The sequence below is a fragment of the Pseudomonas izuensis genome (assembly GCF_002356535.2).
Taxonomy (GTDB): domain Bacteria; phylum Pseudomonadota; class Gammaproteobacteria; order Pseudomonadales; family Pseudomonadaceae; genus Aquipseudomonas; species Aquipseudomonas izuensis.
In genome coordinates, this window is the sequence record NZ_AP017423.2 from 6,004,970 (window position 1) to 6,061,285 (window position 56,316).

Consider the following 56,316-nt stretch of genomic DNA (forward strand, 5'->3'; position numbering starts at 1 on the left):
ACCAGCGAAGTTCCTCCGTAGCTAATGAACGGCAACGGCACCCCCACCACCGGCAACAGGCCACTGACCATACCGATGTTGACGAACACATAGACAAAAAACGTCATGGTCAGGCTGCCCGCGAGCAACTTGCCGAACAAGGTTTGGGCCTGGGCGGTAATCACCAGCCCACGACCGATCAGCAACAGGTAGATCAGCAACAGTGCGCAAATACCCTCCAGGCCGAACTCTTCACCCATGACCGCAATAATGAAGTCGGTGTGGCTTTCCGGAAGGAAATCCAGGTGCGACTGGGTACCCAGCAACCAGCCCTTGCCGAACACACCACCGGAGCCGATGGCGGCCTTGGACTGAATGATGTTCCAGCCGGTGCCCAGCGGATCGCTTTCCGGGTCGAGGAACGTCAGGATCCGCTGCTTCTGGTAGTCGTGCATGATGAAGAACCACATGGCGACTGCCACGGGCACAGCGGCGGCAAGCACGCTGAGAATCCAGCGCCAGCGCAACCCACCCATGAACAGCACGAACGCACCACCGGCCAGGATCAGCAGCGACGTACCCAGGTCCGGCTGACGCACAATCAGAATGAACGGCAAACCAATCAGAAACAGACTGACGCCGACATGCTTGAGCTGCGGCGGCAAGGTGCGCTTGGACAGGTACCAGGCGATGGTCGCCGGCATCAGGATCTTCATGAACTCCGAAGGCTGGAAGCGGATCACCCCGGGAATATTGATCCAGCGTGTGGCGCCCATGGCGTTGTGGCCCATGACGTCCACCACCACCAGCAACAGCACACCGATCACATAGCCGACCGGCACCCAGCGGGCCATGAAGCGCGGTTCGAACTGGGCGATGACGATCATCGACACCAGGCCGATGCCGAACGAAGTGGCCTGCTTGGCCAACAGGTCCCAGCTTTTGCCACTGGCTGAATACAGCACGAACAGGCTGCCGGCGGCGAGGGTCAGCAGCAGGATCAGCAGCGGGCCGTCGATATGCAGGCGCTGCAACAGCGTCGCGCGACGCCGCATCACATCCTCGCTGGAGAGCATGCGATCAAAATTATTCATCATGGGCCGTAGCCTCCACGCTAGTAGGGCCGGCGTATTCGGCTTTGAGATGACCGTTCTGATCCAGCAGCCAGGCGTCCATGACTTGACGCACCACCGGCGCGGCCACGCCGGAGCCGGACTCACCGTTTTCGACCATCACCGACACCACGATTTTCGGATCGTCGGCCGGCGCGAAGCCCACGAACAAGGCGTGGTCGCGATGACGCTCCTGCACCTTGGAGCGGTCGTACTTCTCACCCTGCTTGATCGCGACCACCTGGGCCGTACCACTCTTGCCGGCGATCCGGTACTGCGCACCGATCGAGGCCTTGCGCGCCGTACCGCGGGCGCCGTGCATCACCTGTTGCATGCCGTGGTTGACCTTGGTCCAGTCCGACGGGTCGCGCAGGATGATGTCCGGCATCGGGTTCTGATCCACCGGCTTCGCGCCTTCGATGGTCTTGGCCAGATGCGGACGGTTCCAGACACCTTTGTTGGCCACCAATGCCGTGGCCTGGGCCAGTTGCAGCGGCGTCGACTGCATGTAGCCCTGACCGATACCAAGAATCAGCGTTTCGCCCGGGAACCATGCCTGACGACGTGTGGCACGCTTCCACTCGCGGGTCGGCATCAGCCCCGGCGACTCTTCGAACATATCCAAAGACACCTTCTGACCAATGCCGAACTTGCTCAGGTACGACGACAATCGATCGATCCCCAGCTTGTGGGCCAGGTCATAGAAGTAGGTGTCGTTGGAGCGCATGATCGCCGTGTCGAGGTCGACGAAGCCATCACCGGTGCGGTTCCAGTTGCGGTACTTGTGATCGTAGTTGGGCAGCATGTAGTAGCCCGGGTCGAACACCCGGCTCGAGGCCGTCACCACGCCCGCGTCCAGGCCGGCGATCGCCACCGCCGGCTTGATGGTCGAACCCGGCGGGTAAAGGCCACGCAGCACGCGGTTGAACAGCGGCCGGTCGATGGAGTCGCGCAGTTCGGAATAGGCCTTGAAGCTGATGCCGGTGACGAACAGGTTCGGGTCGAAACTCGGCTGGCTGACCATTGCCAGCACTTCACCGGTTTTCGGGTCCAGCGCCACCACCGCGCCACGACGACCACCGAGCGCAGCTTCGGCGGCTTCCTGCAATTTGATGTCCAGGCTCAGGACGATGTCCTTGCCGGGAATCGGATCGGTACGCTTGAGCACGCGCAATACGCGGCCCCGGGCGTTGGTCTCGACTTCCTCGTAACCCACCTGGCCGTGCAATTCAGGCTCGTAGAAGCGCTCAATGCCGGTTTTACCGATTTGATGGGTGCCGCTGTAGCTCACCGGGTCCAGAGACTTCAGCTCTTTCTCGTTGATCCGCCCCATGTAACCCACCGAATGCGCAAAATGCGCGCCCTGCGGGTAGTGACGGACCAGCTGCGCGACCACTTCCACCCCCGGCAGGCGGAACTGGTTCACGGCGATCCTGGCGATCTGCTCTTCGGTCAATTCGAACATGATCGGCACCGGCTCGAACGGCCGACGCCCCTGGCGCATGCGCTTCTCGAAAATCACCCGGTCCTCGGGCGTGAGCTCCAGCACCTGAACGATCACATCGAGCACTTGCTGCCAGTCGCCAGAGCGCTCGCGCGTCATGCTCAGGCTGAAGCTGGGCCGGTTGTCGGCAATCACTACACCGTTGCGGTCGTAAATCAACCCGCGGGGCGGCGGAATCGGCTGTACATGGACCCGGTTGTTTTCCGACAGGGTCGAGTGGTACTCGTACTGGATGACCTGCAGAAAATACAGGCGAGCAATCAGCACGCCGATCAATGTCACGACCGCAATTGCCCCGAACACGACGCGGCCACGCACCAGACGGGCGTCTTTTTCGTGGTCCTTGATGCGGATCGGCTGGGTCATGAGAGCGAAAAACTACTTGTGGTAAGGGTGGCCGGACAGCACGGTCCAGGCACGATACAGCTGTTCGCCGATCAGGATGCGCACCAGCGGGTGCGGCAACGTCAACGGCGAGAGCGACCAGCGCTGATCGGCACGGGCACAGACTTCCGGCGCCAGCCCTTCGGGGCCGCCGACCATGAAATTCACCGTGCGCGAGTCAAGCCGCCAGCGATCGAGTTCGACCGCCAGTTGCTCGGTGCTCCAGGGCTTGCCGTGGACTTCGAGGGTGACAACACGCTCGTTCGGCCCGACCTTGGCCAGCATGGCTTCGCCTTCCTGACGGATGAAGCGCGCCACGTCGGCGTTCTTGCCACGGGTGTTGAGCGGTATTTCCACCAGTTCCAGCGCCAGCTCGGAAGGAAGACGCTTGGCATATTCATGCCAGCCTTCTTCCACCCATTTGGGCATGCGTGAACCGACGGCGATCAGTCGCAGTCGCACAGCCGTTCCTTATTCCTGGTCTTTGTTGAGCTTGTTGAAATGCTCGTGACCAACTTCAGGGCTGTGGTGTTTGCCATCGGCGGCACGGCTCTGCTCGGCACCTTTCCACAGGCGCTCCAGGTCGTAGAACTGACGGGCGTTGGAGGTCATCATGTGGACGATCACGTCGTCCATGTCCAGCAATACCCAGTCGCTGTCGCCCTTGCCTTCTTCACCCAGCGGCTTGATACCCAGGGCTTTGACGGCCTCGCGGACCTTGTCCAGCATCGCGCCGATCTGGCGGTTGGACGTACCGGTGGCGATGATCATGTAGTCAGTGATGCTCTGCTTGTCACGGACATCAATCACCAGCACGTCCTGGGCCTTGACGTCTTCCAGGGCCGCTACGGCGATCTTGACCAGCTCATCGCCTTTAGGCGGCTCGGCAGCGAGGACCTTCTCAGGCAGCGGGGCACTCTTGAACGTGCCTTTGCGCTTAACTTTGTTTACGTCGTTGTTCGTCATATAAAACTCGTTTTGCTCGTATGTTCGGGCGCTTCAATACACGTTGTTGCCACGTGCCTTGAGGCACTCCTCTTCAGTTCGACGCACGGTAGAGTCCGTGCGCATCGATGTAGGCCAGGACCGCGTCGGGCACCAGGAAACGTACCGACTTACCGCTGGCCAGCAGTTGACGGATCTGGGTGGCGGATACCGCGAGCGGTGTCTGCCAGACGAATGCAATCTGTCCGCTCGGCCCTTTGAGGGCCAGCGGGTCGCTCACCGAGCGCGCTGCCAGCAGGTTGCGCAAGGCATCCGGCGGTTCGCTGTCGGCATCCGGGCGTTGCAACACCAGGATATGGCAATGCTGGAGCAACTCTTCCCAGCGGTGCCAAGTGGGCAGGCCGCAAAATGCGTCCCAGCCCAAAAGCAGAAAAACCTGGGTCTCGTCGGCCATTTCGGCGCGCATCGACTCCAGGGTATCGATGGTGTAGGACGGTTTGTCCCGCTGCAATTCGCGGGCGTCCACTACCAACGGTGCCACACCGGCCACCGCGCACTCGACCATCGCCAGACGGTCTTTCGCCGACACTTGCGGCGTATCCCGATGAGGGGGCCTGGCACTCGGTACCAGGCGCAACTCATCGAGCGCCAGCGATTCGGCGACTTCCAGCGCGCCGCGCAAATGGCCGACGTGCACCGGGTCAAAGGTTCCGCCCAGAACGCCGATGCGTCTGGAAGGCGCGCTGGCGGTTACCGGGGCTGACGGGTCGAGGTCGCCCAAGTCAGACCGGCTCCTGTCCGCGCAACTGGCCATCACCGACCACGACATACTTCTCGCAGGTCAGACCTTCGAGACCGACCGGGCCGCGGGCGTGCAGCTTATCAGTAGAAATGCCGATCTCCGCACCCAATCCGTATTCAAAGCCATCGGCGAAGCAAGTCGGGGTGTTGATCATCACCGACGAGGAGTCGACTTCAGCCACGAAACGCCGGGTGTCGCCCTGGTGTTCGCTGACAATCGAATCGGTGTGATGAGAGCCGTAATGGTTGATGTGCTCGATGGCCTGCTCCAGCCCGTCGACCACGCGGATCGACAGGATCGGCGCCAGGTATTCGGTACTCCAGTCTGCTTCGGTGGCCGGCAGCGCATCGATGATCGACCGGGTGCGTTCGCAGCCGCGCAGCTCGACGCCTTTTTCGCGGAACTGGGCAGCCATCGCCGGCAAGAAATCCTTGGCAACGATCTGATCGACCAGCAGCGTTTCCATCGCACCACAGATGCCATAGCGGTACGTCTTGGCATTGAATGCAATGCGCTGGGCTTTCGGCAGGTCGGCGTGGGCGCTGACGTAAACGTGGCAGATGCCGTCCAGGTGCTTGATCACCGGCACACGGGCATCGCGACTGACGCGTTCGATCAGGCCACGGCCACCGCGGGGCACGATGACATCGACGTACTCCGGCATGGTGATCAGCGCGCCCACGGCGGCGCGGTCGGTGGTTTCGACCACTTGCACCACGGCAGCCGGCAGATCGGCCTCGGCCAGCCCGCGCTGGATGCAGGCGGCGATGGCGCGGTTGGAATGTATGGCCTCGGAGCCGCCCCGCAGGATGGTCGCGTTGCCGGATTTCAGGCACAGGCTGGCGGCGTCAATGGTCACGTTGGGCCGCGACTCGTAAATGATCCCGATCACGCCCAGCGGTACGCGCATCTTGCCGACCTGAATCCCCGACGGCCGATAGCTCATGTCACGGATCGCGCCGACAGGGTCCGGCAGCGCGGCCACCTGTCGCAACCCTACGATCATGCCGTCGATACGTGCCGGGGTCAGCGCCAGGCGCTCGAGCAGCGCCGGCTCCAGACCATTGGCGCGGCCGGCTGCCAGGTCCAGCTCATTGGCGGCCGTCAGCTCGGCGCGGGCAGCGTCCAGCGCATTGGCGGCAGCCTGCAGCGCGCGATTTTTCTGCGCAGTGCTGGCACGGCCGATGACGCGGGAAGCCTCGCGGGCAGCGCGACCCAGGCGGGTCATATAGTCAAGAACGGACTCAGTCATGGTCTGGCGTGGTCTTTGATAAGGTCTTGGTAAAGAGTAAAGCGGCAGATTATAGCTGTCGTGTCTCCCGACTAACAGCGGTGACGGGCGGATGGTCGAAATGGAGGGCAATTTGCCGATGTTCAGGCGGGATTAAGCTGCAAATTGTTATCATCACGCCCCCATCAGCCCTGATAAACGCCGTTCATCATGTCCAACCTGACTGATCGAGCGTCCGCAATGAGCCCGCCCAAGGGCCTCCCGGACGCGTTTTTCGACCGCGACGCGCAAATTCTTGCCCGGGATTTACTGGGAAAAGTCATTCGCCATCGGATCGGCGACCTGTGGCTCAGCGCCCGAATCATCGAGACAGAAGCGTATTACTGTGCCGAAAAAGGCAGCCACGCATCCCTTGGCTACACAGAAAAGCGTAAGGCTTTGTTTCTGGATGGCGGCCACATCTATATGTACTACGCCCGCGGCGGCGACTCCCTGAACTTCAGCGCCCAGGGCCCGGGCAATGCGGTACTGATCAAGTCCGGCTACCCGTGGGTCGACGAACTGAGCGGACCGGCGAGCCTGGCGCAAATGCTGTTGAACAACCCCGACGCCCAGGGTCGCCCTCGCCCATCGCAAAAGCTCTGCGCCGGGCAAACCTTGTTGTGCAAGTCGCTGGGCTTGAAGGTACCGGTCTGGGACGCCAAGCGCTTCGATCATGAAGTGCTGCTGGTGGAAGACGTCGGCCAGACGCCTGCCCATGTCATCCAGGCCACGCGCCTGGGCATTCCCCATGGTCGCGATGAACACTTGATGTACCGCTTCGTCGACGCGTCCTACGCAGCCTACTGCACGCGGAACCCGCTGCGACGGGGGCAGGTCGAAGGTCGCGATTACATTGTGCTGTCCTGACACGGACTTGAAGCTGAAGGAATTTCGTGTGGGAGCGAGCTTGCTCGCGATGACGGCGGCACATCACGTATCAGTGTGACTGACACTCCGCAAGCGCGAGCAGGCTCGCTCCCACAAGGTTTCAGTGTTGTTTAGAGATTTGTGTTTTGCCCCTGGAATCAATTGAACATTCAATGGAGTTGTATTTATGGGCCCATGGCTCGATAGCGTGACCGGCTGGTTGACGGTCAACCCGCAATGGCTGGCGGCAGCGGTGTTCATCGTGGCCTTCGTCGAATGCCTGGCGATCGCCGGGCTGATCGTGCCCGGCACGGTGTTGTTGTTCGCCGTGGCGGTACTGGCCGGCAGCGGAGCACTGTCGTTGAGCGAAACGCTGCTGCTGGGCTTTCTCGCCGGGGTGCTCGGCGATGTGGTTTCGTATTTCCTGGGGCGCCACTTTCACCAGAACATCCGCCGTCTGCCAGGCCTGCGCCATCACCCGCAATGGATTGCCGGAGCCGAGGTGTACTTCCAGCGCTATGGCATCGCCAGCCTGTTGGTCGGGCGTTTTATCGGACCTTTGCGCCCCATGCTGCCGATGGTGGCCGGGATGTTCGATATGCCGTTCCCACGGTTCTTCGCCGTCAGCCTGCTGGCCGCTGCGGGTTGGTCAGTGGCCTACCTGTTACCGGGCTGGGCCACCGGCGCGGCGATTCGCTTGCCGTTACCCGATGGCTTCTGGCCCCAGGCCGGGGTCGTCGTCGGCAGCATTGCGCTGATGGTCGGCCTGAGCGCCACCAGCAGTCTGCGCAAGCATCGCAAGGCCACGATGTTCATTACCGGGATGAGTTTTCTGATTCTGGCGGCGCTGTTTATCGGTTACTCGCACCTGACCGCCCTCGACCAGGGACTGATGACCCTGGTGCAGGAACATCGCAGCCCGATGCTCGATGAAGTGGCCGTGGTGTTCACGCTGATCGGTGAGTTCCACAACATGCTGGTGTTCAGCGCCTTGCTGGTTGTACTGCTGCTGATGACCCGGCAATGGCGCCAGGCAATCTTCGCGTGCAGTACATTGCTGTTCACCGCGCTGGGCAACACCGCGACCAAGAACTTCTTCGCCCGCGTGCGTCCGGAAGTGTTGAGCGACCCATTGACCAGCTACAGCATGCCTAGCGGTCATGCCTCGGGCGCCTTCGCGCTATTTCTGACCCTCGCCGTCCTCGCCGGTCGCGGGCAACCGCCACGGATGCGCCTGACCTGGCTGCTGGTGGGCTGCCTGCCGGCGCTGGCAATCGCGCTGTCACGGGTATATCTCGGCGCGCACTGGCCGACGGATGTACTGGCAGGTGCGATGTTGGCGGCCTGTGTCTGCGCAGCCAGCCTGTGGCTGTGTCAGCGCCGGACTTCGCTCAACGCCATGCCGCCCAAGGTCTGGTGGCTGGTACTGCCATCATTGGTGGCACTGTTCGGATTCTTCGTGTTGCGGCATTTGCCGGATACGCTATTGAGATACGCCTACTGAAGATCAATTGATCGCAGCCTTCGGAATGTACGCCTTGTCCCTGTGGGAGCTGCCGCAGGCTGCGATCTCTTCAGAAACGTCAGGCAAACAACTCTCCCTGCAACTCATCCAGCAACGCCTGGATCGCATCCAGTCGTTGCTGCGGATCGTCGAGCTGCAGCAGGTCAATCTTGTCCAGCTCGGCGAATGGCAACAAATAGGCAAGCTGATTGGCCAGCGACTGTTGCCCGGCCGCTTCGGTGCCCATGTTCAGCGCTTCGACCATCGGGTGTTCGGCCAGGGCCCTGAGCAGGGCCACCAGATCGGCGTCCTCATCCTGCAGCGGTTGCTCGGGCTCTTCGCCCAGCCACTCGACCTCGGCCACGATCAACTGATCACGCTGCACTTCGGTACGCAGCACGTGAAAGCGCCGGCCACCCTGCACCCGGATGCCCAACAGGCCATTGTCCTGCTGCTTGAAATCGGTGATCAGCGCTTCACACCCGACCAACGCATAACCCGCCGGGGCGATGCCGACCTCTTCGCCGTCAAGGATGCACACCACGCCAAAGCCGCCACCCTGCTTCATGCAGCGACCGATCATGTCCAGATAGCGCGCCTCGAAAATCTGCAGGTCGAGGATGCAACCTGGAAACAGCACCGTGTTCAGCGGAAAAAGCGGCAAGCTCATAGATATGTCCTTTACACCATCATCGACACCGCCAATGGCAGCAACACCGCCGTGGCCACGCCCATCAAACTCATCGCCAGCGCCGCGAAGGCACCGCACTCTTCATTTTCCTGCATCGCCACCGCCGTGCCGACCGCGTGAGCCGTCATGCCCAACGCCATGCCGCGGGCCTCGGGGCTGTGCACGCCAAGCCGGTTCAGCAGGCTCGGTCCGAAGATCGCGCCGATCACCCCGGTGATCAACACGAACACCGCCGCCAGCGCCGCGACGCCACCGATCTGTTCGGCCACCAACATGGCAATCGGCGACGTCACCGACTTCGGCGCCATGGTCATCAGGATCATGTGTTCAGCGCCGAACCACCAACCCAGCAACACGCCCATGCCCGTGGCAACCACACCGCCTATCACCAGCGTAGTAAATATCGGCCAGAACAACTGCCGAATCCGCCGCAGGTTGAGGTACAGCGGCACGGCCAATGCGACGGTGGCCGGGCCCAGCAGGATGCTGAGGATCTCGGTGCTCTTGCGGTACTCGGCGTAACTCAGGCCACAGCCTACCAGCACACCGATGACCAGCAACATGGAGACCAGTACCGGTTGCAAAAAGATCCAGCGGGTTTTCTCGAAAGCCGCCAGCACCAGCTGATAGGCGCCGAGGGTAATGCCGATACCGAACAATGGATGGTGAATCACTGACGTCCAGGCGCCCTGCCAGTCCAGGATCATTGGCTGTCCTCACGAGGGTGGGCATGACGCTTGATCAGGCGCTGCATCAGCACGCCCGCGAACGCCATGGACAGCACCAGTGACAACACCAGTGCACCGACGATGGCCCAGAAATCCGCTGCGATGTCTTTGGCGTAAACCATCACACCCACCGCGGGTGGCACCAGAAGCAATGGCAGATAACGCAGCAGGCTGCTAGCTGCCAGGTTCAGCGGCTCACCCACCTGGCCACGGCTGATCAAGTACACCAGCAGTAGCAGCAAACCAATGATCGGCCCCGGCAGCACCGGTAGAAACAAATGGTTGATGGCTGTGCCGAGCAATTGGAACAGCACCAGCCAGGTCAAGCCTCGTAATAACATCCCTCTTCTCCCGCAAACCCCCTCACCCGCAATGACGGGCCGGGCATTATAAGCACGGCTGCCGTATACATCGGCATTCGCCAATGGCATGGTCGGTTGACCGCAGCGATTTGCCATGTTGATCTAAAGTGGTAAGCCGGGAGGTCAAATCCCCCCAAACTCAAAACTATAAAACCGATGAACCCAAGGAGAGTCTCAATGCCCTTTGTTCCAGTTGCAGAGCTCAAAGATTATGTCGGCAAGGAACTTGGACGTTCCGAATGGCTCACGATCGATCAGGAGCGCATCAACCTGTTCGCCGAAGCTACAGGGGACTATCAGTTCATCCATGTCGATCCGGTCAAAGCCGCGCAAACGCCATTTGGCAGCACTATTGCTCACGGATTCCTGTCGTTGTCGCTGATCCCGAAATTGATGGAAGACATCCTCGTCATGCCCGAAGGCTTGAAGATGGTGGTCAATTATGGCCTGGACAGCGTGCGCTTCATTCAGCCAGTCAAGGTCAACTCCAGGGTGCGGCTCAAGGTCGATCTGACCGAAGTCATCGAAAAGAAACCCGGCCAATGGCTGCTCAAGGCCACTACCACCCTGGAAATAGAAGGCTCGGACAAACCGGCGTATATCGCTGAGCCCTTGTCGCTCTGCTTCGTGTAAACCTTGCCGGGTGCGAAGCAGCTCACGCTGTTTCGCACCCGCTGCGTTCATACCGACTGTATAAGGACACATAGCTGCGGCATACTCGCTCGCCTAATTGCCCGGAACCCGCTATGCGCTCACTTGCACTCCTCGCCTTGACCCTGATGCTCACCGCTTGCGGCAATGGCGAATCGCCAATGCCTCCCGACGCCCGCCTGCCGGACGGCGGACGCTATCGCGGCGCCCTGGTCGATGGGTTGCTGCAAGGCCAGGGCCGTATCGATTACCCGAACGGCAGTTGGTATGCCGGCGAGTTCGACAAGGGTCAATGGCACGGCCAGGGTGAGTGGCACGGCAGCAACGGCGAGGTCTACCGCGGACAGTTCAGCCAGGGACTGTTCGACGGCCAGGGCAGCCTGAGCACCAACGGCAGCAGTTATAACGGCCACTTCAAGCTCGGCCGGCGTGACGGTGAGGGCACCCTCAAAGAAAACGGCATGACGTACCGTGGCGAATTCAAGTCTGATCAGTATTCAGGGCTCGGACATCTGGAACTTGAAGACGGCAGCACTTACCAAGGCCAATTCGCCCATGGCAAACCCAACGGCGAAGGCCAGCGCGGCGATGGCAGCGGCAATCAATTCACCGGGCATTTCGTCGACGGTCAGCTGGAAGGCAACGGGACATTCAACAGCGCTGACGGCGACATCTACGTCGGCGGTTTCAAGAACAATCAACTGCACGGCAAGGGTCGTTACGAAAACGCTGACGGCGATGTCTGGCTGGGTCAGTTCAAGGAAGGCTCGCTCAATGGCAAGGGTGAGTTGATCGGTGCCGACGGCAGCCATTATATCGGCCACTTCAACGACTGGCGCTTCAGTGGTCAAGGCCGCTTGAACCTGGCCGACGGCAGCTTCTACATCGGCCAGTTCGACGGCGATGCCTATTCCGGTCGCGGCACCCTGGTACTGACCGATGGCGCAGTGCTCAGCGGCACCTGGATCAACGGCCAGCGTGTGCGTGATGCCGATGGCAAGTTGCTGCCCGACACCCTCGAACTCGGCCTATTGGCCCAGGGGCGACTGCTCGAAGACGCGCTAAGCAACGTGCCGGCCTCGACCCCGGCGGTAGAACTGTACACCCTGACGGTGGGCGGCGACGGCAAGCAAAGCGTATTCCTGCGCGAATCCGACTACGTCGCGAACATGCTCACCAGTCGCTTTGGTGCCTTCGGTCAGATCCGTCTGGTGAACCATCGCGATCACCTCAGCGACCGGCCAATGGCTACCCGGGAAAACCTGCGTCGCGCGGCCGTGACCCTGGCCGAACGCAGCGGCCCGGAAGATTTGATTTTCATTTACCTGACCAGTCACGGCACCAGTGAGCACGAACTGGTGCTGGACCAGCCCCGCATGGAACTGGCCGATCTGCCGGCCGACGAACTGGCCGCGGTGCTCGCCCCCCTGAAAAACCGCGACAAGATCATCGTGATTTCATCCTGCTACTCCGGTGGGTTCATTCCTGCCCTCAAGGACGAGCGCACCCTGATCATGACCGCCTCGCGGGCCGACCGCGTGTCGTTCGGCTGTTCGGAAGAAGCCAACTTCACCTACTTTGGCGACGCCTTGTTCGCCCAGGCCCTGAACCAGACCGATGATCTGGAACAAGCCTTCAAGCGGGCCAAGGCCACCGTCGCCGAGCGCGAGCTGGCCGACAGCTACGAAGCCTCGGAGCCGCAGATCTGGGCGCCGAAAACCGTGCTTTCGCACTGGCAACTGTTGCGCAAACAGCAGGCGCGCAAAGCGCTGCAAAGTGTGTTGATTGACGGCAAGGATGCAAAGACCAACTAAGCTGATGAGTATCAAGGGAGAAACACTATGTACTTGACGCCTCAGCACGTATTGCTTGCCGGAGCCACCGGTTTGACCGGTGAACACCTGCTCGATCGATTGCTCAATGAGCCAACGATTACGCGGGTACTGGCTCCTTCACGCCGACCGCTGGCCAGGCATCCCCACCTGGAAAACCCGGTCGGCGACCCGGCGATGTTCCTGCCGCAATTGAGCGGACGCATCGACATCGCCTATTGCTGCCTGGGCACCACCATCAAACAGGCGGGCTCGGAAGAGGCGTTTCGCGCGGTGGATCTGGACATGGTGGTGGCGTTCGCCAAGCGTGCCCGGGAGATGGGCGCGCGACACTTGATCGTGATCAGCGCATTGGGGGCCGATCGCAGATCGCCGAATTTCTACAACCGGGTCAAGGGCGAGATGGAATACGCATTGCGCGCGCAGGACTGGCCACAACTGACCATTTGCCGACCCTCGTTGCTGCTGGGTGAACGCATCGAGCCGCGCCTGGCGGAGAAAGTCGCCGGGCCGCTGTCACGGTTGATACCCGGCAAGTACCACGGCATCGAAGCCTGCCAAATGGCCCGCGCCATGTGGCGCCTGGCGCTGGAAGAGCAGGATGGGGTGCGGATTGTCGAATCCGACGAGCTGAGGAAGCTAGGCAAATAGTTACTAGCGTCCGATAGGACGCAATCGCGAGCAGGCTCGCTCCCACATTTGATCCGGGTCGTTCACAAATCCAATGTGGGAGCGAGCCTGCTCGCGAAGGGCGCGACACCGATTCAATGCCGAACGCTACAACCCACCCGTCGCCTGAAAATTAACACCCAACACCGTCAACAACGACAACGGCAACAGCAGCGTGTCGAGCAACGCGCTGGCCGGCAGGTCGACCCCCGGATAGCCCGGCGCCTCAGCGCCGAAACGATCCTTGGCGCAACAGCCGCCATTCATCGCGTACAGATCCAGCCGCGTCCCCGCATACACCACCGGCGCCCCCGGTTTGGCGGCATCCAGCGTTCGCGCCGTGGCACAGCCGGCCAACTGCATGACCAGCAGCACCACCAACAACTTATTCATCGCTGCTCAAATGGTGCTCGCCCCAACGCGGCAACATGTCCTGGGGAATGCCCAGCAGATTGAGAATCCGCGCCACCACGAAATCGATCAGGTCGTCGATGGTTTGTGGCTGATGATAGAAGCCTGGCGATGCAGGCAGAATCGTCACACCCATGTTCGACAACTTGAGCATGTGTTCCAGGTGAATGCTCGAATACGGGGCTTCACGCGGCACCAGAATCAGCTGGCGGCGCTCCTTCAACGTCACATCCGCGGCACGTTCGATCAAATTGTTGCAGGCGCCGGTCGCGATGGCCGACAAAGTCCCCGTTGAACACGGCACCACCACCATCGCCGCCGGCGCGCCGGAACCCGAGGCCACCGGCGACATCCAGTCTTCCTTGCCATACACGCGGATCTGTCCGGCGGCAGCACCGGTGTATTCGGTGAGGAAGGCTTGCATCATTTGCGGCTTGGCGGGCAGCGTGACATCGGTTTCAGTTGCCATCACCAGTTGTGCGGCCTTGGAAATCAGGAAATGCACTTCGCGGTCTTCGCGCACCAGGCAGTCGAGCAGGCGCAAGCCGTACTGGGCGCCGGAAGCGCCAGTCATCGCCAGCGTGATGCGGTCCGGGCCGTTGTTCATTTGAGCGCCTCGGCGAGTTTGCCGTGCAGGCCGCCGAATCCGCCATTGCTCATGATCACCACGTGGGTGCCCGGTTGAGCCTGACTTTTCACGCGGTCGATGATGCCTTCGAGCGAGTCGCTGACAATCGAAGGCACAGTGCACAGCGCTGCAGTGGCCGCCAGGTCCCACCCGAGATTGGCCGGTGCGTACCAGATCACCTGATCGGCATCGACCACGCTTTCCGGCAACCCATCGCGGTGCGCGCCGAGCTTCATGGAATTGGAACGCGGTTCGATGATCGCGATCAACGGCGCATCGCCAATGCGCTTGCGCAGGCCGTCGAGCGTGGTGGCGATGGCGGTCGGGTGGTGAGCGAAGTCGTCATAAATGGTGATGCCACGCACGTCCGCGACTTTCTCCATCCGCCGCTTCACGCTTTTGAAAGCGCTCAATGCAGCGATGCCCATCGACGGCACCACGCCCACATGCCGCGCCGCCGCCAGGGTCGCCAGTGCGTTGGCAACGTTGTGCTGACCGGTCATGTCCCACTCGACCACGCCCTGGGAAACCCCTTCGAACATCACTTCGAAGGCCGAACCATCGTCACTGAGCAACTTGACCTGCCACTGACCGCCGGCACCGGTGGTTTGCACCGGGGTCCAGCACCCCATTTCGATGACGCGGTGCAATGCCGGTTCAGTGGTCGGATGAATCACCAGGCCTTCGCTCGGGATGGTCCGCACCAGGTGGTGGAATTGCCGCTCGATGGCAGGCAGGTCCGGGAAGATATCGGCGTGATCGAATTCCAGGTTATTCAGGATCGCCGTGCGCGGGCGGTAATGAACGAACTTGGAGCGCTTGTCGAAAAAGGCGCTGTCGTATTCATCGGCTTCGATCACGAAAAACGGGGTACCGCCCAGACGCGCCGACACCGAAAAGTTCTGCGGCACGCCACCAATCAGAAAGCCCGGGCTCATGCCCGCGTGCTCCAGCACCCAGGCGAGCATGCTGCTGGTGGTGGTCTTGCCGTGGGTGCCGGCAACCGCCAGCACCCAGCGACCTTGCAATACGTGATCGGCCAGCCATTGCGGGCCGGAGACGTAAGGCAGGCCTTTGTTCAGGACATATTCCACCGCCGGGTTGCCACGGGACATGGCATTGCCGATCACCACCAGGTCGGGTGCCGGATCGAGTTGCGCCGGGTCGTAGCCCTGGGTCAACTCAATGCCCTGAGCCTCAAGCTGGGTGCTCATCGGCGGGTAGACGTTGGCATCGGAGCCGGTCACGTGATGGCCAAGTTCCTTGGCCAGAACCGCCATCGAACCCATGAAAGTGCCGCAGATACCAAGAATATGAATGTGCATAGTCGACCTCGTAAAACATGGCCGCAGGTTAGCCTAGGGAGGGGAAAATCGCACCTTGTGTTTCAGACATTGAGGACGCCTTCGCGAGCAGGCTCGCTCCCACAAGGACTGTGCATACCCTGTGGGAGCGAGCCTGCTCGCGATGGCCGCGACGCGGTTTAACGGGCTATCCCGTGCTTACGCAGCTTTCGGTAAAGGGTATTGCGACTGACGCCAAGCTGTTCCGCCGTATGCGTCATATGCCACCGCGTCTGCTCCAGCGCATTCAACAACGCCAGCCGCTCGGCATCCTCCAGCGGATGCCCGGACGCCTCTTCAAGTACCTGCATGGTCACCGGCCGCGCCTGTCGGATCATTGCCGGCAAATCCTCCAGCCCGATCCGCCCGCCGTCGCACAACGCCGCCAGCGTGCGCAGCACATTGCGCAATTGCCGAACGTTGCCCGGCCAGGCAAACCCCAGCAATGCCTCCCGCGCCGGCCCATCGATCAACACCTCTTCCCCGTCCGCTTCTTCGGCCAGTAAAAAGTCGAGCAGCTGAGACTTGTCACTACGATCACGCAATGCCGGCAGCGCTACCTCCAGCCCGTTGAGCCGGTAATACAGGTCCTCACGAAAACTGCCGTCCTCAACCCGCCCCAGCAAATTGCGGTGGGTGGCGCTGATGATCCGCACGTTGACCGGCTCCGGCTCGCCACCGATCGGCACCACCTGGCGATCCTCCAGCACCCTTAACAGGCGCGTCTGCAAGGCCAGGGGCATGTCGCCGATTTCGTCGAGGAACAAGGTTCCGCCATCGGCCTGCTGTAACTTGCCGCGCATGCCTTCCTTACGCGCCCCGGTGAAACTGCCGCCGCGATAGCCGAACAATTCGCTTTCAATCAGGCTTTCGGGAATGGCGGCGCAGTTGAGGGCGACAAAAGCTTTTGTGGCCCGCTGACTGGCCTGATGGACGGCTTTGGCGAAGGCCTCCTTGCCCGACCCGGTTTCACCGTTGATCAGCAAGGGCACGTCCCGTTCGTACACGCGCAGGGCCTTGCGGAAATCCGCCTGCAACGCGGCATCGCCCAGGCAGATGCCCGACAGCTGTGCAGACTCTTCACGCACCGGACTGGGCACCAGCGGCACCGGCACGCGGCGCGGCTGACCGCGCAACACGGCAAACAGGCTACGCCCGTCACGGGTGCGCAACGGCCAACTGGCGCTGGCGTTGGCGCTCGCGCGGCCGAGCAGCTCGTCAAGTGCGCAGTCGAAAAACGCCTCCACCGGTTTGCCCAGCAAGCCGCCGCGAACATGCCCCAACAGGTTCAGTGCGCTCTGATTGACCGCGCAGATCCGCCCCTCCCCATCGAACGCCAGCAGGCCTTCACTGAACAACCCGACGGACTCGGCCTGCAGATGAAAACGCAGCAGCCATTGATTGTCGAAATAACGCAGGAAATAGCAGCTCTCGATCATCTTCGCCGAAAGATTGACCAGGGCCATGGTGTGGAACTGACTCTGGCGCGAAACGTCGGGGCGCGCCGAAGACACATCGAGCACCGCCAGCAGCTCGCCATGCGGGTCGAATACCGGGCTCGCGGAGCACGTCAGGCCGGTATGTCGGCCGCGAAAATGTTCATCCTGGTGGATCGTCAGCGCCTGGCGCTCCACCAGGCAGGTGCCGATGCCATTGGTGCCTTCGCAGGCCTCACTCCAGTCGGCGCCGAGCCAGAGCCCGGCGCGCTCGAAAATCTTCCGTTCGGCGGGGGCCGTCACGCAGTTGAGGATCACGCCCCGTGCATCGGTCAACAGCACCGCATGCCCGGCACCGGAGAGCTGCTGATGCAGGCTGGTCATTTCGTTGCCGGCAATGTGCAGCACTTGCTGCAGGCGTTCGCGGCTTTCAAGCACGCGCCCGTGCTCCAACACCGTCGGTGCCATAGTCAGGGTCGGATCGAGGTGATAATCCTCAAGGCAACGCAACCAGGAACGGGCGATGGACGGATCACTGCCAGGGCCGTGCAGGTGGGCTTTGCCCTGGGTCACGGTCAGCACTTGCCGGGCATGGCGACTCAAATGGTTGTCGTGCATTTCTTATTGTTCTCCCCGAGCGGTTTGCAGCTCCTACAGGTCATGCCGAGCATCCTCCAGCCTAGCCTGCAATGCAATGCTGGCAAGACCGGGCAGTCACAGCCTGTGCCACAAACGGTACAAAGTGTCACTCAGCCTGTACCGATAGCGTCACAGACGCCGCCCGCCCGTCTGACAAAAAACGCGCAAGGCCTTGATTTGCCTGACCTGCAGGGCAGTGGCCCAACCTTTGCTCTACGCTTATACAAGCGCACATGCGCGTCTCTAATAAGTACAAAAGCCAAGGAGAAACCAATCATGCGTTACGCTCACCCCGGTACTGAAGGCGCTATCGTTTCGTTCAAAGCCAAATACGGTAACTACATCGGCGGCGAGTTCGTCGCGCCTGTCAAAGGTCAGTACTTCACCAATACCTCGCCAGTGAATGGCCAACCGATTGCCGAATTCCCCCGTTCCACGGCCGAAGACATCGACAAGGCCCTGGACGCTGCCCACGCGGCGGCCGATGCCTGGGGCGCCACGTCCGCCCAGGCGCGCTCCCTCGTCCTGTTGAAAATCGCCGATCGCATCGAACAAAACCTCGAACTGCTGGCAATCACCGAATCCTGGGACAACGGCAAGGCCGTGCGCGAAACCCTCAACGCCGATATTCCGCTGGCCGCCGACCACTTCCGCTACTTCGCCGGGTGCATCCGGGCCCAGGAAGGCAGCGCCGCCGAAATCGACGGCAATACCGTGGCCTATCACATCCATGAACCACTGGGCGTGGTCGGCCAGATCATCCCGTGGAACTTCCCGATCCTGATGGCCGCCTGGAAACTCGCCCCGGCCCTCGCTGCCGGTAACTGCGTGGTGCTCAAGCCTGCCGAGCAAACCCCGCTGGGCATTACCGTACTGGTCGAGCTGATCGGCGACCTGCTGCCGCCTGGCGTGCTGAACATCGTGCAAGGCTTCGGCAAAGAAGCCGGCGAAGCCCTGGCCACCAGCAAGCGCATCGCCAAAATCGCCTTCACCGGCTCGACCCCGGTCGGCTCGCACATCATGAAATGCGCGGCCGAAAACATCATTCCGTCCACCGTGGAGCTGGGTGGCAAATCGCCGAACATCTTCTTCGAAGACATCATGAAGGCCGAACCGTCCTTCATCGAAAAAGCCGCCGAAGGCCTGGTGCTGGCGTTCTTCAACCAGGGCGAAGTCTGCACCTGCCCTTCCCGCGCCCTGGTGCAGGAGTCGATCTACGACGAATTCATGCAAGTGGTGATGAAGAAGGTCCTGCAGATCAAACGTGGCGACCCGCTGGACACCGACACCATGGTCGGCGCCCAGGCATCCGAGCAGCAATTCGACAAAATCCTTTCGTACCTGGAAATCGCCAAGGGCGAAGGCGCCGAGCTGCTGACCGGCGGCAAGGTGGAAAAACTCGAGGGCAACCTGGCGAGCGGGTATTACATCCAGCCGACCCTGCTCAAGGGCACCAACAAAATGCGTGTGTTCCAGGAAGAAATCTTTGGCCCGGTGGTGAGCATCACCACCTTCAAGGACGAAGCCGAAGCCCTGGCCATCGCCAACGACACCGAGTTCGGCCTCGGTGCCGGCCTCTGGACCCGCGACATCAACCGCGCCTACCGCATGGGCCGCGCCATCAAGGCCGGTCGTGTGTGGACCAACTGCTACCACCTGTACCCGGCGCACGCCGCGTTCGGTGGCTACAAGAAGTCCGGCGTCGGCCGTGAAACCCACAAGATGATGCTCGATCACTATCAGCAGACCAAAAACCTGCTGGTGAGCTACGACATCAATCCGCTGGGTTTCTTCTAACTCCACGCGAAACCGTGTAACGGCCATTCGCTGGCAAGCCAGCTCCTACAGGAGCGAGGCTTGCCGGCGAAGGCGCCCCCTCAATGACACAACAAACACCGCCCTGCCGCTCTGGCACGGGCTTTGCGTGCCCGCTTTACACCCAAACGCAGTTCCCGAAAGTCCAAAAGATCGAAAAAAAAAATAGAGAGGACTTATGACGACTCCTTCCACACAGCTCAAACCCACACTCGGCACCCTGCATTTATGGGGCATTGCCGTCGGCCTGGTGATTTCCGGCGAATACTTCGGCTGGAGTTACGGCTGGGGTACCGCAGGGACGCTGGGTTTCCTCGTCACCGCCTTGATGGTGGCGACGATGTACACCTGTTTCATCTTCAGTTTCACCGAATTGACCACCGCGATTCCTCACGCGGGCGGGCCGTTTGCCTACAGCCGTCGGGCCTTTGGTGAGAAAGGCGGATTGATCGCCGGCATCGCCACGTTGATTGAATTTGTCTTTGCACCCCCGGCGATCGCCATGGCGATCGGCGCCTACCTCAATGTGCAATACCCGGAACTGGACCCGAAAATCGCCGCGGTGGGCGCCTATTTCGTGTTCATGACCCTCAATATTCTCGGTGTCAGCATCGCCGCCACCTTTGAACTGGTGGTCACCGTGCTGGCCGTCGCCGAATTGCTGGTGTTCATGGGCGTGGTGGCGCCGGGCTTCAGCTTCAGTAATTTCGTCCTGAATGGCTGGTCGGGCGCCAATGAATTCACGATAGCCTCGATTCCCGGCATATTCGCCGCCATTCCCTTCGCGATCTGGTTCTTTCTCGCCATTGAAGGTGCAGCCATGGCGGCTGAAGAAGCCAAGGACCCGAAACGTACGATTCCCAAGGCCTACGTCAGCGGCATTCTGACCCTGGTGTTCCTGGCCATCGGCGTGATGGTGATGGCGGGTGGTGTTGGCGACTGGCGCCAACTCTCCAACATCAACGATCCGCTGCCCCAGGCCATGAAAGCGGTGGTGGGCAACAATTCGAGCTGGATGCACATGCTGGTATGGATCGGCCTGTTCGGTCTGGTGGCGAGTTTCCACGGGATCATCCTTGGTTATTCACGGCAGTTCTTTGCACTGGCCCGCGCCGGTTATCTGCCGCGCAGCCTGGCGAAACTCTCGCGCTTCCAGACACCCCACCGCGCCATCCTGGCGGGCGGCGTGATCGGCATCGCGGCGATCTACAGCGATGGCCTGGTCAACCTGCAAGGCATGACCCTGACCGCGGCAATGATCACCATGTCGGTGTTCGGCGCCATCGTGATGTACATCATCAGCATGCTCAGCCTGTTCAAACTGCGTAAAACCGAGCCGAACCTGGAGCGCACCTTCCGCGCCCCGGGCTATCCGATCGTACCGGGGATCGCGTTGTTCCTGGCCGTGGTGTGCCTGGTGGCGATGGCCTGGTTCAACACCTTGATCGGCCTGATCTTCCTCGGCTTCATGGCCGCCGGTTACCTGTATTTCCAGATGACCGCCCGGCAACGCTCCGAGGCACCAGCGGACGCTATGCTCGAAGGTATATAAGTTGCACTGGCGTCGGGCCGAATGCCTGGCGCCCGCCCTATTGAAGTGCACACCGCCCCTCCCTGTAGGTGCGAGCCTGCTCGCGATAGCGGTGTGTCATTCAACAAATGTGTCGAATTTAAGATCGCCATCGCGAGCAAGCTCGCTCCCACAGGGGTACGGTGGTCATTTACAGAACAGAAGGACACCGCCCCATGGCCGTATTTGCCCATTCCGTCGGCGCCCAGACCTATCGCTTCGACAGCCTCAAGGAAGTGATGGCCAAAGCCAGCCCGGCGCGCTCCGGGGACTTTCTGGCCGGTGTCGCCGCCCTCAACGATGGCGAGCGCGTTGCCGCGCAGATGGCCCTGGCCGACATTCCGCTGAGTCATTTCCTGCAGGAAGTACTGATTCCCTACGAAGCCGATGAAGTCACCCGGCTGATCATCGACACCCACGATAAACAGGCATTCGCGATCGTCAGTCACCTCACCGTCGGCGGATTTCGCGACTGGCTGTTGAGCGATGCCGCCGATGAGCAGGTGCTGCGCGCCCTCGCGCCCGGCCTGACCCCGGAAATGGTAGCCGCGGTCTCAAAAATCATGCGTGTGCAGGACCTGGTACTGGTGGCGCAGAAAATTCGCGTGGTCACGCAATTTCGCGGCACCCTCGGTCTGCGCGGCCGCCTGTCCACTCGCCTGCAACCCAACCACCCTACCGACGAACCGGCCGGTATCGCCGCGAGCATTCTCGATGGCCTGCTGCACGGTAACGGCGATGCGATGATCGGTATCAATCCCGCCACCGACAGCATCGCCTCGATCTGCGCCATGCTGGAGATGCTCGACGCGATCATCCAGCGCTACGAAATTCCGACCCAGGCGTGCGTGCTGACCCATGTCACCACGTCAATCGAAGCGGTCAACCGCGGTGTACCACTGGACCTGGTGTTCCAGTCGATCGCCGGCACCGAGGCGGCCAACGCCAGCTTCGGCATCAACCTGAACGTGCTGAAGGAGGGTTACGACGCCGGGTTGAGCCTCAATCGCGGCACGCTCGGGCAGAACCTGATGTATTTCGAAACCGGCCAGGGCAGCGCCCTGTCGGCCAACGCCCACCACGGCGTCGATCAACAGACCTGCGAAACCCGGGCCTATGCGGTCGCACGACACTTCAACCCGTTTCTGGTGAACACCGTCGTCGGCTTCATCGGCCCGGAATACCTCTACAACGGCAAGCAAATCATCCGCGCCGGCCTCGAAGACCACTTCTGCGGCAAGCTGCTCGGCGTGCCGATGGGTTGCGACATCTGTTACACCAACCATGCCGAGGCCGACCAGGATGACATGGATACCTTGCTGACCTTGCTGGGCGTGGCCGGGATCAATTTCATCATGGGCATCCCCGGTTCCGACGACATCATGCTCAATTACCAGACCACTTCGTTCCACGATGCGCTCTATGCCCGGCAGACACTGGGGCTCAAGCCCGCGCCGGAGTTCGAACAGTGGCTGGCGAAAATGGGCATCTTCACCCAGGCGGACGGCAGGGTTCTCTTCGGCAACAGCCTGCCACCGGCCTTTCGCCAGGCCCTGGCGCAACTGGGATGAGTATTGATATGGAAAAACTACCCTTCGACCCGCACAACCCATGGCTGGAGCTGCGACGCCTGACGCCGGCGCGGATTGCCCTGGGCCGCACCGGGACCAGCATGCCTACCCGGGCGCAGCTGGACTTTCAATACGCCCATGCCCAGGCACGGGATGCGGTGCATTTGCCATTCGACCATCCAGCCCTGCGCTCGCAACTGGCCGAACGCGGGCATGAAAGCATTTTGTTGCACAGTGCGGCGATAGACCGGAACAGCTATTTGCAACGCCCCGATCTGGGGCGTCAGTTGAGCGCCGAGTCGGCACAGACCCTGCGCAATCACGCCTCGGCCAATCCGGGCGGGGTCGATCTGGTCATCGTGGTTGCCGACGGTTTGTCTGCATTGGCTGTCCACCGCCATACGCTGCCCTTTCTGGCGCGACTGGAAGAACAGATCCGCGCTGAAAACTGGTCCGTGGCCCCGGTGGTCCTGGTGGAACAGGGGCGCGTTGCAGTGGCAGACGAAATTGGCGAACTGCTGGGCGCAAAAATGACGGTGATTCTGATCGGCGAACGCCCTGGCCTCAGCTCGCCAGACAGCCTGGGGTTATATTTCACCTACAATCCAAAGGTCGGCCTGACGGACGCCTACCGTAACTGCATCTCCAACGTACGCCTTGAGGGGCTGAGTTACGGCATGGCGGCACACCGTTTGCTGTATCTGATGCGCGAGGCCTGTCGCCGGCAGCTGTCGGGTGTCAATCTGAAGGACGAAGCACAGGTTCAGACATTGGAGTCGGACGCAGGAGCGGACATGAAAGGTAATTTCCTGTTGGGGCCGCCGCAGGCCTGAACCGCTTGCGCATTGCACTATCGTTCCGGTTTCAGGCAGGATCGACGCACGGCCGCCAGGGTTTCCCGTCGCCGTCAAAGCACGCAAGACAGCCACTTGAAGACGAGACCTACCATGCGGATTATTCAAGCGACCCTCGAACACCTGGATTTGCTGACCCCGTTGTTCGTCAAATATCGCGAGTTTTATGGTTCCCTGCCGTATCCGGACTCGTCCCGGGCGTTCCTCGAAAAACGCCTGCGTCGCAAGGAATCGGTGATCTACCTGGCCTTGTCCGATGAGGACGACAACAAACTGATGGGTTTCTGTCAGCTGTACCCGAGCTTCTCGTCGCTATCACTCAAACGCGTCTGGATCCTCAATGACATTTATGTCGCCGAAGACGCCCGCCGCCAGCTGGTGGCCGACCATCTGATTCGCACCGCGAAGAAAATGGCCAAGGAAACCAATGCCGTGCGCATGCGTGTCTCCACCAGCAGCAACAACCAAGTTGCGCGAAAAACCTACGAATCCATTGGCTTCAAGGAAGACACCGAGTTCAAGAACTACGTGTTGCCGATCAGCGACGAGCTGTAGCGCTTCACCCGCCCCCTGTGGGAGCGAGCCTGCTCGCGATGATCCCGAGAACACCACTTATCGTTCACGACCATCGCGAGCAGGCTCGCTCCTACAGGTTTCGGGGTTATTAATTGTCATCAGACTGCCAAATACCCCTTGGACATCCCCCGCTACAATCTCGACGCGTTTTTCACTTTCCAGATCGTATAATTCCGATCTTCCCGACGTGTAAGAAAAACTACACCCGTCTGTAGCCTTACTCGAAGTCAACCGCACAGGCCTGCCGAGTCGGGCCGTCATCACAGGTGCCCTCCATGGATTTCAACCCGCTCGATCTAATCCTGCATCTCGATGTTTACCTCGATATGCTGGTCAACAACTATGGGGCCTGGATTTACGCCATTCTATTTCTGGTGATCTTCTGTGAAACCGGCCTGGTGGTCATGCCCTTCCTGCCGGGCGACTCGCTGCTATTCATCGCCGGCGCTGTTGCAGCCGGGGGCGGCATGGACCCGGTGTTGCTGGGCGGCCTGCTGATGCTCGCGGCTATTCTGGGTGACAGCACCAACTACCTCATCGGACGAACGGCCGGCGAGCGATTGTTCCGCAACCCGAATTCGAAGATCTTCCGTCGCGACTACCTGCAACAAACCCACGACTTTTATGACAAGCACGGTGGCAAAACCGTGACCCTGGCGCGTTTCCTGCCGATCATCCGCACCTTTGCGCCGTTCGTCGCCGGCGTAGGGAAAATGCCTTACCCACGATTCTTCGCCTTCAGCGTATTCGGCACCATCCTGTGGGTGGGGGGCCTTGTCACCCTCGGCTATTTCTTCGGTAACGTACCGTTCATCAAGAAAAACCTGTCACTGATGGTGGTCGGCATCATTCTGGTTTCAATGCTGCCAATGATCATCGGCTTCATCCGCAGCCGCATTGGCAGTTCGAACTCTAAAGCCGAAACGCGCTGATTCGGCATGTGGTCACTCAGTGCCTGGCGACGCCGGCGCACCCTGGCCAGGCACCCGATTGCCGATGACATGTGGCAACGGGTGCGCCACCATCTGAGTTTTCTTGATGGTCTCAGCGCCGCCGAAGACCAATGGCTGCGCCAGGCCTGCGTGCTGTTTCTGCAAGACAAGCACCTGACCGCCCTGCCCGGTGTCGAACTGCATCAGGAACAACGCCTGCTGCTGGCCGCGCAGGCGCAATTGCCATTGCTGCACCTGGGCGATCTGAATTGGTACCAGGGTTTTCACGAAATCATTCTCTACCCAGACGATTTTCTCAGTCCGCAGCGTCATCGCGATGCCAGCGGCGTCGAGCACGAATGGGACGGCGAACACAGCGGCGAAGCCTGGCAACAGGGGCCGATCATCCTCGCCTGGCCCGGCGTCATGGCCAGTGGTGGCTGGGAAGGCTACAACCTGGTGATCCACGAACTGGCGCACAAACTCGACATGCTCAACGGCAACGCCAATGGCTTGCCGCCGCTGCACGCCGATATGCGGGTCAGCGACTGGGCCAGGGTCATGCAGCACGCCTACGAAGACCTCGACCGGCAACTGGAACGCAATCCGGACGCCGAGACCGCCATCGATCCGTATGCCGCCGAAAATCCCGCCGAGTTTTTCGCCGTCACCAGCGAGTACTTCTTCAGCGCCCCGGATTTGCTGCACGAGGCTTATCCGCAGGTGTACGCACAACTGAAGCTTTTTTACCGGCAAGATCCGCTGGGCCGCCTGAGGCAACTTCAGGCCACGGACCCGGTCTATCAAGCGCACGACTAAGGTTGTACACGACTTCTGGTACGTGGCGTCGACACAGGAATATGCCTATAATCGCCGCCACTTTTTGGTCAATCCGGCCAAGTGTTTTTGGTCAACTAACGGGGGCAACGCCCAATGAGCTACAGCAAGATTCCGGCTGGCAAAGACCTGCCGAACGACATCTACGTCGCGATCGAGATCCCGGCCAACCACGCGCCGATCAAATACGAAATCGACAAAGACAGCGATTGCCTGTTCGTTGACCGTTTCATGGCCACCCCAATGTTCTACCCGGCCAACTACGGTTACATCCCGAACACCCTGGCTGACGACGGTGATCCCCTGGACGTGCTGGTCGTGACCCCTTACCCAGTTGCTCCAGGCTCTGTGATCCGCGCCCGTCCGGTCGGCATCCTGAACATGACCGACGACGGCGGCGGCGATGCCAAAGTCATCGCTGTTCCACACGACAAGCTGTCCCAGCTGTACGTCGACGTGAAGGAATACACCGATCTGCCAGCCCTGCTGATTCAGCAGATCGAGCACTTCTTCGCGAACTACAAAGATCTCGAAAAAGGCAAATGGGTCAAGATCGAAGGCTGGGACGGCGCAGACGCCGCCCGTGCTGCGATCACCAAGTCGGTTGCTGCCTATAAAGGCTAAAAGCAGCCGCAAGCTTCAAGAAAAACCCCGGTGATCCGGGGTTTTTTGTGGGTGCTTGAAAAGCATCACTTAAACACCTTGTTTAATAGGGCTTGTTTTGGTGTTTTCTTGTTTAATTTTCCTCAAGAACGTCTTACATCCGGTCGTAAATTTCCCTCGAAATTTGAACGGTTCGTTTATTCAAAGCCTTATACCGCGCCAGTAGACTCGTGTTTATGAAAAAGAACACTAGCGGCCCTCGATTCAAAGCGCTCCTTGGATTAGCCAACATCACGACAACCGGGTTTGCCGATTTCCTGAATACGGCCCCGCAAAATGTCCATAACTGGTTCACCCGTGGTGTGCCCGCCCACTGCATGGAAGAAGTCGCCAGAAAACTGTCCGTCAACAGTGAATGGCTGAAAACAGGCGATGGCCCGAAGGACGCCACGCACCTGCGTCTGCACGACGAATCCGGCAATACCTTCGACGCACAGGCCATTCGCGGCGTTTACACGGTTATCGAGCCCACCGACGTCGAACTCCCCCTCTACAAGGAAACCGCCACAGCCCCCGGCTCCGGCAAAACCCACGTCGTCGAAGACCCAGGCCAATCAATCCGACTGCCCCGCAGCCACCTCGACTCCCTGGAGATCAACCACGCCGATGCGATCTGCATCCACATGATCGGCAACAGCATGGCCGAACGCATAGAAGATGGTTCTACCCTGGCCATCGACCGTGGCCTGACCCAGATTGTGGATGGCGAAATCTACGCCATCGAACATGACGGCATGCTACGCATCAGATACCTGCACCGAATGCCGGGCAATGCACTGCGATTGCGCAGCCATAACCGCGCAGAACACCCGGATGAAATCTTCAGGCCCGCGCAAATCGAAGAACAGAACATCAGGGTATTGGGCTGGGTGTTCTGGTGGTCAACGCTGAACAAACGCAGGCCGCCAGTGCCGTTTCTGTGACTCCGAGGCGTTTCATCGCGGGCAAGCCACGCTCCCACAGGATCATGCAATACCTGTGGGAGCGTGGCTTGCCCGCGAATGCAATGGAAAATTCACCATGAAAGTCAGGGGTGCCACAGGACTCGCAGCTCACCAGAAAGCCCTACCCCACACACCAAGCTGGGAATTTCCCAAAAAAATCAGTATGCTGCGCCCCACATTTGCGCATCGACCCGCCACGCGGCTCAGATCGCACCGACCAGGCAGATGATTTTCTCGCCGAGTCCCACAGCCGGACGCAAGATCCGGGTGTACGTTTTGAAGGCTGGCGCGGTTTACCAAAAATAAACCAAGCCAGTCCCCGAGAAGCCGGCCACAAGCCGGCTTTTTAATGCCTGGAAATAAGTCGTTATCCGAGAGTTTCAGTCACGGATAACTAAACCCCTTAACCAACGTCAACTCCCCCACCGCCCGCATCGGCACCAGGAATGTTTCCATCTTCTCGCTCGGCGTCCCCTCCTCGGTAATCACCGTCACCTGCGCCGTGGTCAACGGTTGCACCGCCTCCTCCTGCCCTTCTTCATCACTGCGATAGCCTCCGCCGAAGTAGTTCACATACACCAGATACTGCCCTTTGATCGGTGCCGGCATGGCGAAGATTTCCGGGCCGTAGCCGGTGGTGACGTCGACATCGAGTGCAGCGCCGTTGGGGGCGACGCGGTCGCCGTACCAGATGTGCGCACCGTCGGGGGTGATGAGGTGCAGGTCCAGGTCCGTGCCGTCGCTGTCCCAGGCCAGCAGCACTCGCAACTTGGCGGGGGTGGCTCCACTACTGGCGTTCAGGAATTGCGTGCGTTGGCGTTGTTGGCCGTCAGGGCTGCGGATTTCGACGCTGTTGCTGCCGTTGGGGAATGAGAACGGTCGATCGAAGCGGCCGGCGGGGTCGATTTTCAGTGGCATGCTGACGCCGTTGACGATCAGCCGGCCGGGGTCGTTGGTCTTGGGGGTGGCTTTGATCTGGCCGCTGATGCGCGCGGTGTTGGCCTGTCCTGCCGGGGTGTTGACCGAAGAGGCCGGGTAATTGACGGTCTGGCGGAAGCTTTCGCCCTCGCCGTCGGGCGCGCCGGTGCGCCAGCCACCGACCGGGGTGTCGAGTTTGACGCCTTGCGCCATTGCCAGCGGCAGCGCCAACAACGAACAGAGCAACAGCAAGACCTGTGGATAACGGAGTGTCATGGTCTATTCCAGCAAAAGGTGGCGGGCGAGCCCTTCGATGTAGGTTTCATCCTGGCCATTGGGGTGTGCTTCGAAGGCCAGGTGCAGGTATTCGTGGGTCAGGTCGAGGCGGTCTTGCAGCGAGAGCACGCCACGCACGTAGATACGCTGGCGTTCACGGTCGACATAGGGCCGACCGAAGGTCAGGCGGCAGACGGCGAACGTGCTGACTTCGTTGTAGCCGGTTTCACTTTCCAGCGTCGGGCGCCAACTGCGCCGCTGTTTCTGCAGCCAGTCCTGTGCGGCAGGCAGTGCTTCGCAGGAAGCGACCGGATTGTCCCAACGGCTGAGGCTGGCGCGTGGATAAGCGTGCAGCAGAATGGTGTCGTAGCGTTGGCCGGCGCTGGCCTGCTCGACGGCTTGCTGCCAGGACAGCTTGTCCGGCCCGGGTTGATCGGAATGGTAGGTAACACTGCTGCCGGCCAGCACCAGATCGCTGGTCCAGGCGGCGATATTGCGCGCTTCAGCAGAAGCCGGACGGGGGGCGACCCGCTGGCGCTGGCTGCTGTCGTCGATGCTCAGGCAGTCGCCGTGGCGCGTGGCGTTTTGCAGCAGGTAGGTGCGGATGGCCACGGCCAGGGCTTTGGCGGCCTCGACGGGCTCGGGGGTCGCTTCTCGCTGAAGCACGCGGGCGACATATTCTTCACGATCCAGGCGGGCGACTAGTTTGCCCTGGAGTAAAAAAAGCTCGCCGTCACTGTGGATATTCAGCTGATTGCCGTTGGCGAACTCGACACGATAGTCGCCCCGCAACGGCCCCGACGGCACTTCGCTGCTTCCCGACAATACCCGTTCAAGTGGATAGCGGGAGAACAGGCTGACTTCAACACAACGTCCCGCGTCTGCGGGCCACTCAACAGGCACGACTGCCGATAACGCCGCAGCATAATCGCGCAAAACCCGCTGACTGGTCCCGCGTCCACCCGCCCAGATCGGCGAGCCGTCCGCCGTCCAGCCCGCGAACCCGCCCTGACGCGACGCAACATCCTGATCCCCCAGCCAGCTCCAGGTCTTCACTCGCAACCGGCTGCCGAGCTCGCCCACGACGTTGCCGTCAGCGGCGTTGAGGATCACGTCGAGCAGCACCCGTCGCGCCTGTTCCTGCGCCGGCATCACCGCCAGCATGCGCAACAACTCCGCGACCGAAACACGGGTAGCAGGCTGCAACGACCGCACATTCAATAACCACGGCGGCGCCTGCCGCGCTTGCCAGTACGTCCGCCAATCTGCATCGGTAATGCCCAGGCGCGCCGGGTCAAAATACAACCCGCAGGATTTCACCAACGCCTGATCCCGCTCGATCTTGCCTCCCGCAGTGCAGCAATACACTTCCTCTTTCGACTGCCCGCGACATTCATAAGCCGGCTCACGGGCGCCGGTGTCCACCAGCCAGCCATACACAAACAGCTTCCACACACTGCCCAGCGGTGCCTGCAAGGTGTCGGGCAGCGGTTCGCGGGCCAGCAGCTGTGTACGGCTCAACGACAACAGCTCACCTTTGAATGCCAGACGTAACGGTTCGTCCTGCGCCAGGGTCAGCACAGGGATCAAACACAGCAACAGGCAGACCAGAGGCCGGAACATGTCAGTGGACCGTGACCTGACCGAACGCCGGTTTCTGTTCCTGAGCCTGATGCTGTGGCGCATACACCTGGGTGAAACGCACTGGCGGCAAATTGAACTGGCCCTTCTGCGAGAAACGCACCAGATGCCGAAGCCGCAATTCACCGCTCAGCGCATCCACCGGCACCGCGTAGGCCAGTTGCCCCGGTTCGAAACGGGCCTTTTCCAGTGCCGTCGGCTCGGTGCCCGCCTTACCCATGAGCTTGATACCCCAGGTGGTGCGCTCGACATCGGCGCCCGGAGGCAGCGGCACTTCGAGCAGACCGTAGCGCAATGGTCTGGCCGCCTTGCCGGTGAGGATCACTTCATCCAGATACAGGCTGTCGCTGGACAACGGCGTGGCGCCGACCGGTTCCAGCTTGAAGGTGAAGGCTTCGTCACCCGGCACCAGTCGCGACAGGCGTCGGGTGATGCTGACGGCCATCGGCTCCACCGGCGGCTGCCGGGTCTGGAAACTCAACGCGGCTCGCAGCGGCCGCTCTTGTGTCCCGGTCAACGACAACACCGCAGGCACGGGCGAAGCCCCTTCCCATGTCCAGTACATCTCACCGGTATCACCGTGTTTTTTCTTCCAGCCTTCACCGGGCGCCAGCGCGAGGGTGGGCGAGGCCTGTTCGATGCTGCGTTGCAACCAGGTCAGCGCCAATGCGCGTTCCAGCGTCGATTGTTGCGGGAGCAAGCGCTGCAACAGCGATGTCGCGCGAGCCTGATCGAAGGGTTGCAACGACAGGTTCAAGGCCTCTGCAAATGGCTGGGAACTGACGGCCAATCGCTGCTGCGCGTCGGGCATTTGCCGAGTGAATGCGTCCGGCGCGGTAACTTTCGATTGCTTGGCCAAAGAGGCGGTCAACACCCGAGCCGCCGCCAAACCAAGCGCTGAATCCGGATCGCTCATGACGAGGCTGTCTTCGCCATCCTCCATCAGATTCGCGGCGTTGCCCTCGCCCGCTTTCGCCAGATCCTCCATCAAACCACTGAGCAAGGTATTCACCGGCAGTTGCATCTGCCTGGCGAACGACAGGATCAGCGCACGCTGCAACAGCGGCGTGTTTTTCGACTGCTTGGCGTAAACCTCCAGCACCCGCAGCCAATGCTCCGGTGGCAGGCTCAGCTCCAGCACTTTGCTCGCGTGCCAGTCGGCGTAATACGCGTAGGCGGTGAGGAACGCATCCGGCTCGCCGTCCATGCCCCACCAGGTGAAACTCGCCGAAGGCCCGGCCATTTGCACCAGGCGCAAGCGGCTGTTCTGCATGATCAGGCGCAAGCGATCGCGAATCTGCGGGTTCGACGACAACGTCGGATAGGCGATGCTCAGCGGCAGTAATTGACTGGCGGTCTGCTCGACACCGCCATACGGATAGCTCAGCAGATCATCGAGCGCCGAGCGGAACAGCGCTTGCGGACTGTCATCCAGACGCAGGCGGATGCCCGTGGCGTCTGCCGGCAAGCTCAGTGGCGTATCACCACTGGCCACGTCCAGGCTTTGGCTTTGCGTGACCTGCCAACCTTCACCGGACGCGGTCAAACGCACTGCCAAGGCATCGGCGGTCTTGCCGTCCTGCACCAGCTCGGCTGTCCATTCGCCATTGGTCAGCGCGAACGCCGGCAACGGGATGTAATTGATGCCGCTGTTCAGCGTGACGGGAACACGCTGATCAGTGCCCACGTAATGAATCACCAGTTCAGCCTTGACCGGGCTTTGCGCCTGACTGAACGCGAACACGCCAAGGTCCGGTTTATCCCCTGTGCGGAATTTGTTCGGTCCGCTCCATTTGAGGTACAGCGGTTTTTCCGAGCGCACGAACTGCTTCCTCTGCCCCACTGCGCCGTCATCGGCGATGGCCCGGACGGTGATGCGCCAGCGGGTCAGGGAGTCCGGCATCTTGAAGGTGAAGCGGGTTTTGCCATTGGCGTCGGTCACCAGCTCCGGTTGCCACGCGGCGGTGTCCACATCTTCACGACGCGGCCGCTCCAGCACTTTCACCCCACGTTCGCTGCGATTGGCCTTGCCCGGTGCCCCAGGGCTGCCCGGCAACGCGACGTCATAGCTGATGAACGACAGACTGGCACTGGTGCGCACGTTGTTGCGTCGTGGGTGGTAGAAGAACTGGTCGATGGTCGGCGCCACTTCCGGTTGCAGCGCGTAGACCATTTCGTCGACCACGCTGACCGTCAGATGCGCGGGGACCGGCTTGCCGGCGAACTGCGTGGTCAAGTCCACGGACACTGTGTCACCGGGTTGATAGGTGTCCTTGTCGGTAGCGATGGCAACGTCAATTTGCGGGGTAATCACCTTGATCCCGGCGTTCTGAAAGCTGTACTGGCCGCCCTTGGTGTACAGCACCGAGAACGTCAGGTTCGGCGCAAAGTTCTCCTTCACCGGAATGCGGGCGCGGTATTGGGTGTCGCTGAGTTTTTCCATCTTCAGCCAGTCGCCACCCTTGGAGAGCAGTGCGGTGGCCTCGACCTTGTCGCGCTCCAGCGACAGCAGTGCATCGCTGATCGGCTCGGGGAACGTGATCAGCGCCAGCGCTTCATCGCCCGCCTTGTATTCGGGCTTGTCGAGGACGATTTCCACGGTGCCTGGCGCTGCTTTGACGCCATCGCCGGTGACGGAATGCCCGGTAGCGCCCAGGGTTCGACCGTGGTCATCCCTGAGCGTCAGGTTGTAAGTGCCCGGGCGCTCGAAAGCCAGGGTGAAGCCTTTATCGGTCGCCGTCAGTTTGCCTTCACCGGTGCTCTGATCTTCCAGGCGAACCCAACCGTAACTGCTCGGCGCGACCGTTTCGGCTTGCTCGCTTTCATTGGCGTAGCTGAATGCAACCTTGTCGCCCACCGCACTGAAGCGCTGCGGTGCGCTCAAACGAAAGTTCGCCGCAGCGCGATCGATGAGGATTTCCTTGGTGGTCTTGACCCGGTAGGCGGCGCCATCACTGGCGAACACGGTGAGCATGTAACGGCTCGGTTTCTCGGCGGCCGGCAGGTCGAGGGTGGCGTTGCCCTTGGCGTCGGTAGTCAGTTCGGTGCTGGTCAGCTCCACCGGGAATTGCCCGAGGTATTGCAGCTCGTTGTCGACCATCGACAGTTGCTGGGCGCGCAGGCTCAGACTGAGTTTGGCGTTGGCCACCGGCTTGCCGTCCGGGTACAGCAGCACCAGATTGCCTTTCACCGCCTCGCCGGTGCGGTAGTCCTGCTTGGCCAGGTTCAGCGAAATCTCGAAGTGCGGCTTGATGTATTCCGCCACGCGAAAGGCACTGCTGTAGGCCTGATCCTTATAGCTCAAGCGCAGCTCATAACCACCGGCTACGGCATTGTCGGGCAACTGGAAACGGCCCTGAGTACCAGCCTTGGAGTCGAGCTTCAAATCGAGAGTTTGCAGCGCCGTACCGGTCGCATCCAGCACGGTCACGTTGACGTCGGCGGCGGCCGGCTGCACCGAATCCCGTGCATTCTTGAATTCGCGTCCGACGATTTTCAGCGACACCCAATCCCCCGGCCGATACAGCGGCCGGTCCGTGAAGGCGTAGAGTTTGGTGTCGTAGATTTCGCTGTCGTAGTAGAAGTTTTCCGAGACGAAAACGCCGCCCTCCTCGTCCTCGCCGATCACGAACGAACGTTCGGGGCTGACGTGTTTCAACCGCAGCAACCCCTCGGCATCGGTGGCGCCGCTGCTCATCACGCCCAGGCCATCGGTCCACAGGACATTGACCTTGGACACCGAACTGCCCTCGTGCTTGCGTGCAGCCCACACCAGCAATTCGTCACCGGTAATCTTGCTCACGGCCACTGTGTTGGAAACGAAAACCATGGTGGTCGCGCGGTACTTGCCGATCAGTGCTTCGACCAGATACAGGCCCGGTTTCAGATTGCCCAACGGGATATACACGTTACCCGGCGCAACGCTGACGAACTCGCTGGAAGACCCGGCGAGGTTGACACCCTCGGGTGGCTGGATGGGTTTGGCTTGCCACAGTGGATAACGAAACTGGCTGACCACCGGCAGGCCGGGAATCAGTGCGAATTGCGGCTGCGCATCGTAGGGCGTTGGCGCGACCATAGCGGCGCCCATCTTCAGTTCCGGCACTTGCTCGGTGACTTGTTTGCGCGACTCGTAGGAAAACGCCCGCTGCATCACCCGACGGGATTTGCGGTACCAGTTGTCCCACAGGTACGCGAGCGTGTTGGACAGACCTTCGCCCTTGAACTGTCCGTCGCTGACCACGCGGTGCAGGTTCTTCTGGCGCTTGAGAAAGTCCAGTGGCTTATCGATGCGGTACACGCGAATGTCGGCACCGCCGTAAGGCTCCATGCGGAATCGGCGGTAGTCACGCCCGGGCGCTTCGAGGCGCACCATGGCCTGTTCGTCACTGCCGAAACTGCTGTCGGCCAACAGGAAAAAACTTTCACCGGCCACGGGCGAATATCCGCTCGGCTCGACGTTGTCTTCGGCGCTGACCGTCGAAAAAGGCAACACCAGGAGCAACAGCAGAGGCAGGAAACGCAGCATGCGGGCACCGATCATTGGGCGAGAAAATTCAGTCGATAGACGCCGATGAAGTTGGGGTTGGCTGCATCGGGTATCCATCGGGTGTCCTTCCATGTCATGAGTTGTTGCAGGCTTGCCGAACGCATGCCGTTATCGGTGGGGGTCGTGGTGCCGGTGTGATAGACCATGTAGCGGCCCATCCAGATCATCAGGTGCTGGTCGTCGCCCTGATCGAAAAACATCAGGTCACCTGGCCGGGCCTGGGCCACGTCACGGCCGACCAGATGGCTGTTGAACTGGATCAACTTGATCGCGTTGACGTACGGCCCGACCTTGCCGCCGCCCTGCTGCCATTGCTGGGCGAGACCGCGCTGGGCATCGCTCAGTTGCAATTCCGGAGGAAGGTAGCGATTGGACAGACCGTTGCTGCGCAGCCATTTGTCGTCGTGGACTTTCAGCGCTTCGTTGGCGGCGAAGCGCACCAGCCCGGCGCAATCTTGCTGATACCAGCGCGGACTCGGGCCCTGGCTCAGTTGCTCCTGGGCGATGCGCACGAACCAGGCGCGGAACACCTGGGACTGCTGCACATCCAGCGCCGGTGCTTCGACGGCCAATGCCGGTGCCGTCAGCAGCAACAGCGCCAGCAGGCGCAGGCTTCGGATCAGTCCAGTCACAGCGCTTTCCACATTAGCGGCAGCCATTGCCAATGGCCGTCGGGTTCGCTGCCCTCGGGCAATGTCAGGGCGTACTTGCCGTAACCGCCGAGGGTACGCAGTTTCGGGATCAGCCAGGTTTGCGCGGCGTTGTAGAACACCGGCTCCATGTCCTGAGGCAGGCTGTCGAGGGTCTCCTGTTGCATCAGTTGCGCCATGGCGTCCGGGCCGAAATAGATTGGCATCAGCACGTCTTTGGGCACCACATCGGCCATCGGCGGGAAACGTTTATCGAGGGTGCCCAGCGCCTTGTCCACCAGCTTGTCATCAAGGGAAAACAGCAACGTCGAACCATGACGGGCCAGGCTCACGCGCATGAAGGCCTTGCCGGTAATCGCGTCCGGGTCGTCGGCGTCCTTGGCCGCATAGGGGCCGAAGTTGGAACTGACCTGGCGCTGCCACTGATGAACCTGGCCTTCCTGTTTCTCCACCACAGGGAACGCATGCTCTTCGACATTGCCTTCGTAGGCGCCGACCATCGAGCCAAACAGTTTGCCCAGATCGTCATCCCGTTTGACGCTGTCTTTGTCATTCAGGCTGGCCACTAGCAACGGCGTGTACAGCCGCGAATCGGCGTACCAGCACAGGCCGGCCGCACCGGCCATGTGTTCGGTCAAGGCCTGGGCCACGTTCTCTTCGGCGCCGAGTTTTACCAACAACGGTTTCTGTTGTTCGGCGGCCAGGGGCAAGGCCACACAAGCGCTGGCACCCATGGGCATGGCTTGCCAGATCGGTTTGAAATCGAAGTCCGGCTGATTGTCCAGTTCGTCCATGGCGAGGAAGCTGTGCCAGCCTTTGTCGTCCATGTCGAAACGCAGGCCGGCGAAGTTCGGGATAAAACGCTGATACCCCATGGCCAACACGCTGGCATTGACCGACAGCCGCTGCTTGACCTCCGGTGCACGGGGCGGCAGGCCGAAGGCTTCAGGGAACAGTTTGTCGCCGCCCAGCAGTGCGGCGATGGCCTGGGTCGAGACACTGCCCGGCTCCTGCGTCACCCCGCTTTGCGGGTCATAAAGCTTGGTCGGATTCGACATCACCACCAGTTTGTCGCCATGGGAAGCGAACAACAGCGCCTTGCTGGCGTTGTAGGTGAGTTGATAAAGCGCCACGTCATCGGCGCCGACTTTAACGTCAGCGATCTTGCTCAGTTGCGAATCGTCCAACGCCACTTTCGCCAGCGGTTCCAGCACCTTGGCCAGGCCGCCGCGATCCATCACCAGCAGGAAATCCTTCAGTCGCCCATCGGCCCCGCGCCACAGCGCCACATCGGCCGGCTGATCGAACAACTGCTCGATCAAGGTGTCCTGCAACTTCAGGTCATGCTCATAAATGATCCGCCGCAGACTGCCGATCAGCCCGAGGCGATCGGCGTGGGTTTCGTAATAGAAGACGAAATCTTCGGTCAGGGTCTCCTTGAGGAACGGCACCGCCAGCAAGTCCTTGGGCAACTGACTCAGGGACCGGGTTTCCAGCAAGCCATCGGGACGGCTCATGCCGAGCTTTTCCGCCGCCAGTTGCGGTGCCGGGGTCTTGCTTTTATGCATCAGCCAGCCCATTCCGCCAGCCACACCCACGACCAGACACAGCCCGACGATTATGGCCGGCCAACGGCGGGATGGTTTGACACCGGGCGTTTCGGCGGCCGGGGCTGCAGCATTTTCACTCATGTTCAAAAACCCATTTCATCCGTGTGGCGGGATGCTCAATAGTTGAAAGTCTTGACCAGCAGCAGGTCACCGATCGCGCGCAGGGGCACGATGAAGGTTTCGCGTTTTTCGTCGACGGTGTTTTCGTTGAGCACCAGGTTGATCTGAGAAGTGATCACTTCGTTCTGGTTGCTGGCCTCATCGAAGTTATAGCCGCCGCTGCCGAAGTTGCCCCAATAGTTCACGTAAACCAGATAAGTGCCATGCAGCGGTGCGGTCATGGTGAACATTTCCGGACCGGGGCCGTCGACGCCGTCCGGGTCGAGGCCGCCGCCGTTGGTCAGCGCCGAGTGAGCCCAGAACGCGTGCTGGCCATCAGGGGTAATAATGTGCAAGTCGAGTTCGGCTTTGGGATCGTCCCAACCCAACACCACGCGAATTCGCGCGGGTGTGCGCAAATTGTTGGCCTCAAAGAATTGAACGCGCTTGAGCGACTGGCCTTCGGCGCTGCGCACTTCGACGCTGTTGGAACCGGCGCCGAAGGCATAGGGTCGGGCGAAACGCCCTTGATCGTCGGTGTACAGGTTCAGTGGATTGCCATTGACCGCCAGGGTGTGGGGGCCGCGTTGCGTACCGATGGCCTTGAGCTGACCCTCGATCATCGTGCGATTGCGCTGCACGCCGCGGTCGATGGGCGGCGTGGGATAGGCGACTTGCGGGTTTTCCGTGCGGTCCAGCAACCCGTTGAAGCGCCAGCCGCCCACCGGTTCCGATAACTCGGCGCTCGGCGCGGCCAAAATCACGGGCGCGGTAGCCAACCCGATCAGCAGCAAAAGAAATAAACGCATGTGATGCCTCCTGCCATGCATGACGAAACCTTGCGCCTGATCCTCGGCGCGTTACAGATCCGGATACTGCGTTTCGTCCGAAAGACCCGTGAATATTGGGCCGTCGATGGCGCGAAGGTTAGACGTTCAGCTGGAACCTCACAATCAGATCAATCCTGCAATGCGGCGCGTATCACGGTTGTGGGTGGACGGTGAGCCGATTAGCGACTGTATTCGGCACACAAAATGAGCCGAATAACTCGTGCGACGAGTTCGACTATTTCCTGTAGGAGCGAGCTTGCTCGCGAAAAACCTGAGGGCGCCGCAGCGCATCAGGTTTTGCGCGTTATCGTTGACCACCATCGCGAGCAAGCTCGCTCCTACAAGGGACAGGTCCGGTTCCGCCCTGTAATACGTGGCGCAAACACCCCGCTCATTTGCCCATAAACCCCCTATCTGCTAGTGTCGCGCCGGTTTAACGTCAACCGGAAATCGCCGCCATGGCCCGCAAAAAAGCTGCACTGGATTTCGAACAGTCCCTCGCTGACCTGCAAACGCTGGTGGAGCGTCTGGAGAACGGTGAATTGTCGCTGGAAGACTCGCTGACCGCTTTCGAGCAAGGCATCGGGCTGACCCGCGATTGCCAGGCGGCGCTGGCCCAGGCCGAGCAAAAGGTTCAGGTGCTGCTCGAGCGTGATGGCGAGTTGGCCGAGGAACCCTTCGAAGCGGATCAACCAGAATGATTGCAGCGTATTCGGCGACCAGCCAGGTCCGCGTCAACGCCGCCCTGGAAACCCTGTTCACCGCGCCGAGCCCAGAGCTGGCGCGCCTGTACGAAGCCATGCGCTACAGCGTGATGAACGGTGGCAAGCGCGTGCGTCCATTGCTGGCCTATGCCGCATGCGAAGCGCTGGGCGGCAAGGCCGAGCAAGCCAACGGCGCAGCCTGCGCGGTGGAGTTGATCCACGCTTATTCGCTGGTGCATGACGATTTGCCGGCGATGGACGACGACGATCTGCGTCGCGGCCAACCCACCACCCACAAGAAATTCGATGAAGCCTGCGCGATCCTCGCCGGCGACGGTTTGCAGAGCCTGGCCTTCAGCGCCCTGCTCGACCCGCGCCTGAGCAACGCTGACGCAGACATTCGCCTGCAAATGGTCAGCGCGCTGGCGCAGGCCGCAGGCCCGGCGGGCATGGTCGGTGGTCAAGCCATCGATCTGGGCTCGGTCGGCCTGAAGCTCGATCAGAAAGCCCTCGAATACATGCACCGGCACAAAACCGGCGCACTGATCGAAGTCAGCGTCACACTCGGTGCCCTGGCCAGTGGCCGTGCCGAGAAGGACGAACTCAAATCCCTGCAGACTTATGCACAGGCCATCGGCCTGGCGTTCCAGGTCCAGGACGACATCCTCGACGTCGAAAGCGATACCGAAACCCTCGGCAAACGCCAGGGCGCCGACATTGCCCGCGACAAGCCGACCTACCCGTCCCTGCTCGGGCTCGACGCCGCCAAGGCCTACGCCCTGGAACTGCGCGATCAGGCGCTGCACGCACTGCGACCGTTTGACGCGGCCGCCGAGCCATTGCGCGATCTGGCCCGGTATATCGTCGAGCGCCGTCACTGACGGCGTATCCGCCAAAAAAGACCAACGCGTGGGCAGGGACCGATGCATCAGGTAAACTGCCGCATCTTTTATACCTATAACGATTCGCCTGATGCCCACGACGTTTCATGAGATTCCCCGCAAGCGCCCAACCACGCCCCTGCTCGACCGCGCGAACACGCCGGACGGCCTGCGCCGGTTAGGCGAAGCCGAGCTGGAAACCCTGGCCGATGAGTTGCGCCTGGAATTGCTCTACACGGTCGGTCAGACCGGTGGGCATTTCGGCGCCGGCCTGGGCGTGATCGAGCTGACCATCGCGTTGCATTACGTTTTCGACACCCCGGACGACCGGCTGGTGTGGGACGTGGGTCATCAGGCTTATCCACACAAGATCCTCACCGGTCGTCGCGAGCGCATGGGCACCCTGCGCCAGAAAGACGGCGTTGCCGCCTTCCCGCGCCGTTCCGAGAGCGAGTACGACACCTTTGGCGTCGGCCACTCCAGCACCTCGATCAGTGCGGCGCTGGGCATGGCGATTGCCGCCCGCCTGCAAAACAGTGATCGCAAGGCGATTGCCGTGATCGGCGACGGCGCCCTGACCGCGGGCATGGCGTTCGAAGCGCTGAACCATGCGCCGGAAGTGGACGCCAACATGCTGGTGATCCTCAACGACAACGACATGTCGATCTCACGCAATGTCGGCGGTCTGTCGAACTACCTGGCGAAAATCCTTTCCAGCCGCACCTACGCGAGCATGCGCGAAGGCAGCAAGAAAGTACTGTCGCGCCTGCCCGGTGCCTGGGAAATCGCCCGGCGCACCGAAGAATACGCCAAGGGCATGCTGGTCCCCGGCACGCTGTTCGAAGAGCTGGGCTGGAACTACATCGGTCCGATCGATGGCCACGACCTGCCGACCCTGATCGCCACGCTGCGTAACATGCGCGATCTGAAAGGCCCGCAATTCCTGCACGTCGTCACCAAGAAAGGCAAAGGTTTCGCCCCGGCGGAAGTCGATCCGATCGGTTACCACGCCATCACCAAACTCGAACCCCTGGACGCCCCGGCCGCCGCGCCGAAAAAAGCCAGCGGACCGAAGTATTCCGGTGTGTTCGGTGAATGGCTGTGCGATATGGCAACGGCCGATCCGCGTCTGGTCGGGATCACCCCGGCGATGAAGGAAGGTTCCGACCTCGTGGCTTTCAGCGAGCGTTTCCCGAAACGCTACTTCGACGTGGCGATTGCCGAGCAACACGCCGTGACCCTCGCTGCCGGCATGGCCTGCGAAGGCGCGAAGCCCGTGGTGGCGATCTATTCGACGTTCCTGCAGCGTGGTTACGATCAGCTCGTTCACGATGTGGCGGTGCAAAACCTTGACGTGCTGTTCGCCATCGACCGTGCCGGCCTGGTGGGTGAAGACGGTCCGACCCATGCGGGCAGTTTCGACCTGTCGTTCCTGCGTTGCATCCCCGGTATGCTGGTGATGACACCGAGCGACGAAAACGAACTGCGTAAAATGCTCACCACCGGTCACTTGTATGAAGGCCCGGCCGCGGTACGTTATCCGCGCGGCAACGGCCCGAACGCGACCATCGAGAAAAACCTCGAACCGATCGAAATCGGCAAAGGCGTGGTCCGCCGCCAGGGCAGCAAAGTCGCCCTGCTGGTGTTCGGCGTGCAACTGGCCGTGGCCCTGAAAGTCGCCGAGACACTGGATGCCACTGTGGTCGACATGCGTTTCGTCAAACCTCTGGACGAAGCGCTGGTGCGTGAAATCGCCGCCAGCCACGAACTGCTGGTGACCGTCGAAGAAAACGCGATCATGGGCGGTGCTGGCGCAGCGGTCAGCGAGTTCCTCGCCCGGGAAAACATCCTCAAATCGGTGCTGCACCTGGGCTTGCCGGACATCTACGTCGAACACGCCAAGCCTGCGCAAATGCTGGCCGAGTGCGGACTGGACGAGGCCGGGATCGAAGCGTCGATTCGCGAACGCCTGCAACTGTTGAACCTGTAACCCCTCCCTCCTGTAGGAGCTGGCTTGCCAGCGAAGGCGCCCGTAAGGACGCCAACAGCTTCGCTGGCAAGCCAGCTCCTACAAGGACCGCGCCGTCCTTGATGAACACGAATAATCCATGAATCTCTCCCGCCTCATCCTGACGCTGGCCGTGGTGCCGGCTGGCCCGCTGCTGGCCGACACCTTCGAACGCGACCAGGCCTTGAAGCTGCCCGATGTGCTGATCAGTGCCAATCGCCAGGTTGAAGCACGCAACGACAGCAGTGCCGCCAACACCGTGTTTACCCGCGAAGACATTGATCGGCTGCAACCGGACAGCGTCACTGATCTACTGCGTCGCGTGCCGGGCGTACAAATTGCGCAAACCGGTGGGCGTGGCAGTCTGCCGGGGGTTTACATTCGCGGCACGCAATCGGCACAAAGTCTGGTGTTGGTCGATGGCCAACGGATCGGCACCTCGACCTCCGGTGACAGCAACCTGCAACACATCAACATCGAACAGGTCGAGCGTGTGGAAGTGCTGCGGGGGTCGCGCTCGGTGATTTATGGCAGCGACGCAATCGGCGGCGTGATCCAGATCTTCACCCGTCGCGGAAGCGAACCCGGCTTGCGACCGCAACTGCACGTGGGCGTTGGCAGCCATCAGACCTGGGAACGCAGCCTCGGTTTAGCCGGCGGAGATGAGTTGACCCGCTTCAACCTCGGCGCCAGTCTCGATGAGACCGCCGGGATCAATCGCACCCGCGAGTCGTTTCCCAGTGATGGCGATCACGATGCGTATCGCAATAAGTCGTTCAGCCTGAGCCTCAGCCATGCCCTCACCGACGACATCGAAATCGGTGCCAACCTGCTGGATAACCGTGGCAAGAGCGAATTCGACAACCCGTTTGGTCGCTTCGACCTGGATACCTTCGAATCAGTCCAGCAGCAGCCCTACAGCGAATTCGACGTGAGCAGTGTCAGCAGCTATGTCGATGCACGGGTTAACGACGCCTGGAAAACCCGCATCGAATTCGGCCACAGCGAAAACCGCGAAAAGACGCTGGATAAGCTCAGCGATGAACGCAGCGTGTTCAACACTTACCGCGATTCGGTGAGCTGGCAAAACGACCTGACACTCGATGAACGCAACAGCCTGATCCTCGGCGGGGACTGGTATGAAGACCGGGTCAACAGCACCACGGCGTTCGACGAAGACAGTCGCTGGAACCAAGCGGCGTTTATTCAGCATCGCTACCGGACCGACAGCTTCTCCACAGAACTTGGCCTGCGCCGCGACCAGAACCAGCAATTTGGCGGTCAGAACAGCTGGAGCGGCACTTTCACCCTCCCGCTGAACCCGGACAACGATGTGCTGCTGACCTACAGCGAAGGCTTCCGTGCCCCGACCTTCAACGACCTGTACTACCCGGACTTCAGCAACCCGGACCTGAAGCCCGAAACCTCGAAAAGCTACGAGTTGCAATGGCGCAGTCAATTGTCCGAAAACAGCCGCCTGGAAGCCTCGCTGTACCGAACGGACCTGGAAGACGCGATCATCTTCGGCAGTAATTCGCGACCGGAAAACGTCGCCTCGGCACGGATCAACGGTTTCGAAGCGGCGCTGAAGCAAGAACTGTTCGGCTGGCAGAGCAACCTTGGTGTGGCAATCATCGACCCGCGGGACCAGGGAACGGGGCATACCCTGGCCCGTCGCGCGCGGCGCACGCTGAGTCTGGATGTCGATCGGCAGTTTGATCGCCTGGGGCTCGGCGCCAGTTGGCAAGCGGTGAGCCGCAGCTACGACGACTTGAGCAATCAACAGCCCTTGGGTGGCTATGCCTTGTTGGGGTTACGCAGCAGTTGGGAACTCAATCGCGAGATCAAGCTGGAATTGAAGGTGGATAACCTGCTGGACAAGGATTACAGCCGGGTGTTGTACAGCCATGAAGGCAGCCAGTTCGGGTATCGCGAGGAAGGTCGGGCCTGGATGTTTGGGGTGACGTGGACGCCGCAGATCTGATCCGGAGTTTGCGGTGTATAGGCTGACCTCTTCGCGAGCAGGCTCGCTCCCACAGGGATTTTGCGTCGTTCACAGATCCAATGTGGGAGGATTACAGCTGGGTGTTGTACAGCCATGAAGGCAGCCAGTTCGGGTATCGCGAGGAAGGTCGGGCGTGGATGTTTGGGGTGACGTGGACGCCGCAGATCTGATCCGGAGTTTGCGGTGTATGGGCTGACCTCTTCGCGAGCAGGCTCGCTCCCACAGGGATTTTGCGTCGTTCACAGATCCAATGTGGGAGGATTACAGCTGGGTGTTGTACAGCCATGAAGGCAGCCAGTTCGGGTATCGCGAGGAAGGTCGGGCGTGGATGTTTGGGGTGACGTGGACGCCGCAGATCTGATCCGGAGTTTGCGGTGTATGGGCTGACCTCTTCGCGAGCAGGCTCGCTCCCACAGGGATTTTGCGTCGTTCACAGATCTAATGTGGGAGCGAGCCTGCTCGCGAAGGCAGCACCTCGGCGTTAGCGCTCCGGCGCGATCAATTTGCACAACTTGGCCGTGGCTTCAATCATCTGCCCACTCGGTCGCTCAAGGCCTTTGTCGGTGACCAGTAGCAACTGCCCGCTCACCACCGCAGCCACCTGCGGCCATGCTTTCCACGCCTCCAGCTGCGCCTGATCACTGGCCAGAATCACCTCGGGATTACGCTGTAACACCGCCTCAACACTGACTTGCGGAGCCGGCAACGCCAGATCGGCAAACACGTTGCGAACACCGCAAACATCCAGTGCATCGCTGATGATCTGCCCGCCACCCACGGTGTAAAGCGGCTTATCCCAGACCTGATAGAACACCCGTAACGGCTGATCGCGCCGATAACGCTGACGCAGCTCCACCAACCGCCGACGCAAATCGGTAGCCAACGCCGTCCCGCGCTCCGGACGCCCGAGTTGCGAGGCAATGGCTTCGATTTGTGCGGTGAGTTGCGCGAAGTCGTGGGGTTCGGCGACAAAGGTGGGGATGTTCAAGCGCTTCAGCTGTTCGCGCTGGGCAGGGCCAACACTGCCGGGCCAGAGCAGCAGCAAATCGGGTTTCAGGCTGAGCAGCCGTTCCATGTCCAACTGACCGTAGCGACCGACGGATGGCAGGTTCTTGAGTTCGACGGGACGTTCGCCGGCATCCAGCACCCCTACCAGAAGGTCGGCGGAGCCCAGTTCGACAACGATTTCGGAGAGCGATGGCGCGAGGCTGACCACCCGCTCGACCGCCATCGACGAACCGCAGGCGGCCAGCAGCAAATACGCCAGCCAGACAGGACGCATCAACCCAGTTGACGCGGAATGCGGTAGAGGTAGAACAGCACCAGGGTCGACAGCGCCAGCAGCATCAGCGGCACGGCTTCGAGGCCGACAAACACCGCCAATGCACCGATCCACGCCGGCAGGCCGGCGGCGAGGAACGCCGTTCGCCGTTTGGCGGCCAGGCTGATCCACGCGGCGGGTTCTTCAGGGGTATCGAGGGCTTTCTGGGTGGCGATCAACGCATGTTTGTAAGCGCCGAAGAACTTCAGGCTGACAAACATCGAAGCGACACCGGCGATGAATAACGGCATCGCCAGCACCGGCAAGATGGCTTCACTTTGGCCGAACACACCGTTGATCACGAACAACGGCAACAAGGCCAGCGCCAGGTATTGCCACCAGTTGACGGACAGCCGCCGCCGTACCTGACCGCGGGTCACGCCCGGTCGACCTCGCCCTGATGTTCGTTGCCCATCATGTGGTCGAGCTTGCTGGCCTTGGTCGCCAGGTAGAGTTTGTTGTGCGGGTTATGACCGGTGTGCAACGGCACGCGCTCGGCGACCACGATACCCATGTCGGTCAAGGCCTTGACCTTGCGCGGGTTGTTGGTCATCAGGCGCAGGGACTTCACGCCCAGGTGCTCCAGCATCGGCAGGCACATGGCGTAGTCGCGCTGGTCGGCGGCAAAGCCCAGGCGCTCGTTGGCTTCAACGGTGTCGGCACCGCCATCCTGCAATTCGTAGGCGCGTATCTTGTTCAGCAGGCCAATGCCGCGGCCTTCCTGACGCAAGTACAACAACACGCCACGGCCTTCACGGGCGATGGCCTGCAGCGCTGCCTCAAGTTGCGAGCCGCAGTCGCAACGCTGGCTGAACAAGGCATCGCCCGTCAGGCATTCGGAATGCAACCGGCCGAGTACCGGGGCACCGTCGGCGATCTCACCCAGGCTCAGCACAACGTGCTCGCGGCCGGTAGCTTCATCGAGAAAGCCGTGCATGGTGAATTGCGCAAAAGGCGTTGGCAGCTTGGAAGCGGCGACAAAAACGACAGGCACCGTTGTGCTCCTGATCTAAAGAGACTGAAGATTCGCAGGCCGGCATTGTAACAGCAGGTTCCGACGGGCGCTTAGGCTGAATTATCGGCGATAACTATCAAAAAGTTTGATATTCGGGCTGCCCGGCCCTCTGTGGGAGCGAGCCTGCTCGCGATGACGGACTTTCAGTTGGCGAATATGTGGCTGATACACCGCCATCGCGAGCAGGCTCACTCCTACAGGGTTAATCACCAGTCGTAAGATTGCGATCAGTTCGAATCGAACGGATAAGGCTGTTTCCAGCGCTCGAAAATAGGTTTCAGCTCGCCGTTTTTCACCAGTTCCTCCATGCGCCGGTCGAACAGGGCCATCAATGTGCGAGCTTCGGGCGTCTTGGCAAAACACAGATACAGCGGCAATTCGGCGACATGGGTGCGGCGGAACTGGGACGGATCCCTGGCCCGATTGAGGACATAATCGACTTCGGTCAGAGCATCGATGTAGAAGTCGGCACGTTTGTAAGTCAGCATCGAGACGATGCTGGTGCGCCGGATCACTTCGTCGTAGTGGCGTATGTTGGGCAGGTAATCCTGGTAATCGTAGCCGCGTACCCAGGCCAGTCGGTAATTGCCCAGGGTTTCCGGGGTCGGCACCGGGCTGCTGGCCAGCCCCAGGGCGTAGATGTGATCGGTATCGAAATTCCAGTGCGGATAGAGCAATTCGTCGGACTCGCCCCGGTAGGAACCGACACAAGCGTCCACTTCGCCGCGCTGGGCCAGCCCCATGGCACGCAGGTAAGGTTCGGTGCGGATGTCGATCTTGACGCCTGCCGGTTCAAAGACCTGCCGCAGTACGTCCCAGCCCAGCCCATGGCCATCAGCGGCGGTGTAGTCTTCCCACTCTTCGCTGGCCAGGTGAATCACCGACGGTGTCGTCGCGGTCTCCCCCGCGTGGACGAGTGAGCAAAACACGGCAAACACCAGCACCATCAACCCGCGTCGAGCCATCCTTAGTTCTCCCAGTTAATGCGCTCCCACTTAACGCCTCATGACCTCCAGGTCAGGCGAAAATCCGCATCAGTCCCTGCATCGCCAACCATGCAAACACCCCGGCCAGGACATCATCGAGCATGATCCCGACACCGCCGTGTACGTGCCGATCAATCCAGCGAATCGGCCACGGCTTGAGAATATCGAAGAAGCGGAACATCAGGAAACCCGCCAGCAGCCACTGCCAACCTTCCGGCACCAGCCACAGGGTGATCCACATCCCGACCATCTCGTCCCAGACGATGCCTTCATGGTCGTGCACCCGCAAATCGTCGGCCACCTTGCCGCACAGCCAGAAGCCGAACAGCATGGTGATGCCCAGCATCAGCCAGTAGCCCCAATCGGGCAACATCTGCCATAACGGGATGAAGGGTAGCGCAACTAACGACCCCCAGGTGCCCGGTGCCTTTGGCAAGGTGCCCGAGCCGAAGCCGAACGCCAGGAAATGCCATGGATTGCGCCAGACCGACGGCGGTACGTTTTCCGCCGGGACCTGTTTGGGGTGATCTGTCACGGTGTCTCCCGAAAATGTTGATAGCCCCGGGTTTGCGGGGTGATGTCTTTGCCATCGGCGTCCAGCAACCTCACGCCCTGCCCCGTCACTACCTGCCCGATCACGTGTATCGGCCAGCCGTCGGCCAGCAACAGCGGTAACTCGACGGACGGTAAGGTGAAGGCCAGGACGTAATCGTCGCCACCGCTCAGGGCCGCAACCTGTGCGTCCGACTGACCGAGAAAGTCGACCAGGCTCCGGGACAACGGCAAACGCTCCCGTTCGACTTCGATACCGACCTTCGAGGCCAGCGCGATATGCCCGCAATCCGCGAGCAGACCATCGGAGATATCCATGGCCGAGGTGGCCTTGCCACGCAGCGCCTGACCCAATCCGAGCTGCGGTTGCGGCGACCAGTAATGCGCCAGCAACGGTTCGGCAATGCTCGCTTCGGCCGTGCGCTGGCCGAGCACCAATGGCAAGGCACCGGCGGCATTGCCCAGGTCGCCGCCGACACACAGCAGATCGCCCGGTTGCGCACCGCTGCGGGTCAGCGCCAGACCGGCCGGCACACGTCCGAATACGGTCATGGTCAGGCTCAGCGGCCCACGGGTCGTGTCACCCCCCACCAGCGCCACGCCACAGCTTTGCGCCATCCGGTTCAAACCACGGGAATAGGCTTGCAGCCAATCGGCGGTCACCGTCGGCAATGTCAGGGCAAGGGTAAAGGCAACGGGGGTGGCGCCCATGGCGGCCAGGTCGCTGACTGCCACGGCCAGCGAGCGCTGACCCAGCAGAAACGGGTCGCAAGGATCTGCGAAATGCACACCGGCCACGAGGGTGTCGGTGGAAATCGCCAACTGCTCCCCGGGAGGAACAGCCAGCAAGGCGCAGTCATCGCCGATGCCGAGAGCAACGCCTTCGCCGCCCTGCGCACAAGGCGCGGCGGCAAAGAAATTGCGGATCAGCTCAAACTCGCCCATGGCTTCGTGCCGACGTTACAAGCGCCGATCAGCGCTTGAACGCCTTCACTTCAGCTTCACGCAGACGCGGAGCCAGCTTGTCGAGCACGCCGTTGACGAACTTGTGGCCATCGGTGGAACCGAAGACCTTCGCCAGTTCGATACCTTCGTTGATCACAACGCGGTATGGCACGTCGACGCGCTTGAGCAGTTCCCAGGTGGACAGGCGCAGAACCGCCAGTTCAACCGGGTCGAGCTCTTCGATGGTCAAGTCCAGGCAAGGCTTGAGTGCGGTATCGATTTCGGTCTTGAACTGCGGAACCCCGTGCAGGATTTCGCGGAAATACGCGCCATCGACATCGGTGAAATCGTTATCGACCCGGAACTGCGCTTCGATCTCGTTCAGCGACTGCTTGGCCATGTGCCATTGATACAGTGCCTGAGTCGCGAGCTGACGGGCTTCGCGACGCTTGGCGCTTTTCGATGGCTTGCCGGCATCCGCAGGCTTTGGATCGCGCGGGTTGAAACGATCGCTTTCGTCGCTAATCACTTGGCCTCCAACTGCGCCAGCAGGCTGACCATTTCCAGAGCGGACAGGGCAGCTTCGGCACCTTTGTTACCGGCCTTGGTGCCGGAACGTTCGATGGCTTGCTCGATGGAATCAACGGTCAGGACGCCGAAAGCGACCGGTACGCCGAACTCCATGGACACCTGGGCCAGGCCCTTGGTGCATTCGCCCGCCACGTATTCGAAGTGCGGAGTACCGCCACGAATGACCGCGCCCAGGGCGATGATTGCCGCGAACTCGCCTTTCTGAGCGACTTTCTGCGCAACCAGCGGGATTTCGAAGGCGCCAGGAGCGCGGATGATGGTGATGTCGCTTTCGCTCACGCCATGGCGAACCAGGGCATCAACTGCACCGCTGACCAGGCTTTCAACGACGAAGCTGTTGAAACGGCCCACTACCAAAGCGTAGCGGCCTTTAGGGGCGATGAAGGTACCTTCGATGGTCTTCAGGGTCATTCGATAGATCTCTTAAAGAGCCGGGACGCGTCTGTTACGCGCCCCTCGGTGATTTATTTGCCGCGAATTCAAGGCCGGAAACAACCGGTCATTATTCGGAGGGCACGTATTCTACAACTTCCAGATCGAAACCGGATATCGCATTAAATTTCATCGGTGCCGACATCAGGCGCATTTTGCGCACACCGAGGTCACGCAGGATCTGCGAACCGGCCCCCACGGTGCTGTAGGTGGTCGGCTTTTTCACTGCCAGGTGATCAGCGGTTTCGCGGATGTGCGCCAGCAACACGTCGCCATCGAGCGGGTGACCGAGCAACAACACCACGCCGCTGCCGGCCTCGGCAACCGTGGCCATGGCGGCGCGCAGGCTCCAGCGGCCCGGTTGCTTGACCATCAGCAGGTCGCGCAGCGGGTCCATGTTGTGCACGCGAACCAGGGTCGGTTCTTCGGCGCAGATATTGCCCAGGGTCAGGGCCATGTGCACGTCGCCTTCCACGGAATCACGATAGGTCACCAGGTTGAATTGGCCCAGTTCGCTATCCAGTGGCTGCTCGGCAATCCGCTGAACGGTACGTTCGTGGATCATCCGGTAGTGAATCAGGTCGGCGATGGTGCCGATCTTGATGTTGTGTTCGGCGGCGAAGGCTTCCAGTTCGGCGCGACGGGACATGGTGCCGTCGTCGTTCATCACTTCGCAGATCACGCCGCTCGGCTCGAAACCGGCCATGCGCGCCAGGTCACAGGCGGCCTCGGTGTGGCCGGCACGGGCCAGGGTGCCACCGGCCTGGGCCATCAGCGGGAAAATGTGACCGGGGCTGACGATGTCTTCAGCCTTGGCATCACGGGCAGCAGCCGCTTGAACGGTGCGCGCGCGGTCGGCGGCGGAAATACCAGTGGTCACACCGGTGGCCGCTTCGATCGATACGGTGAACTTGGTGCCGAAACCGGAACCATTGCGCGGCGCCATCAGCGGCAGCTTGAGCAGTTCGCAGCGCTCGCGGCTCATCGGCATGCAGATCAGGCCACGGGCGTGCTTGGCCATGAAGTTGATGTGCTCGGCCTGGCAGCACTCGGCGGCCATGATCAGGTCGCCTTCGTTCTCGCGGTCTTCGTCATCCATGAGGATGACCATCTTGCCTTGGCGGATGTCTTCAACCAGTTCTTCGATGCTATTGAGCGCCACAAGGCACCCCCTTCAGTCAGGATTTGAGATAGCCGTTGGCGGCCAGGAAGCTTTCGGTAATGGTGCTGCCGGCGGTTGACTCAGCGGCTTTGTCACCCAGAAGCAGGCGTTCCAGGTAACGGGCCAGCAAATCCACCTCCAGGTTCACCCGGCGGCCCGGCTGGTACGACGCCATGATGGTTTCGCTCAGGGTATGCGGAATGATCGTCAGCAGGAACTCGGCGCCATCGACTGCGTTCACGGTCAGGCTGGTGCCGTCGACAGTGATCGAGCCTTTATGGGCGATGTATTTGGCCAGTTCTTTCGGCGCGCGAATGCGGAATTCCACGGCCCGTGCGTTCTCGGTGCGGGCTACCACTTCGCCCACGCCATCGACATGGCCGCTGACCAGGTGCCCGCCAAGGCGAGTGGTCGGCGTCAGGGCTTTTTCCAGATTGACCGGGCTGCCGCTTTTCAGGTCGTTCATGGCGGTGCAGTCGAGGGTTTCACGGCTGACGTCCGCCGCGAAGCCGTTGCCTGGCAATTCAACAGCGGTCAGGCACACGCCGTTGACCGCGATGCTGTCGCCCAGCTTGACGTCGCTCAGGTCGAGCTTGCCGGTTTCTACATGGACCCGCACATCTCCGCCTTTTGGGGTCAATGCACGAATACTGCCGATGGATTCGATGATGCCGGTGAACATGGGGTTCTCCTCGAGAACAGAGCCAGCGCTATTGCGTTGGCCGGAAATTATACGCTCGCGGCCGGTGAAGGAATGGCAGTGACTCGCCAGTCATCGCCCACCGCGCGAATTTCGGTGATTTTGAGCTCGGGCGCATCCTTCATTTGCACGAGCGGCCAGTCCAGCAGCGGCCGGGCCGAAGAGCCCAAAAACTTGCCGGCAATGAAAATCTGGAACTCATCCACCAACCCGAGCTGAGCGAAAGCTCCGGCCAGACGCGGCCCGGCCTCGACCAACACTTCGTTGACGCCACGACTGGCGAGTTCGACCAACAACTGGCGCAAATCGACCTGGCCATCGTAGCCAGGCACGATCAGGCATTCCGGACCGTTGGCGTATTGCTCTTCCACCGCGACGCAGGTGGCGACCAGCGCCGGACCCGCCTTGAAAAACGGCGCATCCAGCGGCACGCGCAAGCGACCGTCGACCAGCACCCGCAACGGTGGGCGGCTCATGGCCAGGGCAGTTTGTCCGGCATCCAGGCCCAGCTCATCGGCGCGCACGGTCAAACGGGCATTGTCCGCCAGCACCGTATCGGCGCCGGTCAGCACCACGCTGGCCTGGGCACGCAGGCGTTGCACCGCCGAACGCGCGGCCGGGCCGGTGATCCACTGGCTTTCGCCGCTTTCCATCGCCGTGCGGCCATCCAGGCTCATGGCCAACTTGACCCGTACGAAGGGCAAGCCGTGTTCCATGCGTTTCAGGAAACCCTGATTGAGCTGGCGTGCCTCGCCTTCCAGCACGCCGCTTTCAGTGGCGATGCCAGCCTGAGCCAAACGTTGTAGGCCACGACCGGCGACTTCCGGGTTCGGGTCCTGCATCGCTGCCACGACCCGCGTCACACCGGCATTCACCAGCGCATCGGCGCAGGGCGGCGTGCGGCCATGGTGGCTGCACGGTTCGAGGGTCACGTAAGCCGTAGCGCCCCGGGCCCGCTCGCCGGCGGCGCGCAAAGCGTGGACTTCTGCGTGGGGTTCGCCGGCGCGCTCATGCCAGCCTTCGCCGACGATCTGCCCACCCTGCACGATCACGCAGCCCACCCGCGGGTTGGGGTGCGTCGTGTAATGCCCCTTGCGCGCCAGTTCCAGGGCACGAGCCATGAAATGAGCGTCGAGAATGGCCTGTTCGGCGGACGTGGTCATTCTTTCACCGGCTCACGGGCCAGGCGATCGATCTCTTCGCGGAACTCGTTAAGGTCCTGGAAACGGCGATACACCGAAGCGAAGCGGATATAGGCGACTTCGTCGAGTTTTTGCAGCTCGGCCATCACCAGTTCACCGACCACGAGGGATTTGACCTCGCGCTCGCCGGTGGCGCGCAGTTTGTGTTTGATGTGCACCAGCGACGATTCGAGGCGCTCGACACTCACCGGGCGCTTCTCCAGCGCACGCTGCATGCCGGCGCGGAGTTTTTCTTCGTCGAACGGCTGGCGACTGCCGTCGGTTTTGATCAGGCGCGGCAACACCAGTTCAGCGGTTTCGAACGTCGTGAAACGTTCGCCGCAGGCCAGGCATTCACGCCGGCGGCGCACCTGTTCGCCCTCGGCGACCAGACGCGAGTCGATGACCTTGGTGTCGTTGGCACCGCAGAAGGGACAGTGCATGGTGGCAGGCAACAAAAAAAGGGAGGGCCATGGTAGCGCATCCCCGTGGCAAGACAAGCCATAGGGTTTGCGGTATACAGACTGGCTATAGATGGACTACACCTTGCTGGAGCCGTAAATGTCCCTGAAACCGCTCGTTTTGCTCAGTCTTTTCAGCCTGTTGGTGGCCTGCGGCAGCGATGCGCCCAAGCCTCAACCGCCGACACCAGGCCCTGCACCGGAACAGGCACAGAAGAAAGCCAGGGAGTCGGTCCCCCTCGGTCCGCTGCCGGCCTATCAGCGTGAATTGAGCGGCACTTTGCAAGGCGTGCCGGCCGGTGCCGAAGTCGAACTGGCGTTGCTGGTGATCGACGAAAGAGGTCGTCCGCAACAATTGCTCGCCAGTTCGAGCCTGATCGGCACCAATCAAGTGCTGCCGTTTCACCTGCGCTTCAACCCGGATGCCTTTCCGGTCGGCGCACGGGTCGAACTGCGGGGCCGCGCCAGCCAATCTGGCCAGTTGATCCTGCATCTGCCATCGCGCCTGATCACCCAGCCCACCACCCAGGCGCTGGGCCAACTGCAATTCGTCAAAGCGCCATGAGTGCACCGCTGGACCTGCAACAGGCGCTAAGTGAACTGCTCGGTGATGCTCAGTTGGTCACCTGCGATCTGCCGGACACCGATCTGAAGCTGTGGCTGATCGACGGCGACAACATGGACCGCGCCTTCAGCCCGGAAGAAACCCGACGCATTCTGCATGAGCCGCCCTACTGGAGTTTCTGCTGGGCCAGTGGCCTGGCCATGGCCCGCTACCTTGCCGAATTCCCTGAGTGGGTCAAAGGCAAACGGGTTCTGGATTTCGGCGCCGGTTCCGGCGTGGCGGGGATTGCCGCAGTGAAGGCCGGGGCGCTGGAAGTGGTGGCTTGCGACCTCGACCCACTGGCGATTGCGGCCTGTCGGGCGAATGCCGAGCTCAATGACGTGCAGCTCAACTATTCGACGGATTTTTTCGCCGAGGCGGATCGCTTTGATTTGATTCTGGTGGCGGATGTGCTGTACGACCGGGCGAACCTGCCGTTGCTCGATGAGTTTCTCAGTCGCGGGCAAGAAGCACTGGTGGCGGATTCGCGGGTGCGGGATTTTCGCCATCCGCTGTATCGCCGTATCGAAATGCTCGAAGCCATGACCCTGCCGGACCTGTGTGAGCCCGAAGAATTTCGGCATGTGAGCCTGTACCACGCGCGCCGTGGTTAAGAGCATCGCGAGCAAGCTTTGCTCCTACAGGGTTGGCGGTGGCCGTGGAGCCTTGACTCGTGGGAGCAAAGCTTGCTCGCGATGACAATCGATCCGACACCGCCTATCCAACTGCCTCCCCCGCTTCCAGCCTCCCACCACCAAGCCGTATAGTTGCCCCATTCACGCCTCCAAGAGATCCCCCATGAGTCAGCAAACGCCGTACATCTTCGACGCCACGACTGCCGATTTCGACCAGTCGGTGATCGAGAACTCTTTCCACAAACCGGTGCTGGTGGATTTCTGGGCCGAATGGTGCGCGCCGTGCAAAGTGCTGATGCCGATGCTGCAAACCATCGCCGAGAGCTATCAGGGTGAATTGCTATTGGCCAAGGTCAACTGCGATATCGAACAAGACATCGTCGCCCGTTTTGGAATCCGCAGCCTGCCGACCGTGGTGCTGTTCAAGGACGGCCAGCCCGTCGATGGTTTTGCCGGCGCTCAGCCGGAGTCAGCCGTTCGCGCCCTGCTCGAACCCCATGTCCAGATGCCACCGCCTGCCGCCGCCGATCCATTGGAACAGGCTCAGGCGTTGTTCGATGACAGCCGTTTTGCCGATGCCGAAGCCATCCTCAAAGTGCTGCTGGGCGAAGACAACACCAACGCCAAGGCGCTGATTCTCTACGCTCGTTGTCTCACCGAGCGCGGTGAATTGGGCGAGGCGCAAGCCGTGCTCGACGCGGTCAAGAGCGATGAGCACAAGGCCGCCCTGGCCGGTGCCAAGGCGCAGATCAAGTTCCTCGGCCAGGCCAAGGATTTGCCGGATGCTGCCGACTTGAAGGCCAGGCTGGCGAAAGACCCGCAGGACGACGAAGCGGTCTATCAACTGGCGGTTCAACAACTGGCCCGCCAGCAATACGACGCGGCGCTGGATGGCTTGCTCAAGCTGTTCATCCGCAACCGCAGCTACAGCGAAGGCCTGCCGCATAAAACCTTGCTGCAGGTGTTCGAACTGCTGGGCAATGATCACCCACTGGTGACCACCTATCGTCGCAAGCTGTTTGCCGCGCTGTACTGATTACGACCTGTAGGAGCTGGCTTGCCAGCGAAGACGGCCTCAAGGACGGTACAAGATTCAAGGCCTTCGCCCGCCAGTCGGCCCCTACAGCCAGGTGTAAATCGGCGTATCCCCGCCGTTCGTCACTTTCACATCAGCGCTATGGCGCAAGCGCACCAACAGGCGTTTTCCCGACGCCGCGCTCCCCGTCAATCCTTCCAACTGATCCAGCAGATCCGGCCCGCTCAACTGCCCGGCCGTGCGCAGCAGATCCCTGGCGACCTGCCACAGCGCATCATCCTGATTCAACGATTTGACCGGGGCCGCGCTGACTTCGGTTTTATCGACCTGCAACTGAGCGCCCAGCCGCGCCCAGTCGGCGTCATCCATCTCCAGCGTCAAATCCACCGGCCAATCGCCGATGCTTCCGCGAATACGCAACATGAGTCCGCTCCTGCACATTTCTTCACTTGCATGCTCCCATGGGACTTGTGCAACGCCAAGCAGGCAGTCAAACTCTCCGCACTTACGTTATAAGATTACATAACATTTTCTTCATTTTACTTTTCGGAGACTCGCCCATGCGCCGTCTGCTGCTCGCTTTGCCGTTTGCCTTGTTGCCGCTGGCTGTCGCTCATGCCGCGGACGAGCATGACCATGATCACGAACACGGCAGCCTTGGCGCCCATGAACATGGTGTCGGACGCCTGAACGCGGCGCTGGATGGCCAGAACCTGCAGCTGGAACTGGAAAGCCCGGCGATGAATCTGGTGGGCTTCGAACATGCCGCTACCTCCGAGGCCGACAAGGCCAAGGTGGTCGCAGCCCGCACAGAACTCGAAAATCCGCTGGCACTGTTCAATCTGCCGAAAGCCGCCGGATGCGTGGTGGCGAATCAGGAGCTCAATAGCCCGCTGTTCGGCGACAAACCCGACGCCGACGACGATCACGACGAAGATGCCAAGGACGAGCATCACCACGACCACAGCGAAATCCATGCCCACTACCAATTCACCTGTGCCA

General features: G+C 61.1%; 54 protein-coding genes (2 of these 54 only partly in view). 22 read left to right on the forward strand and 32 right to left on the reverse strand.

Annotation, left to right across the window (positions count from 1 at the left end; all coding sequences use genetic code 11):
- The 6 genes from rodA to LAB08_RS26885 all read right to left on the reverse strand — a co-directional run.
- Window positions 1–1,034, reverse strand: partial view of a rod shape-determining protein RodA gene (gene rodA / locus LAB08_RS26860; RefSeq protein ID WP_172901700.1) — the 5' portion only. The gene continues 70 nt to the left of window position 1, outside the view; the window shows 1,034 of its 1,104 coding nt (coding positions 1–1,034); it begins with the start codon at window positions 1,032–1,034; its stop codon lies off the left edge, out of view.
- Between the two features lie 31 nt (window positions 1,035–1,065).
- Entirely contained in the window at window positions 1,066–2,961 is a 1,896-nt protein-coding gene (gene mrdA / locus LAB08_RS26865) for a penicillin-binding protein 2 (protein ID WP_096514889.1), read from the reverse strand.
- 12 nt (window positions 2,962–2,973) lie between these two features.
- Window positions 2,974–3,441 carry a 23S rRNA (pseudouridine(1915)-N(3))-methyltransferase RlmH gene (gene rlmH / locus LAB08_RS26870; protein ID WP_007937439.1) on the reverse strand — a complete coding sequence of 156 codons (468 nt, stop codon included), beginning with the start codon at window positions 3,439–3,441 and terminating at the stop codon, window positions 2,974–2,976.
- A 9-nt stretch (window positions 3,442–3,450) separates the two neighbouring features.
- Window positions 3,451–3,945 (reverse strand): ribosome silencing factor, encoded by a 495-nt coding sequence (gene rsfS / locus LAB08_RS26875; RefSeq protein WP_008022922.1) that lies wholly within the window; start codon window positions 3,943–3,945, stop codon window positions 3,451–3,453.
- A gap of 73 nt (window positions 3,946–4,018) precedes the next feature.
- Entirely contained in the window at window positions 4,019–4,738 is a 720-nt protein-coding gene (gene nadD / locus LAB08_RS26880) for a nicotinate-nucleotide adenylyltransferase (protein ID WP_096514887.1), read from the reverse strand.
- Window positions 4,707–5,978, reverse strand: a complete 1,272-nt coding sequence (locus tag LAB08_RS26885; RefSeq protein WP_096514885.1) for a glutamate-5-semialdehyde dehydrogenase — start codon at window positions 5,976–5,978, stop codon at window positions 4,707–4,709. Before LAB08_RS26885 ends, nadD begins: the two co-directional genes overlap by 32 nt.
- A 189-nt stretch (window positions 5,979–6,167) precedes the next feature.
- On the opposite strand from LAB08_RS26885, the gene LAB08_RS26890 reads away from it, so the two are divergent.
- Entirely contained in the window at window positions 6,168–6,866 is a 699-nt protein-coding gene (locus LAB08_RS26890; protein WP_096514883.1) for a DNA-3-methyladenine glycosylase, read from the forward strand.
- 187 nt (window positions 6,867–7,053) lie between these two features.
- Complete coding sequence (locus tag LAB08_RS26895) at window positions 7,054–8,370, forward strand: bifunctional DedA family/phosphatase PAP2 family protein (protein ID WP_096514881.1); 1,317 nt, start codon at window positions 7,054–7,056, stop codon at window positions 8,368–8,370.
- A 79-nt stretch (window positions 8,371–8,449) separates the two neighbouring features.
- Here the strand turns inward: LAB08_RS26895 and LAB08_RS26900 are convergent, their stop codons facing one another.
- Genes LAB08_RS26900 through LAB08_RS26910 form a run of 3 tightly spaced genes read right to left on the reverse strand, consistent with a single transcriptional unit; the run spans window position 8,450 to window position 10,130 of the window.
- Complete coding sequence (locus LAB08_RS26900) at window positions 8,450–9,040, reverse strand: LON peptidase substrate-binding domain-containing protein (protein WP_096514879.1); 591 nt, start codon at window positions 9,038–9,040, stop codon at window positions 8,450–8,452.
- 11 nt (window positions 9,041–9,051) lie between these two features.
- Window positions 9,052–9,768 (reverse strand): LrgB family protein, encoded by a 717-nt coding sequence (locus LAB08_RS26905; RefSeq protein ID WP_096514878.1) that lies wholly within the window; start codon window positions 9,766–9,768, stop codon window positions 9,052–9,054.
- Window positions 9,765–10,130: a CidA/LrgA family protein gene (locus tag LAB08_RS26910; protein WP_096514876.1), complete on the reverse strand. Its 366-nt coding sequence runs from the start codon at window positions 10,128–10,130 to the stop codon at window positions 9,765–9,767. The genes LAB08_RS26905 and LAB08_RS26910 overlap by 4 nt, the downstream gene beginning before the upstream one ends.
- Before the next feature lie 198 nt (window positions 10,131–10,328).
- Between LAB08_RS26910 and LAB08_RS26915 the strand changes: the two genes are divergently transcribed.
- The 3 genes from LAB08_RS26915 to LAB08_RS26925 all read left to right on the forward strand — a co-directional run bounded on the left by LAB08_RS26915 (window position 10,329) and on the right by LAB08_RS26925 (window position 13,285).
- On the forward strand, window positions 10,329–10,784 hold the full coding sequence (locus LAB08_RS26915; protein WP_096514874.1) for a MaoC family dehydratase: 456 nt from the start codon (window positions 10,329–10,331) through the stop codon (window positions 10,782–10,784).
- A gap of 113 nt (window positions 10,785–10,897) precedes the next feature.
- On the forward strand, window positions 10,898–12,616 hold the full coding sequence (locus LAB08_RS26920) for a C13 family peptidase (protein WP_096514872.1): 1,719 nt from the start codon (window positions 10,898–10,900) through the stop codon (window positions 12,614–12,616).
- A gap of 27 nt (window positions 12,617–12,643) precedes the next feature.
- Entirely contained in the window at window positions 12,644–13,285 is a 642-nt protein-coding gene (locus tag LAB08_RS26925; protein WP_096514870.1) for an oxidoreductase, read from the forward strand.
- Window positions 13,286–13,411: 126 nt separating this feature from the next.
- Here LAB08_RS26925 and LAB08_RS26930 read toward each other — a convergent pair whose 3' ends face one another.
- From LAB08_RS26930 to LAB08_RS26945, 4 genes are all read right to left on the reverse strand, one after another.
- Window positions 13,412–13,696: a YceK/YidQ family lipoprotein gene (locus tag LAB08_RS26930; protein WP_096514868.1), complete on the reverse strand. Its 285-nt coding sequence runs from the start codon at window positions 13,694–13,696 to the stop codon at window positions 13,412–13,414.
- The gene (ubiX, locus tag LAB08_RS26935) at window positions 13,689–14,321 is read right to left on the reverse strand and encodes a flavin prenyltransferase UbiX (protein ID WP_096514866.1); all 633 of its coding nucleotides are present in this window, start codon (window positions 14,319–14,321) and stop codon (window positions 13,689–13,691) included. The genes LAB08_RS26930 and ubiX overlap by 8 nt, the downstream gene beginning before the upstream one ends.
- Window positions 14,318–15,667, reverse strand: a complete 1,350-nt coding sequence (mpl, locus tag LAB08_RS26940) for a UDP-N-acetylmuramate:L-alanyl-gamma-D-glutamyl-meso-diaminopimelate ligase (protein WP_096514864.1) — start codon at window positions 15,665–15,667, stop codon at window positions 14,318–14,320. Before mpl ends, ubiX begins: the two co-directional genes overlap by 4 nt.
- A 158-nt stretch (window positions 15,668–15,825) precedes the next feature.
- Window positions 15,826–17,739, reverse strand: a complete 1,914-nt coding sequence (locus LAB08_RS26945; protein ID WP_096514862.1) for a sigma-54-dependent Fis family transcriptional regulator — start codon at window positions 17,737–17,739, stop codon at window positions 15,826–15,828.
- Between the two features lie 297 nt (window positions 17,740–18,036).
- Here LAB08_RS26945 and exaC point away from each other — a divergent pair, with 297 nt between their 5' ends.
- The 9 genes from exaC (at window position 18,037) to LAB08_RS26990 (ending at window position 27,501) form a co-directional block, all read left to right on the forward strand.
- Window positions 18,037–19,557 (forward strand): acetaldehyde dehydrogenase ExaC, encoded by a 1,521-nt coding sequence (exaC, locus tag LAB08_RS26950; protein ID WP_095965731.1) that lies wholly within the window; start codon window positions 18,037–18,039, stop codon window positions 19,555–19,557.
- Window positions 19,558–19,753: 196 nt separating this feature from the next.
- The gene (gene eat / locus LAB08_RS26955; RefSeq protein WP_096514860.1) at window positions 19,754–21,127 is read left to right on the forward strand and encodes an ethanolamine permease; all 1,374 of its coding nucleotides are present in this window, start codon (window positions 19,754–19,756) and stop codon (window positions 21,125–21,127) included.
- A 194-nt stretch (window positions 21,128–21,321) separates the two neighbouring features.
- Window positions 21,322–22,716: an ethanolamine ammonia-lyase subunit EutB gene (locus LAB08_RS26960; protein ID WP_096514858.1), complete on the forward strand. Its 1,395-nt coding sequence runs from the start codon at window positions 21,322–21,324 to the stop codon at window positions 22,714–22,716.
- 8 nt (window positions 22,717–22,724) lie between these two features.
- A complete protein-coding gene (gene eutC, locus LAB08_RS26965; protein WP_096514856.1) occupies window positions 22,725–23,549 on the forward strand; it encodes an ethanolamine ammonia-lyase subunit EutC in 825 nt (274 codons plus the stop codon).
- Window positions 23,550–23,663: 114 nt separating this feature from the next.
- On the forward strand, window positions 23,664–24,125 hold the full coding sequence (locus tag LAB08_RS26970) for a GNAT family N-acetyltransferase (RefSeq protein ID WP_096514854.1): 462 nt from the start codon (window positions 23,664–23,666) through the stop codon (window positions 24,123–24,125).
- A gap of 296 nt (window positions 24,126–24,421) precedes the next feature.
- Window positions 24,422–25,078 carry a DedA family protein gene (locus LAB08_RS26975; RefSeq protein ID WP_096514852.1) on the forward strand — a complete coding sequence of 219 codons (657 nt, stop codon included), beginning with the start codon at window positions 24,422–24,424 and terminating at the stop codon, window positions 25,076–25,078.
- A gap of 6 nt (window positions 25,079–25,084) precedes the next feature.
- Window positions 25,085–25,897: a M90 family metallopeptidase gene (locus LAB08_RS26980; RefSeq protein WP_096514850.1), complete on the forward strand. Its 813-nt coding sequence runs from the start codon at window positions 25,085–25,087 to the stop codon at window positions 25,895–25,897.
- A gap of 114 nt (window positions 25,898–26,011) precedes the next feature.
- Window positions 26,012–26,539, forward strand: coding sequence for an inorganic diphosphatase (gene ppa / locus LAB08_RS26985; protein WP_007933577.1), 528 nt, complete (start codon window positions 26,012–26,014; stop codon window positions 26,537–26,539).
- 215 nt (window positions 26,540–26,754) lie between these two features.
- On the forward strand, window positions 26,755–27,501 hold the full coding sequence (locus LAB08_RS26990) for a S24 family peptidase (RefSeq protein WP_096514848.1): 747 nt from the start codon (window positions 26,755–26,757) through the stop codon (window positions 27,499–27,501).
- 405 nt (window positions 27,502–27,906) lie between these two features.
- On the opposite strand, the gene LAB08_RS26995 is transcribed toward LAB08_RS26990, so the two are convergent.
- Genes LAB08_RS26995 through LAB08_RS27020 form a run of 6 tightly spaced genes read right to left on the reverse strand, consistent with a single transcriptional unit; the run spans window position 27,907 to window position 38,074 of the window.
- The gene (locus tag LAB08_RS26995; RefSeq protein ID WP_096514846.1) at window positions 27,907–28,716 is read right to left on the reverse strand and encodes a YfaP family protein; all 810 of its coding nucleotides are present in this window, start codon (window positions 28,714–28,716) and stop codon (window positions 27,907–27,909) included.
- 3 nt (window positions 28,717–28,719) lie between these two features.
- Window positions 28,720–30,339: a DUF2300 domain-containing protein gene (locus LAB08_RS27000; protein ID WP_096514844.1), complete on the reverse strand. Its 1,620-nt coding sequence runs from the start codon at window positions 30,337–30,339 to the stop codon at window positions 28,720–28,722.
- A 1-nt stretch (window position 30,340) separates the two neighbouring features.
- Entirely contained in the window at window positions 30,341–34,900 is a 4,560-nt protein-coding gene (locus tag LAB08_RS27005) for an alpha-2-macroglobulin family protein (RefSeq protein ID WP_096514842.1), read from the reverse strand.
- Complete coding sequence (locus LAB08_RS27010; RefSeq protein WP_096514840.1) at window positions 34,897–35,565, reverse strand: DUF1175 domain-containing protein; 669 nt, start codon at window positions 35,563–35,565, stop codon at window positions 34,897–34,899. Before LAB08_RS27010 ends, LAB08_RS27005 begins: the two co-directional genes overlap by 4 nt.
- Window positions 35,535–37,247 carry a DUF2138 domain-containing protein gene (locus tag LAB08_RS27015; RefSeq protein WP_096514838.1) on the reverse strand — a complete coding sequence of 571 codons (1,713 nt, stop codon included), beginning with the start codon at window positions 37,245–37,247 and terminating at the stop codon, window positions 35,535–35,537. Before LAB08_RS27015 ends, LAB08_RS27010 begins: the two co-directional genes overlap by 31 nt.
- Window positions 37,248–37,282: 35 nt before the next feature.
- Window positions 37,283–38,074 carry a YfaP family protein gene (locus LAB08_RS27020; protein WP_096514836.1) on the reverse strand — a complete coding sequence of 264 codons (792 nt, stop codon included), beginning with the start codon at window positions 38,072–38,074 and terminating at the stop codon, window positions 37,283–37,285.
- Window positions 38,075–38,553: 479 nt separating this feature from the next.
- Between LAB08_RS27020 and LAB08_RS27025 the strand changes: the two genes are divergently transcribed.
- The 4 genes from LAB08_RS27025 (at window position 38,554) to LAB08_RS27040 (ending at window position 43,672) form a co-directional block, all read left to right on the forward strand.
- Complete coding sequence (locus LAB08_RS27025; protein WP_056743654.1) at window positions 38,554–38,796, forward strand: exodeoxyribonuclease VII small subunit; 243 nt, start codon at window positions 38,554–38,556, stop codon at window positions 38,794–38,796.
- Window positions 38,793–39,680, forward strand: coding sequence for a (2E,6E)-farnesyl diphosphate synthase (gene ispA / locus LAB08_RS27030; RefSeq protein ID WP_096514832.1), 888 nt, complete (start codon window positions 38,793–38,795; stop codon window positions 39,678–39,680). Before LAB08_RS27025 ends, ispA begins: the two co-directional genes overlap by 4 nt.
- A gap of 91 nt (window positions 39,681–39,771) precedes the next feature.
- Window positions 39,772–41,670 (forward strand): 1-deoxy-D-xylulose-5-phosphate synthase, encoded by a 1,899-nt coding sequence (gene dxs, locus LAB08_RS27035; RefSeq protein WP_096514830.1) that lies wholly within the window; start codon window positions 39,772–39,774, stop codon window positions 41,668–41,670.
- Window positions 41,671–41,788: 118 nt separating this feature from the next.
- Window positions 41,789–43,672 carry a TonB-dependent receptor domain-containing protein gene (locus LAB08_RS27040; RefSeq protein WP_096514828.1) on the forward strand — a complete coding sequence of 628 codons (1,884 nt, stop codon included), beginning with the start codon at window positions 41,789–41,791 and terminating at the stop codon, window positions 43,670–43,672.
- A gap of 502 nt (window positions 43,673–44,174) precedes the next feature.
- Here the strand turns inward: LAB08_RS27040 and LAB08_RS27045 are convergent.
- The 12 genes from LAB08_RS27045 to nrdR form a co-directional block, all read right to left on the reverse strand.
- On the reverse strand, window positions 44,175–44,975 hold the full coding sequence (locus LAB08_RS27045; RefSeq protein WP_096514826.1) for a cobalamin-binding protein: 801 nt from the start codon (window positions 44,973–44,975) through the stop codon (window positions 44,175–44,177).
- Window positions 44,975–45,394 carry an MFS transporter gene (locus LAB08_RS27050; protein WP_096514824.1) on the reverse strand — a complete coding sequence of 140 codons (420 nt, stop codon included), beginning with the start codon at window positions 45,392–45,394 and terminating at the stop codon, window positions 44,975–44,977. The genes LAB08_RS27045 and LAB08_RS27050 overlap by 1 nt, the downstream gene beginning before the upstream one ends.
- On the reverse strand, window positions 45,391–46,008 hold the full coding sequence (gene ribA / locus LAB08_RS27055) for a GTP cyclohydrolase II (protein ID WP_044465292.1): 618 nt from the start codon (window positions 46,006–46,008) through the stop codon (window positions 45,391–45,393). The genes LAB08_RS27050 and ribA overlap by 4 nt, the downstream gene beginning before the upstream one ends.
- Before the next feature lie 248 nt (window positions 46,009–46,256).
- Window positions 46,257–46,994 (reverse strand): substrate-binding periplasmic protein, encoded by a 738-nt coding sequence (locus tag LAB08_RS27060; RefSeq protein WP_096514823.1) that lies wholly within the window; start codon window positions 46,992–46,994, stop codon window positions 46,257–46,259.
- Between the two features lie 52 nt (window positions 46,995–47,046).
- On the reverse strand, window positions 47,047–47,550 hold the full coding sequence (locus tag LAB08_RS27065) for a phosphatidylglycerophosphatase A family protein (protein ID WP_096514821.1): 504 nt from the start codon (window positions 47,548–47,550) through the stop codon (window positions 47,047–47,049).
- Complete coding sequence (gene thiL / locus LAB08_RS27070; RefSeq protein ID WP_096514819.1) at window positions 47,547–48,512, reverse strand: thiamine-phosphate kinase; 966 nt, start codon at window positions 48,510–48,512, stop codon at window positions 47,547–47,549. Before thiL ends, LAB08_RS27065 begins: the two co-directional genes overlap by 4 nt.
- Window positions 48,513–48,540: 28 nt before the next feature.
- Window positions 48,541–49,041 carry a transcription antitermination factor NusB gene (gene nusB / locus LAB08_RS27075; RefSeq protein WP_095197200.1) on the reverse strand — a complete coding sequence of 167 codons (501 nt, stop codon included), beginning with the start codon at window positions 49,039–49,041 and terminating at the stop codon, window positions 48,541–48,543.
- Window positions 49,038–49,514 carry a 6,7-dimethyl-8-ribityllumazine synthase gene (ribH, locus tag LAB08_RS27080; protein ID WP_003228649.1) on the reverse strand — a complete coding sequence of 159 codons (477 nt, stop codon included), beginning with the start codon at window positions 49,512–49,514 and terminating at the stop codon, window positions 49,038–49,040. Before ribH ends, nusB begins: the two co-directional genes overlap by 4 nt.
- A 91-nt stretch (window positions 49,515–49,605) precedes the next feature.
- Window positions 49,606–50,697: a bifunctional 3,4-dihydroxy-2-butanone-4-phosphate synthase/GTP cyclohydrolase II gene (gene ribBA / locus LAB08_RS27085; RefSeq protein ID WP_096514817.1), complete on the reverse strand. Its 1,092-nt coding sequence runs from the start codon at window positions 50,695–50,697 to the stop codon at window positions 49,606–49,608.
- 16 nt (window positions 50,698–50,713) lie between these two features.
- The gene (locus LAB08_RS27090; RefSeq protein WP_096514815.1) at window positions 50,714–51,379 is read right to left on the reverse strand and encodes a riboflavin synthase; all 666 of its coding nucleotides are present in this window, start codon (window positions 51,377–51,379) and stop codon (window positions 50,714–50,716) included.
- Between the two features lie 47 nt (window positions 51,380–51,426).
- Window positions 51,427–52,560 (reverse strand): bifunctional diaminohydroxyphosphoribosylaminopyrimidine deaminase/5-amino-6-(5-phosphoribosylamino)uracil reductase RibD, encoded by a 1,134-nt coding sequence (ribD, locus tag LAB08_RS27095; protein ID WP_096514813.1) that lies wholly within the window; start codon window positions 52,558–52,560, stop codon window positions 51,427–51,429.
- Window positions 52,557–53,021 carry a transcriptional regulator NrdR gene (nrdR, locus tag LAB08_RS27100; protein WP_003228656.1) on the reverse strand — a complete coding sequence of 155 codons (465 nt, stop codon included), beginning with the start codon at window positions 53,019–53,021 and terminating at the stop codon, window positions 52,557–52,559. The genes ribD and nrdR overlap by 4 nt, the downstream gene beginning before the upstream one ends.
- A 118-nt stretch (window positions 53,022–53,139) precedes the next feature.
- Between nrdR and LAB08_RS27105 the strand changes: the two genes are divergently transcribed.
- The 3 genes from LAB08_RS27105 (at window position 53,140) to trxA (ending at window position 55,314) form a co-directional block, all read left to right on the forward strand.
- The gene (locus tag LAB08_RS27105) at window positions 53,140–53,604 is read left to right on the forward strand and encodes a hypothetical protein (protein WP_096514811.1); all 465 of its coding nucleotides are present in this window, start codon (window positions 53,140–53,142) and stop codon (window positions 53,602–53,604) included.
- Window positions 53,601–54,257, forward strand: a complete 657-nt coding sequence (locus LAB08_RS27110; RefSeq protein WP_096514809.1) for a class I SAM-dependent methyltransferase — start codon at window positions 53,601–53,603, stop codon at window positions 54,255–54,257. The genes LAB08_RS27105 and LAB08_RS27110 overlap by 4 nt, the downstream gene beginning before the upstream one ends.
- Window positions 54,258–54,441: 184 nt before the next feature.
- A complete protein-coding gene (trxA, locus tag LAB08_RS27115; protein ID WP_096514807.1) occupies window positions 54,442–55,314 on the forward strand; it encodes a thioredoxin in 873 nt (290 codons plus the stop codon).
- 84 nt (window positions 55,315–55,398) lie between these two features.
- Here trxA and LAB08_RS27120 read toward each other — a convergent pair whose 3' ends face one another.
- Window positions 55,399–55,737 carry a hypothetical protein gene (locus tag LAB08_RS27120; RefSeq protein ID WP_096514805.1) on the reverse strand — a complete coding sequence of 113 codons (339 nt, stop codon included), beginning with the start codon at window positions 55,735–55,737 and terminating at the stop codon, window positions 55,399–55,401.
- Between the two features lie 137 nt (window positions 55,738–55,874).
- On the opposite strand from LAB08_RS27120, the gene LAB08_RS27125 reads away from it, so the two are divergent.
- Window positions 55,875–56,316: the 5' portion of a DUF2796 domain-containing protein gene (locus LAB08_RS27125; RefSeq protein WP_096514803.1), read on the forward strand. Its footprint extends 143 nt past the window's final position; only the first 442 of its 585 coding nucleotides appear in the window; its start codon is at window positions 55,875–55,877; its stop codon lies beyond the right edge, outside the window.

Bases quoted from the DNA above. Each gene is read 5' to 3' on its own strand.
- mrdA (WP_096514889.1), bottom strand. From the start codon at position 2,961: ATGACCCAGCCGATCCGCATCAAGGACCACGAAAAAGACGCCCGTCTG.
- rsfS (WP_008022922.1), bottom strand. From the start codon at position 3,945: ATGACGAACAACGACGTAAACAAAGTTAAGCGCAAAGGCACGTTCAAG.
- nadD (WP_096514887.1), bottom strand. From the start codon at position 4,738: ATGGCCAGTTGCGCGGACAGGAGCCGGTCTGACTTGGGCGACCTCGAC.
- LAB08_RS26885 (WP_096514885.1), bottom strand. From the start codon at position 5,978: ATGACTGAGTCCGTTCTTGACTATATGACCCGCCTGGGTCGCGCTGCC.
- LAB08_RS26890 (WP_096514883.1), top strand. From the start codon at position 6,168: ATGTCCAACCTGACTGATCGAGCGTCCGCAATGAGCCCGCCCAAGGGC.
- LAB08_RS26895 (WP_096514881.1), top strand. From the start codon at position 7,054: ATGGGCCCATGGCTCGATAGCGTGACCGGCTGGTTGACGGTCAACCCG.
- LAB08_RS26900 (WP_096514879.1), bottom strand. From the start codon at position 9,040: ATGAGCTTGCCGCTTTTTCCGCTGAACACGGTGCTGTTTCCAGGTTGC.
- LAB08_RS26905 (WP_096514878.1), bottom strand. From the start codon at position 9,768: ATGATCCTGGACTGGCAGGGCGCCTGGACGTCAGTGATTCACCATCCA.
- LAB08_RS26910 (WP_096514876.1), bottom strand. From the start codon at position 10,130: ATGTTATTACGAGGCTTGACCTGGCTGGTGCTGTTCCAATTGCTCGGC.
- LAB08_RS26915 (WP_096514874.1), top strand. From the start codon at position 10,329: ATGCCCTTTGTTCCAGTTGCAGAGCTCAAAGATTATGTCGGCAAGGAA.
- LAB08_RS26920 (WP_096514872.1), top strand. From the start codon at position 10,898: ATGCGCTCACTTGCACTCCTCGCCTTGACCCTGATGCTCACCGCTTGC.
- LAB08_RS26925 (WP_096514870.1), top strand. From the start codon at position 12,644: ATGTACTTGACGCCTCAGCACGTATTGCTTGCCGGAGCCACCGGTTTG.
- LAB08_RS26930 (WP_096514868.1), bottom strand. From the start codon at position 13,696: ATGAATAAGTTGTTGGTGGTGCTGCTGGTCATGCAGTTGGCCGGCTGT.
- ubiX (WP_096514866.1), bottom strand. From the start codon at position 14,321: ATGAACAACGGCCCGGACCGCATCACGCTGGCGATGACTGGCGCTTCC.
- mpl (WP_096514864.1), bottom strand. From the start codon at position 15,667: ATGCACATTCATATTCTTGGTATCTGCGGCACTTTCATGGGTTCGATG.
- LAB08_RS26945 (WP_096514862.1), bottom strand. From the start codon at position 17,739: ATGCACGACAACCATTTGAGTCGCCATGCCCGGCAAGTGCTGACCGTG.
- exaC (WP_095965731.1), top strand. From the start codon at position 18,037: ATGCGTTACGCTCACCCCGGTACTGAAGGCGCTATCGTTTCGTTCAAA.
- eat (WP_096514860.1), top strand. From the start codon at position 19,754: ATGACGACTCCTTCCACACAGCTCAAACCCACACTCGGCACCCTGCAT.
- LAB08_RS26960 (WP_096514858.1), top strand. From the start codon at position 21,322: ATGGCCGTATTTGCCCATTCCGTCGGCGCCCAGACCTATCGCTTCGAC.
- eutC (WP_096514856.1), top strand. From the start codon at position 22,725: ATGGAAAAACTACCCTTCGACCCGCACAACCCATGGCTGGAGCTGCGA.
- LAB08_RS26970 (WP_096514854.1), top strand. From the start codon at position 23,664: ATGCGGATTATTCAAGCGACCCTCGAACACCTGGATTTGCTGACCCCG.
- LAB08_RS26975 (WP_096514852.1), top strand. From the start codon at position 24,422: ATGGATTTCAACCCGCTCGATCTAATCCTGCATCTCGATGTTTACCTC.
- LAB08_RS26980 (WP_096514850.1), top strand. From the start codon at position 25,085: ATGTGGTCACTCAGTGCCTGGCGACGCCGGCGCACCCTGGCCAGGCAC.
- ppa (WP_007933577.1), top strand. From the start codon at position 26,012: ATGAGCTACAGCAAGATTCCGGCTGGCAAAGACCTGCCGAACGACATC.
- LAB08_RS26990 (WP_096514848.1), top strand. From the start codon at position 26,755: ATGAAAAAGAACACTAGCGGCCCTCGATTCAAAGCGCTCCTTGGATTA.
- LAB08_RS26995 (WP_096514846.1), bottom strand. From the start codon at position 28,716: ATGACACTCCGTTATCCACAGGTCTTGCTGTTGCTCTGTTCGTTGTTG.
- LAB08_RS27000 (WP_096514844.1), bottom strand. From the start codon at position 30,339: ATGTTCCGGCCTCTGGTCTGCCTGTTGCTGTGTTTGATCCCTGTGCTG.
- LAB08_RS27005 (WP_096514842.1), bottom strand. From the start codon at position 34,900: ATGATCGGTGCCCGCATGCTGCGTTTCCTGCCTCTGCTGTTGCTCCTG.
- LAB08_RS27010 (WP_096514840.1), bottom strand. From the start codon at position 35,565: ATGGCTGCCGCTAATGTGGAAAGCGCTGTGACTGGACTGATCCGAAGC.
- LAB08_RS27015 (WP_096514838.1), bottom strand. From the start codon at position 37,247: ATGAGTGAAAATGCTGCAGCCCCGGCCGCCGAAACGCCCGGTGTCAAA.
- LAB08_RS27020 (WP_096514836.1), bottom strand. From the start codon at position 38,074: ATGCGTTTATTTCTTTTGCTGCTGATCGGGTTGGCTACCGCGCCCGTG.
- LAB08_RS27025 (WP_056743654.1), top strand. From the start codon at position 38,554: ATGGCCCGCAAAAAAGCTGCACTGGATTTCGAACAGTCCCTCGCTGAC.
- ispA (WP_096514832.1), top strand. From the start codon at position 38,793: ATGATTGCAGCGTATTCGGCGACCAGCCAGGTCCGCGTCAACGCCGCC.
- dxs (WP_096514830.1), top strand. From the start codon at position 39,772: ATGCCCACGACGTTTCATGAGATTCCCCGCAAGCGCCCAACCACGCCC.
- LAB08_RS27040 (WP_096514828.1), top strand. From the start codon at position 41,789: ATGAATCTCTCCCGCCTCATCCTGACGCTGGCCGTGGTGCCGGCTGGC.
- LAB08_RS27045 (WP_096514826.1), bottom strand. From the start codon at position 44,975: ATGCGTCCTGTCTGGCTGGCGTATTTGCTGCTGGCCGCCTGCGGTTCG.
- LAB08_RS27060 (WP_096514823.1), bottom strand. From the start codon at position 46,994: ATGGCTCGACGCGGGTTGATGGTGCTGGTGTTTGCCGTGTTTTGCTCA.
- thiL (WP_096514819.1), bottom strand. From the start codon at position 48,512: ATGGGCGAGTTTGAGCTGATCCGCAATTTCTTTGCCGCCGCGCCTTGT.
- ribH (WP_003228649.1), bottom strand. From the start codon at position 49,514: ATGACCCTGAAGACCATCGAAGGTACCTTCATCGCCCCTAAAGGCCGC.
- LAB08_RS27090 (WP_096514815.1), bottom strand. From the start codon at position 51,379: ATGTTCACCGGCATCATCGAATCCATCGGCAGTATTCGTGCATTGACC.
- ribD (WP_096514813.1), bottom strand. From the start codon at position 52,560: ATGACCACGTCCGCCGAACAGGCCATTCTCGACGCTCATTTCATGGCT.
- nrdR (WP_003228656.1), bottom strand. From the start codon at position 53,021: ATGCACTGTCCCTTCTGCGGTGCCAACGACACCAAGGTCATCGACTCG.
- LAB08_RS27105 (WP_096514811.1), top strand. From the start codon at position 53,140: ATGTCCCTGAAACCGCTCGTTTTGCTCAGTCTTTTCAGCCTGTTGGTG.
- LAB08_RS27110 (WP_096514809.1), top strand. From the start codon at position 53,601: ATGAGTGCACCGCTGGACCTGCAACAGGCGCTAAGTGAACTGCTCGGT.
- trxA (WP_096514807.1), top strand. From the start codon at position 54,442: ATGAGTCAGCAAACGCCGTACATCTTCGACGCCACGACTGCCGATTTC.
- LAB08_RS27120 (WP_096514805.1), bottom strand. From the start codon at position 55,737: ATGTTGCGTATTCGCGGAAGCATCGGCGATTGGCCGGTGGATTTGACG.